This window comes from Maricaulis alexandrii (assembly GCF_005871165.1).
GTDB lineage: Bacteria > Pseudomonadota > Alphaproteobacteria > Caulobacterales > Maricaulaceae > Maricaulis > Maricaulis alexandrii.
In genome coordinates this window covers 450,484-508,154 of record NZ_SWKP01000003.1, presented here as the reverse complement: position 1 = coordinate 508,154, position 57,671 = coordinate 450,484, and the positions used below count along the sequence as shown (strand labels likewise).

Genomic DNA, 57,671 nt, shown 5'->3' with positions numbered 1-57,671 from the left:
GCGCTGGGACCGCCCATCACGACGGCGACGATCCGGTGGTCGCCGCGCTCGGCGGACACGACCACATTGAAGCCGGAGGCGCGGATATAGCCCGTCTTGAGACCGTCGACCCCGTCGACACGACCGACCAGCGAGTTGTGGTTGCGATAGGTGCGGCCGTTATAGGTGAAGCGGTCCTCGTTGAAATAGTGGAAGTATTGCGGGAAGTCGCGATGCAGGGCGATGGCCAGCCGGGCCATGTCACGGGCCGTGGTGGTCTGGCGCCGGTCCGGCAGGCCGGAGGCGTTGCGGAAGACGGTCTGGGTCAGGCCCAGCTCGCCGGCGCGCTCCGTCATCAGCGTGGCGAAGCGGCTCTCACCACCGCCCAGGCGTTCGCCGACGGCCACGGCCACATCATTGGCACTCTTGATGACCAGGGCCCGGATCGCGGTCTCCACCGTGATCGTGTCGCCGGCATCGAGTCCCAGGCGGGACGGGACGGCATTGGACGCGTTTTCTGAGACCCGGATCTGGTCCTGCAGGCCGATCTCACCGGTCTCGATGGCTTCGAACAACATGTAGAGTGTCATCATCTTGGTCAGCGAGGCCGGATATCGGCTCGCATCGGAGCGACGCGAATGCATCACCACGCCCGTGCTCTGATCCACGACAAAGGCGGCATAGCGCGAGGTGTCGGCCTGTGCGGCACCCACCGGCAGCGACAGCGCTGCCAGGACAAGACAGAGGAAGGAAACGAGGCGTGTGAAACCAAGCATGCCGGGAGTGTGCGGTGCGGCATGTTTCCAGCCGGTTAAGCACGTCTCATAGGGCATGAGCGAAAAATTGTGCGCCGCACAAAAACCGCTTGACGCACCCCGGGGCGCTGGGTATTTATTGTGCGACTGCGAAGAGCGGTCGCAACAAAAGTTAGATCGATGAGCGACGTCAAAACGACCCCGACCGAGACGGACGCGCCCGCGGCGAAAGCCGCTCCGGCTGCACCGAAAACGGTCAAGGCGACGGTCAAGAAAAAGCCGGTGGCGAAGTCAAAGGCCACCGCGAAGAAGAAAGTGGGCAAGCCGGCGGAGCCCAAGTTGAAGACCGCCAAACCCCAACAGGCTGCCAAGCCCGCAAAGGCTTCAGCCCCCACTGAAACGAGCTTTGCCATGAACCAGACCATTGAGAGCATGACCGCCGCGAGCAATGAAGCGCTCAAGGACGGGTTTGAGAAGACGCTGAAATCGGTCACCGAAGCCAGCAACTTCCAGAAAGAAAACGTGGATGCCCTGATCGCCTCGGCCACCGTCGCCGGCAAGGGTATCGAGACCGCCAACGCGAACGCCGTCGCCTATGCGAAATCGCTGATGGAAGAAGGCGTCACCGCGACCAAGGCTTTTGCCTCGGCCAAGTCGGTCCAGGAACTGTTTGAAATCCAGTCCGAGTTCACCAAGTCGACTGTCGACAGCTACCTTGCCGAGCTGAACAAGACGACCGACCTGTTCTCCGGCCTGATGAAAGATTCGCTGAAGCCGCTCAATGCGCGCGTTGCCGCTGCCATGGAGATGGCGCAAGCCAACCACTAGGGCTTCAGCACCCGATTTTTCCTCCCCGACTGGGCCCGGTGATTCGTCACCGGGCCCTTTTTTTGCCAGCGACGTGGCCCGCGACGGGACAGCCGCAAGGGACCGACTGGGCCCGGCGACTAGCACCGGGCCCTTTGATTTTGGGTCTGTTGGTTTTGGGGCGGTGGGTCGCCCAGGCGTCTTGGCGGGACACGTCCGGCGGCTAGATCGCGCCGTGCCGTCCGCCATGTGCGCCCGCTCCAGTCTTCTGGATGCTGACGGCGCTGTCCTCCCCGACCGGGCCCGAAGGTGATCCGGTGGATCCCTCACAATTTGTGGGGGCCCCTTCATATGTCTTTCCACACGAAACGGGAAGAAAGAATTTGCCCGGCATGTTATATTTTTGTCCGGGACCCGTGCACAGCCGGGGTCTTTCCATTGTCCAGACGGGCCCCCATCTGTCTGAGTGAGGCCGAGAGTAATATTCGAGCACGTTTAAAATATGACCGAGAAAAACCAAGAAGATAGCGGAATTGAAGAAGGCACGGGCCTCGCAACGAAGACGCGTCCAGCGACCAAGAAACCTTCGCTTTACCGTGTTCTCCTACTCAATGATGACTACACGCCAATGGAGTTTGTGGTCGAAATTCTCGTCCGCATATTTCGAAAAACGCCCGAAGATGCCGCGAGAATCATGCTCCATGTTCATCAGAACGGCGTCGGCATGTGTGGCGTGTACACATACGAGGTTGCCGAGACAAAGGTAGCCCAGGTCATGGACGCAGCACGGCGGGCCCAGCACCCGCTCCAGTGCACAATGGAAAAGGAGTAGAGTGGTGCCATCTTTCTCTTCAGATCTGGAAGACAGCCTGCACCGCGCTCTGGGTTACGCCAATGAGCGTGGGCATGAATTCGCGACCCTGGAGCACCTTCTGCTTGCCCTTGTGGACGATCAGGATGCCAGCGCCGTGATGAAGGCCTGCGAGGTCGACCTCGACGAGCTGCGGGCCACGCTGACCGAATATGTCGACAATGAATTGTCCGAACTCGTCGTCGATGATGACGAGGACGCCAAGCCGACGGCCGGTTTCCAGCGCGTGATCCAGCGCGCCGTGATCCACGTCCAGAATGCCGGCCGCGAAGAGGTCACGGGGGCGAATGTCCTGGTGGCCCTGTTCGCTGAGCGCGAAAGCCATGCGGCCTACTTCCTCGCCGAACGCGACATGACCCGTTATGACGCGGTGAACTTCATTTCGCACGGGATCGGCCGCAAGCCGGGCTCGTCGGAAGAACGCGCCGTTCGCGGTGCCGAGGAAACCGAAGAGCCGGCCAAGGATGGCGACGCGCTCTCTGCTTATTGCGTCAATCTCAACGAGAAGGCCAAGAAGGGCGGCGTCGATCCCCTGATCGGCCGTGATTCCGAGGTCGAGCGCTGCATCCAGGTTCTGGTCCGCCGTCGCAAGAACAATCCGCTCCTGGTCGGTGACCCGGGCGTTGGCAAGACCGCGATCGCCGAAGGCATTGCCCGCAAGATCGTCGAGAACGAGGTTCCCGACGTGCTCGCCGGTGCCACGATCTACTCGCTCGACATGGGGTCGCTGTTGGCCGGTACGCGCTATCGCGGCGATTTCGAGGAGCGGATCAAACAGGTCGTCAAGGAACTCGAGGAGAAGGACAATGCCGTCCTCTTCATCGACGAGATCCATACCGTGATCGGTGCCGGCGCCACGTCCGGCGGCGCCATGGACGCGTCCAACCTGCTGAAGCCGGCGCTTCAGAATGGTGGTCTGCGCTGCATGGGCTCGACGACCTACAAGGAATACCGCCAGCACTTCGAGAAGGACCGGGCCCTGGCACGGCGCTTCCAGAAGATCGATGTCGCGGAACCGTCCGTGCCGGACGCCATCAAGATCCTGCAGGGTCTGAAATCCTATTTCGAGGATTTCCACGATGTCCGTTTCACCAATGAATCGCTGAAGACGGCCGTGGAATTGTCGGCGCGTTACATGGGCGACCGCAAACTGCCGGACAAGGCGATCGACGTGATCGACGAAGCCGGTGCCCAAATGCGGCTCCAGCCCGTTTCCAAGCGCAAGAAGACGATTGGCGTGAAAGAAGTCGAAGCCGTGGTCGCCACCATGGCCCGCATCCCGCCGAAGACCGTCTCCAAGGACGACGAGACCTCGCTGAAGAATCTGGAAACGGATCTGAAGCATGTCGTGTTCGGCCAGGACGAGGCGATCTCCCAGCTGTCGACGGCGATCAAGCTGTCGCGGGCCGGGCTGCGCGAGCCGAACAAGCCGATCGGTTGTTACCTCTTCTCCGGCCCCACGGGCGTCGGCAAGACCGAGGTGACCCGTCAGTTGTCCGAGATCATGGGTGTGCAATTGCACCGGTTCGACATGTCCGAATACATGGAGCGCCATGCCGTTTCGCGGCTGATCGGTGCGCCTCCGGGCTATGTCGGTTTCGACCAGGGCGGTCTGCTGACCGATGCCGTCGATCAGCATCCGCACTCCGTGCTCCTGCTGGACGAGATCGAGAAAGCGCACCCGGACTTGTTCAACATCCTCCTGCAGGTGATGGACAATGGCACGCTGACCGACTCGAACGGCAAGAAGGTCGATTTCCGCAATGTCATCCTGGTGATGACGACGAATGCGGGGGCCGCCGACGCCCAGAAGGAAGCCATCGGCTTTGGTCGCGGCAAGAAGACGGATGAGGCGGATGCCGCCGTGGAACGCCTGTTCACGCCGGAATTCCGCAACCGTCTGGACGCGATCATTCCCTTCGCACCGCTCTCCTCGGATGTCATCGGTCGTGTGGTCGAGAAATTCGTCCTGCAGCTGGAAGCCCAGCTGATCGATCGCGGCGTGACCTTCGAACTGACCCCGGATGCGACGGCCTGGCTGTCCGAGCGCGGCTATGACAAGCGCTTCGGCGCCCGTCCGCTCTCGCGCGTGATCCAGGAACACATCAAGAAGCCGCTGGCGGACCAGATCCTGTTCGGCGAGCTGAAGAAGGGTGGGCTTGTGAAGGTCGATGTCGATCCGGCCGACAGCGAGCGGCTCGACTTCCACATCACGCCTGGCGACCGGCTCCTGCCGCGCAACGCCAAGAAAAAGGACAAGAAGGAAGAGGTCTGATCCTCACCATCCTCCTGAAACCGGAACGGCGCCCCGCGGGGCGCCGTTCTTGTTTGTGAGACCGGTCCTCCGTCAGGCCGTGCGGGCCAACCCGCTTTCGCTGTCCCGTGCGGACTTGCGATAGGCCCGGGGCGTTTGCCCGGTCATATCCTTGAAGGCCCGGTTGAACGGCCCCAGAGAGGCAAACCCGCTGTCCAGCGCCACATTGAGAACCGGCTCACGGGCCAGCTCCGGATCGGCCAGCAGGGATTTGGCGTGTTCGATTCGCCAGGCGTTGACATAGCGGTTGAAATTCGGAGCTTCCAGGCCCGCCGTGATCGCCCGGGACACCTTGTATTCCGGCTCGCGCAGCCGGCGCGCTAGGCCCGCCACCTTGAAGTCCGGATCCAGATAGGGCGCATCCTGTTCCATCAGGGCGCGGATACGCTGGGCCAGTTCGCGCGCCTCCCGTTGCGCATCCGCAGCCAGGGCCGGCTTGGTGCCGGCTGACGGCCGGGGCAGGGGGTGATGCTCGCGATAGCGCACGGCGACACTGGTCACGATCAGGATCGCGAAGGCACAGGCCGCCTGCGTCGCGGCCATGAAGGAGGCGGGCAGATTGGCGTCACCATGATCCAGCAGCATGACGCAGGTCGAGACACACAGACCGAAGGTCGCCAGAAACAGGCCACGCAGACGCTTTTCATTGCCGGACAGTTTCGGTGACCAGCCGCGCACACCTTCCCAGAAGGACAGAACCAGGACGGTCGAGCTCAACAGGGTCTGGAATCCGCCCAGCCCCTCAAAAACCTGGGCCTGGATGGCTGTACCCAGCACGGTTTCGGTCTGCATGGCCAGCATGATCTGCTTGATCACGGTCGGCGCGAAGATGCCGCCGACCAGAATCAACTGAGGCCAGCCGACTGCGCCGGTCGGGCGGAACAGGGCGCGGGCCACCAGCCAGAACAGGCTGCAGGAGGCACAGCTTGCGATGAGCAGGACCGGTTCCATCGGGCCGAGCTGGGCGGGCGTGAACACTTCGCGCAGCATGACGGCAGCGAGGCCACCACAGAAGATCGCCCAGACCACATGAAGCGTCTGACGTTTCGGCATCATGACGATGCCGATGATCCAGGTCAGGCCGATCGCCGCGACCCCCAGTTTGATGGCCAGGACCCAATCCAGCATTTGCGTACTCCTTGATCGGCTTCTTTTGCCCGAATTCCGGTCGATTTCCAAATCGGCAGGACGGGTTTTGCCCCGCTCTGGCAGGGGAATGTCGAGGCCGGCATCCCCATAGCCCTGCCGGTGACTAACAAGGAGTGAAACATGCGAGAAGCGTCTGTCGCGCCAGCTGCCCCGTCCCGCGGGCCCATTGCAGGGCTGGCCCTGTCGCGAAAACTGTTGTCCGGATCGGCCAAGCTCTGGTTCCTGGCCGCTGCGGCCGGGCAATGGATGTTCGTCTATTACATTGCGCTGGCCTATGTCCCGGTGACCGTTGCCGGCGAGTATGCGCGCTGGGACGAGACCGGCCTGATGGAGGGCTATACGGCCGGTGACATCTGGGGGAATCTGGGTTTCATCAGCCACGTCCTGCTGGCCGCCGTGATCACGGCCGGCGGACTGCTCCAGCTGACACCGCCGCTTCGCAAGCGGTTTCCGGCCGTGCACCGATGGACGGGCCGGACCTATATGCTCATCGCTGTATTCATGGCTCTGGGCGGCATGGCGCTGATCTGGGTGCGCGGCACGCGGGTCAATGATTTCGCGGCCCTGGGCACGACCTTGGACGGCATTCTCATACTCGTTGCGGCGGGCTTTGCCCTGCGCCACGCCATCGCCCGCCGGATCGACCAGCACCGCCGCTGGGCCATGCGGCTCTTCATCTTTGTCAGCGGCGTCTGGTTCACCCGGATCGGTTATATGGGCTGGGCGATCCTGTCAGGCGGAGCAGGCATGTCCCGCAACATGTCCGGCTGGTTCGACAATTTCGTCGCCTGGGGCAGTTTTCTCATCCCCTGGATCCTGCTGGAACTCTATCTGCGGGCCCAGGACAGCCGTTCCAGCGGTGTGAAACTGGCCATGTCCGCTGTGGTCCTGGCCGCGACGGCCTTTACCGCGCTGGGCGTATTCGGAGCCTGGATGATGATGTGGAGCCCGCATATCTGACGCCGATGCGGGCAGGGCGGGCCGAATACGGGGCCGGTGTGCATGTTGGCAGGTGACCGGATCATCTGTCCGTGCATGCTGGCCCCATGCCTTCTGCCTCCGAGATTCTTCGCGACGTCTTCGGCTTTCCCGGCTTCCGGCCGGGGCAGGCGGACATTGTCGACAATATCCTGGACGGTAAGCCGACCCTCTGTGTCATGCCGACCGGGGCCGGCAAGTCCCTGTGCTACCAGGTTCCGGCCCTGCTGCTGGATGGGCCGACCATCGTCGTGTCGCCGCTCACCGCCCTCATGGATGACCAGGTTGCGGGGCTTCGGGCCAACGGCGTCGAAGCCGCCGCCATCCATTCCGGCCGGGTGCGCGAGGAGAATGTCGCCGACTGGCGGCGTTTCGAGGCCGGGCAGATCAAACTTCTCTACCTGTCTCCGGAACGCCTGATGACACCGCGCATGATCGGCGCGCTACAGCGTCTGGAACCAGCCCTGTTCGTCGTCGACGAAGCGCACTGCATCTCCAAATGGGGCGCCGGTTTCCGGCCGGAATACGAACAGCTCAGCGCCCTGCGGCAGCATTTCCCCCAAGCCCGTCTGGCCGCCTTCACGGCAACGGCGGATACGGCGACCCGCGAGGACATTGCCCGCAAGCTCTTCGGTGGATCTGGCGAGATCGTGGTCCATGGCTTCGACCGGCCCAATCTCTCCCTGGCTGTAATGCCGCGTCAGAAGGGGGTGGAGCAGATGCTCGATTTCCTGAAGGACCGGCGTGATGTCTCGGGCATCATCTATTGCCTGTCGCGCAAGTCGACCGAGGAAACCGCCCGCCGGCTGGCAGACGCCGGATACCGGGCCTTGCCCTATCATGCCGGCTTGTCACCGGAGATGCGGCGCGAGCACCAGGAAATCTTCATGGCCGAGCCGGCCGTGATCATGGTGGCGACGATTGCCTTCGGCATGGGGATCGACAAACCGGACATCCGCTATGTCCTGCACCTGGATCTGCCAGCCTCCATGGAGGCCTATTACCAGGAGATCGGCCGCGCGGGCCGCGACGGCGGCGATGCCGAAGCGCTGATGCTCTACGGCCTGTCCGATGCCCGCATGCGTCGCCAGTTCATCGAGAATGATGGCGAGGACATGGATCACAAGCGCCGCGAACACAAGCGTCTGGACGCCTTGCTCGCCTATTGCGAGGCGACCCGGTGCCGGCGCCAGGTCCTGTTGTCCTATTTCGGTGAGGACCGGGACGAGGCTTGCGGCAATTGCGATATCTGCCTGGATCCGCCCAAGCTCGTCGATGCCACACGTGAGGCACAAATGCTGATGTCCGCGATTGCCCGCACCGGCCAGCGCTTCGGGACCGCCCACATCATCGATATCGTCCGCGGGGCCGACACGGAGAAGATCCGCGAACGCGGCCATGACAGCCTGCCCACTTTCGGCGTTGGTGCCGGGCGCCCCAAACCCTTCTGGCAGAGCCTGGTGCGCCAATGCCTGGCCGGTGGCCAGCTGGCGCTCGACATCGAGGGTTTCGGGGCCTTGCGTCTGACGGAGCTCGGCGATGCCGTTCTGGCGGGCAAGGCACAGGTAGAGACCCGTGAATATGTTTCCCGGAAGACCGGTTCGGGGCCGCGCCGGAGCGTCCAGGACCTGCCGGAGAATGTCGATGCCGACCTTCTGGGCCGGCTCAAACAGCTGCGCAAGGACTTGGCGGCGGACAAGGGTGTGCCGGCCTATGTGGTCTTTCCTGATGCGACCCTGATGGAAATGGCAGCCCTCCGGCCGCAGAGCCTGGAAGAGTTGGGACAGGTGAAAGGCGTCGGGCCGAAGAAGCTGGCCGATTATGGCGAAATCTTTCTTGAACGGCTGAACGACACCGCCAACCCGGGATGACTGACCCGGCAGACTCATGGCGTTCTGAGTACCTGTCTTGGGAAGGACTGTCATGAAAAGCCGGCTGGATGGGATGCACCGAAGCTTGATCGTTCTGGTGACGATTCAGGTTCTGTATGGCCTGTTCTGGGCGGGACATGATGTGTCCGCGCGCCTGGGCTTGTGGCCGGATGCCGAGCAGGCTGCCGATTTTGTCCGCTCGCTGGGCCTGATCCAGGAAATCCTGTTCTTTTCCCATGTCGTGATGAACGGCGTCACGCTGGTCTTGGTGCTGTTGCGCTGGCGGCTGGCCCTGCCGGTCTTCATCCTGTCCTTCATGCTGGACCGGGGCGAATGGATCCTGATGTCCGGGAACACCCTGTTTTCCAACATGGTCGCCGTCGATGCCTGGGCCCTGTTTTCCTTCACCCTGCAGGGCGCCATCTTTGCCCTTCTGCTGATCCTCAGCTTTGACGGCTCCCTGGGACCGCGGCCGGTCCGGCCGGTCCGGATCTAGGCGGCCGGATTACGGCATTTCAATTGCCGCCGCGATTTTTTCGGCCTGGGCCTTCAGCTCATCCATATCGGCCTGGCCACCGCCATGCGCGCCCAGCGCCTGGCCCTCCATGCGCGGGATGATGTGGAAGTGGACGTGGAAGATCGTCTGGCCCGCAGGGGCCCCGTTGAACTGGGTGATCACGATCCCGTCCGGCTGTAGCGCTGATTTCACGGCATTGGCGATCCGTTTTACCCGCACGATCGTCGCCTGCAGGGCGCCATCCGTCATCTCCAGCGCATTGCGCACCGGTTCACGCGGCACGACCAGCGTATGGCCCGGCGCCTGCGGGAAGATGTCCATGAAGGAGATCACGTGCTCGTCCTCATAGACTTTCACGCACGGCATCTCGCCCTTCAGGATTTTCGCGAAGATGTTCTCTGGATCGTACTCGCCGTACAGGCTCATGGTGTTGTCCTCTGGGGCTGGTCAACCGGACTCGCATGGAAGTCCGGGCCGGTTCGCGATGCAAGGCGTCTGACTGAAGAAAGCGTCAGGGCCTTGGTTCATTCAAGTCAAAGGGTTCCGGTGGAGGCGGCGACCAGACATGTCCGCAAGCTCGGCATTCCCGCTCAAAGAAGCGCCAGTCCCGTTTGAAAAGGCTGATGGCAATCCACCCCACAAGCCAATTGAATATGTGAATGTAAAGGCCCGCTCTCAAACGCCGGCGAGACGGGCCCTCACATTGCGGGCAGGGATAATAGTTTGAAGTCATTACAAGTCCTCGCGAAAAGGACTCTCCTGGTCCAGCAAGCCGATGTCGGCTTCCACGGCCGGACGTTCGCGCTCCAGATACTCCGCGACTGCGTCCCGGAATCCGTCATTGGCGATGAAGTGCGCGGAGTGGACCGCGGTCGGACGGTAGCCCCGGGCCAGCTTGTGCTCGCCCTGGGCTCCGGCTTCCACCCGGTCCAGACCACGCTCGATCGCGATATCGATGGCCTGGTGGTAGCACAGCTCGAAATGCAGGAAGGGGTGATCATCCAGCCGTCCCCAATAACGGCCATAGAGCGCCTCTGATCCGATCAGGTTGAGCGCTGAGGCGATATAGCGGCCCTCCTTCTTCGCCATCACCAGGATGACCTTGTCGGCCATGCGCTGGTGCAGAAGGTCGAAGAAGGCCCGATTGAGATAGGGGAAGCCCCATTTTCGCGAGCCGGTGTCCTGGTAGCAGGCGAAGAACACGTCCCAGTGTTCCGGCTGAAGACCGTCACCGCTCAGGCGCTCGATCTCGATCCCGTCCTGGGCGGCGCGTCTTTCCTTGCGCAGGCCTTTGCGCTTGCGCGAGGACAAATCGCCGAGGAAGTCGTCATAACTGGCATAGCCCTTGTTCGACCAGATGAATTGCCGGTCGATCCGCTGCAGCAGGCCGAGATCGCCCAGGGTCTGCCAGTCGGTCAGGTCCGGGAAGGTGATATGCCAGCTGGAGGCGTGGTTCTGTCGGGTCAGGTCCACGGCGCCGGCTGCCAGGGCCTGACGTAGGGCCGGTGTCGGTGCCAGCAGGCGGCGTCCGGTCACAGGCGTGAAGGGAACGGCCGTCAGGCATTTGGGATAATAATGCCCGCCAGCGCGCTCATAGGCGTCCGCCCAGCCCTGATCGAACACGTATTCGCCCATGGAGTGGGCCTTGATATAGAAGGGCATGACGCCGAGCAGGCGCCCGTCCTCGCTCTCCAGCAGGAGGTGGCGCGGCGACCAGCCGGTCTCGTCGCTGACACTGCCGCTGGCCTCCAGGGCTTCCAGGAAATCCCAGGACAGGAACGGGTCATAGGCCTGATCCGGCGGATTGGCCAAGGCGTCCCAGGCATCGCGATCCACTTCGCTCAGGCCGGAGACAGCACGCAGGCTGAGTGTGGCCCCGTCCGGGCGATCATCATCCGCGGGCATTGGAACGCCCCATCAATTGCGGCGCTGTTCGCGGCGCATTTCCCGCATCTCGGCTTCGGTCGGCTGTGAGACCGCCTGGATCTCCGTGGCGCGAAACCAGGCCGTCGTGCCTTCTTCCAGACCATCCCGGGCGCGCATGGCGAACTGGTGGGCCCGCATGCGCTGACCGGAAGCAAAAGCCTGTTCGGCAATCGCCAGCTGCGCCAGCGAGGTATTGCCATTGCGCTGGTGCACGATGGACAGCTGATACCAGGCGAAGGCGTTGTCCGGCTCGATATCCAGGGCAATCCGCAGATTCTGCGAGGCCTCTTCCAGATAGTCCGGATTTTCCGTCGCGATCATCGCGATCGCCAGATTGATGCGGAGCAGGGGGGCGGTCGGCTCCAGTTCCACCGAGCGGCGATGCGGTGCAATCGCTTCCTCGGCATGGCCGCTCTCGAACAGCATCTGGCCATGGAGTTCGTGGAAATACGGGTTCTCCGGCTCTTCCGCGAGGAGGCTGTTGATCTCCTCCAGAGCGCGGTCGAGGCGGGCCTCATGATAATAGGCGACGGCCCGGGCATAGCGGGCGGGCAGGGAGGTGTCGCTTTCTGGATAGCGGTAGAAGACGTATTCCGGGTCGACCAGGAAGCCGTAGATTTTGGCCTGGATCCGCCGCAGATAGGCGATCTCCTCCGGCGTATCGACATTGTTCACAGACGGCGCGTTGGCTGCCCGGTCACGCAGATAGGAGATCCGCTCCGATGACAGCGGGTGCGAGCGGAAATAGGGGAAACGCCGCGCTTGCGACATGACTTCCTGATAGCGGAAGCGTTCGAAGAACTCGACCAGACCCGTGGCCGGCTCGCCTGCCGCCTCCAGGAATTGCAGCCCGGCCTGGTCGGCCGAAGCCTCCTGGGCGCGGCTATAGGTGAGGAAGGACAGGGCACCGAATTGCTGGCTCGAGGCCATCAGCGCACCGGCGGCGCCGCCTTCACCGGCCAGGGCCGCCAGGACACCCAGTCCCAGCGAGATGAACATCGGGGCCTGGGCATTGCGCATTGCATCGCCGGACCGGGCCAGGTGGGCACCGGTGATATGTCCGGTTTCGTGCGCGATCACGCCCTTGAGCTGGTTGGGCGTGTCGGCCTCGATGATGATGCCGGTATGCAGGAAGATGTTCTGTCCGCCGGTGACGAAGGCGTTCAGGGAATTGTCGGCAACAATATAAAGATCAACATCGGCGACCTGCAGGCCGGCCGCTTCCAGGATCGGGTCGGCGTAATCGTGCAGCATGTGCTCGATTTCCGTATCCCGGATCAGTGACTGACCCCAACTCGGTGCCGAGCAGGCCACAGCTAGGCTGGTGGCCGCGGCGATGGCTCTCAGGAATGACATCCTGCCTCCACGTCTTGCCCCCGCCCGGTCATGATAACAGCGGTTCCCCAACACGCCAGCTCACGAAATGGCGACCGGACCGCCCTGTTACCAGGGCGGTCCGGCATGCAGTCTAGTTGCCGAACAGGCCGGTGCGATTCCACCAGCCGCGGCGCTTGGGACGATTGTCATCGCCGCCATCGGCATCGGCCGCTTCGGTTTCACGTTCCGGCTCGGTCGATTCCGTCGCTTCAGGCTCGGCCTCTGCCGCCGGGGCTTCCTCGGCGGGCGCCGCCTCGGCCGGGGCCTCGTCTTTCGGCTCGTCCTTCTTGCGACGGGTCCGGCGTTTCGGCTTGGGCTTTTCTTCCTCGGCAACCGGCTCGGCTTCTGCGACCGGTTCCGCCTCGGCCGCCGGAGCCTCTTCGGCGACCGGTTCGGCATCAGCCTTCTTGCGCGGACGACGGGTCCGGCGTTTCGGCTTCTCTTCGGTCTCCGCGGCCGGCGTCTCGGCTTCAGCTTCCGTCTTGGCGTCGTCAGCCGGGGCCGCTTCCGCAGCCGCGTCGGCATCCGCCTTCTTGCGGCGGGTGCGGCGCTTCGGCTTCGGCTTTTCCTCGGCTTCCGGCGCATCGGCTTCGGCCGTCACTTCGGGGGCCGTGGATTCAGCCGGTGCGTTCTCGGTGTCGGTTTCGGCCTCGGCGGCCTGTTCCGTATCGCCGGACTCGTCGGTCGACGTCTCGCCATTGCCCTCATTGCGGCGACGTCCACGACCTCCGCGGCGGCCACGGCGACGGCGACGGCGCGGCTGGTCATCGCCATCCTCGTCCTTGTCGTCGGAGGCTTCACTGGTGTTCTCCGTCTCGTCGCCCTCAACGGAAATGACGTCCATCGAGGCCGGGGCCTCGTCGGAATTGTTGGGCTTGCGACGACGGCGGCGGCGGCGGCGACGGCCGGAGCCTTCGCGCGGCTCCTCGTCCTCCGGCGTGTCCTCGTCCTCCTCGACATCGGGAACGGAGATTTCCTCGATCGATTCCACGGAAAGCGGGGCGATCTGGAGCTCTTCGCCCGGCTCGCGGCTTTCCAGGGCTTCCACCGTGAATTCCGGCGCCAGGATGGTGTCGTCGGCGGCGACGATGATGCGCATCGAGAAGCGTTCCTCGATCTGCATCAGATGGTCCCGCTTGTCGTTCAGCAGGTAGATGGCGACATCGGTCGGCACCGAAATCCGCACGCGCTTGGACTTGCCGCGCGTACCTTCACGCTCCAGGCCACGAAGGGCGACCAGGGCGCTGGACTCGGTGGAGCGCAGATGCCCCGTGCCGCGGCAGGTCGGACAGGTTGTCGTCGACCCTTCCAGCAGGCTGGTGCGGCGGCGCTGGCGCGAGATTTCCATCAAGCCGAACTGGGAGATGCGGCCCATCTGCAGACGGGCCCGGTCGCGCTTGAGCACGTCCTTCATCTTCTTCTCGACCGCACGGTTATTCTTGTTCTCGTCCATGTCGATGAAGTCGATCACGACGAGACCGGCCAGGTCGCGCAGGCGCATTTGGCGCGCCGCTTCGGCCGCGGCTTCCAGATTGGTCCGCAAGGCGGTGGCTTCGATATTGCGCTCACGCGTCGCCCGGCCCGAGTTCACGTCGATGGAGACGAGGGCTTCGGTCGGATTGATCACCAGATAGCCACCGGATTTCAGCGGCGCGATCGGCGAGTAGATGGCTTCCAGTTGGGCTTCCACCTGGAAGCGCAGGAAGAGGGGTACGGTTTCCTTGTAGTGCTGCACCTTCTTGGCGTGGGAGGGCATCAGCATCTTCATGAAGGCTTTCGCCTCCTTGTAGGCCTCTTCGCCTTCCACCAGCACGCTGTCGATCTCCTTGTCATAGAGATCGCGGATCACCCGTTTGACCAGATTGCCCTCTTCATAGATGAGGGCCGGGGCCACGGATTTGAGCGTCAGGGCGCGGATATTCTCCCACAGGCGCAGGAGATAATCGGCGTCGCGCTTGATTTCCGTCTTGGTTCGGCTGGCACCCGCCGTGCGGATGATCAGGCCGACGCCCTTGGGCAGTTCCAGCTCGTTGACCACGCCTTTCAGGCGCTTGCGGTCGGATGCGTTGGAAATCTTGCGGGAGATCCCGCCGCCACGCGGCGTGTTCGGCATCAGCACGCAATAACGGCCGGCCAGGGAGAGATAGGTGGTCAGGGCTGCGCCCTTGTTACCGCGTTCTTCCTTGGCGACCTGGACCAGAAGGATCTGGCGGCGCTTGATGACTTCCTGGATCTTGTACTTGCGGAACAGCTGACGGCGACGGCGCGCGGCCTGCGCGTCATCCATGTCGTCCTCGCCATCATCACCGATGGTCTCCGGCGCTTCCAGGGCGTCCTCGCCATCGGCGGACGAATCGGACGCGGCGGCGGTGTCCTCACCGTCATCGCTGTCCTCGTCGGCATCCTCCTGTACGGCCGAGGCTTCTTCCTCGGCGAGGGCCATGCGGTCCTCATAGGGGATCTGGTAGTAGTCGGGATGAATTTCGTTGAAGGCCAGGAAGCCGTGGCGATTGCCGCCATACTCGACAAAAGCGGCCTGCAGCGACGGTTCGACGCGCGTTACCTTGGCGAGATAGATGTTTCCACGGATGGGGCGGCGGGCTTCCGCCTCGAAATCGAAATCCTCAACCTTGGAACCGTCGACGACGACGACGCGGGTCTCTTCGCGATGACCTGCGTCGATCAACATTTTCTTGGACATTAAAAGTCTCTCCTGCGCGCGCCTGCAGGATGGTCCGGCTCCGGGTTGTGAAGCTGGAAACCTGCGGCGGCGGGGGGGCTGTGGCCGGGGAGCTGCCTGTCGTCGCAAGACTTTGCGTCATCGGACTGTGCATCAGGCGCTCCTCGCGCATCAGCGTTTACCATGTGCGCCTCCCGACCTTGTTCAGGGCGTCGGGCGCGGCGATCGGGGCTTCGGCTGTCAAATGGGTACCGAAGCGGCGATAGTGAAGCCGGCGGGATGCATATCCGGCCGGGGTGACTTGGGACGCGGCCAGCCGTCATGCGGCTGCGGTTTCGCCAAGGTCTTGGCAACATGCATCATTCCAACGGGTATGAAAAGGCTCTCTCGCCGTTGAGTGGTTGCGTTGCTTTTCTGGCTCGGGCATCAACGAAACGTCAAGGTCCGGCCGTTAGAGTGACCGAAAAGCCGTAGACAGAATCACTGCGGCATAGATGGTGTGGCTATGCGTATCAGAACGATCATGACAGCAATGCTGGGGGCGGCTCTTCTCGGTTCGGCGGGAATGGCCGACCAGGAAGTCCGCGATGTCCGCTTCGGCGTTGACGGTGCCCGGACCCGTGTCGTGATCGAAACCGCTGAAGCTGTCGATTTTCGCGCCTTTACCCTGGATGGCCTGTCCGACCGCCTCGTCGTCGACTTGCCGGACATGGACTGGTCCGTCAGCGGACTGGAAGCCGGTGAGGGCGTCGGTCACGGTCTGGTCGACGGCTTCCGTTTCTTCAACAATTCCTCCGCCTCCTCGCGCGTCGTGTTCGAGTTGGAGCATCCGGCTGTCATCGTCGGCCAGTTTGCCCTCGACCCGGCCGAGCCGGGCGGCAATCACCGCCTGGTGATTGATGTCGAGCGCTCCACCGAAGACACTTTCCAGACGGCCTCCGGCTTCAGTCACACGTCGGCTGGCAGCCTGGATTCTCTGATCATGGAACGCGTGGAAGCGGTCTATGTGCCGCCGGAGCGCGAACGCCGGGTGATCGTGGTCGATGCCGGTCATGGTGGCCATGATCCGGGCACGATCGGCCGTTCGGGCACGCATGAAAGCGATGTCACTCTGGAAGCCGCCCGCGAGCTGCGCCGTCAGCTGGAAGCGACCGGTCGCTACGAAGTTCTGCTGACGCGCGACCGGGATGTGTATCCGTCCTGGGAACAGCGTGTCGGTGTCATGGCTGATTCCCGCGCCGACCTTTTCATCTCGCTGCATGCCGATTCTTCGCCGAGCGCGAATACGCGCGGTGCAGCGGTCTACACGCTGAATGATCGTGCTGAGGACCGCGCCCGCCAGCGCGGCCGTCAGAACAATGCCCGCACCGAGCTGGCCGAAGTGAACCATATCCTGCTCGAGCTGGAACTGCGCGAGAAGCGCAACCAGTCTTCCGCCTTTGCCGAAGTCCTGCTGGAGCATCTGTCCGGATCCGGTCCGTTGCTGTCCAATCCGCACCGCCAAGCCAATCTGTTTGTCCTGCTGGATCCGCGTGTCCCGGCTGTGCTGGTGGAGATGGGTTTCCTGTCCAACCGGACGGATGAAAGCAATCTCACCTCGGCCTCATCCCGCCGCCGCCAGATGGCGTCCATCGTGTCCGGGATTGACGATTACTTCGCCAATCGCGGCGATGACGAGTTCGCCGACAGTGACACGATTGCACTTCCGGCGCGCTGAAACGCTTTAATCTCAAATCCGCAGCGGTCATAATGCCGCCTCGGTGTCATGCTCCTGGGTTATGTCTGTCCAGCGGGTAGAGCGGCCAGAGGGCACAAGGCGTAATGAAGATTTTCACTTTGCGTAACATGATGCGTACCGCGCTTTGGGGCGGTATAGCGGGGCTTGTGCTGGCCGTGGTCGGCTTCATCGCCGCGGCGGTCTATGTCGTGCGGGTCACCGACGACCTGCCCAATCACGAGCAATTGGCCGAATACCAGCCGCCGGTGATGAGCCGGGTGCATGCCGGTGACGGTCTCCTGATTGCCGAATATGCGCGCGAACACCGCGTCTTCGTGCCGATCGACAATATCCCGCAGAATGTTGTTCACGCCTTCATTTCGGCCGAGGACAAGAATTTCTACGAACATGGCGGGCTGGATTTGCGCGGTATCATCCGGGCGGCCCTGTCCAATGTCTCCAATGTGATCAATGGCCGCCGCCTGGAAGGTGCTTCGACGATCACGCAGCAGGTCGCCAAGAACTTCCTGCTCTCCTCTGAACAGCGCATCGAGCGCAAGGTGCAGGAAATGGTCCTGTCGCGCCGGATCGAGCGCGCCTTCACCAAGGACCAGATCCTCGAGCTCTACCTCAACGAGATTTATCTGGGGAACCGCGCCTACGGCGTCGCCGCCGCCGCGCTGAACTATTTCGGCAAATCCCTGGACGAGCTGGAACTGCACGAGATCGCCTATCTCGCCGCCCTGCCGAAAGGGCCGGCCAATTACCATCCCGAGCGCCATCATGCCGCCGCCATCGAGCGCCGCAACTGGGTGCTTGCCCGCATGGCCGAGAATGGCTTCATCTCTGCGGAAGCCGCCGAAGAAGCCCAGGCCCAGCCGCTGGAAGTCGTCGACCGCCTGTCCGGTGCCACCTATACGGCCGCCGAATACTTCGTCGAGAATGTGCGCCGCCAGGTCTTCTCCATGTATGGCGAGGACGAGCTCTATGATGGCGGTCTCTCCATCCGCACCACGCTTGACACCAATATGCAGCTGGCCGCCCGCCGGGCGCTGCGCGACGGGCTGGAAGCCTATGATCGCCGCCATGGCTATCGCGGCGCGCTCGACACGATCGAGCTGGGCGAGGGCTGGCAAGAGCGGCTGGCCGAAATCGAGACGCCCCGCGATCTCGATGACGGATGGATGATTGCCGTGGTTCTGGAAACCAGTGCCCAATCTGCGCGTATCGGACTGCTTAATGGCAATGAAGGTGAAATCCCGATGTCGGCCCTGGAATGGGCCCGCGAGACCTTGCCAGACGGGGAATTGGGCGATCTGGTCCAGCGTCCCTCGGATGTCCTGAGTGCCGGTGACGTCATCCTGGTCATGTCGATCGCCGATCAGGAAGATTACAGCGAAGGCCAGTATGGCCTGCGCCAGGTGCCGGAAATCAATGGCGGTATCCTGGCCATGGACCCGCATACCGGCCGTGTCCTCGCCATGGTGGGCGGTTATTCCTTCCAGCACAGCCAGTTCAACCGGGCCACTCAGGCCCGCCGCCAGCCGGGCTCCTCGTTCAAGCCTTTCGTCTATGCCGCTGCGCTGGATAATGGCTACACGCCCGCCAGCCTGATCCTGGATGCGCCCTTCGTGGCGTCCGGCGGTGCGGATGAGCGCTTCTATATGCCGTCCAACTACTCGGAACGCTATTACGGCATGTCGACCCTGCGTCTCGGCCTGGAACTGTCCCGGAACGTGATGACGGTGCGTCTGGCCCAGGAAATGGGCATGGCGCCGATTGTCGATTACGGCGAACGCTTCGGCATTTACGACGACATGGAGCCGGTGCTCGCCATGGCGCTCGGTGCCGGGGAAACGACGCTGGAACGGCTGGTGTCGGCCTATGCGGCGCTGATCAATGGGGGCCATGAAATCCAGCCGACCATTCTGGACCGGGTTCAGGACCGCAGCGGCGCCACCATCTACGCCCATGAAGTCCTGCCCTGTGACACCTGTGACCAGGCCGAATGGGATCCGGCCCTGCTGGAACCGCTCTTCCCGGAAATGCGCGAAGAGATTGTCGATCCGGTGACGGCCTATCAGGTCATCCACATGCTGGAAGGCGCTGTGCAGCGCGGCACCGGTACGGCGCTGCGTCCGCTGGGTCGGCCGCTGGGTGGCAAGACCGGCACCACGAATGATTTCCGTGATGCCTGGTTTGTCGGCTTCGGTCCGGACCTGGTGGTCGGTGTCTATGTCGGCTTCGACACGCCCTATCAGCTCGGTTCGGGCGAGGCCGGTGGCCGCGTCGCCGCGCCGATCGCACGTGACTTCCTGTCCGTCGCGCTGGAGAATTACCCCGTCGCGCCCTTCCGTGTTCCCGAAGGCGTGCGCCTCGTTCCTATCAACCGCCAGACCGGTGAGCCCGGCGCGCTGGGCCAGTCCGGCGTGATCCTGGAAGCCTTCCGCCCCGGTACCGAACCGTCGCGGGAGACCGAGGAAGAGGAAAGCGGCCTGTCCTTCGCCCGCTCGTCTGTCAGCGATGACCCGCTGGCGCTGCTCCTGTCGGAGGGTTCCGACGAGGAGGAGGATGAGGAAGACGAAGACGAAGAGGATGAAGGGCTGGGCGGTCTGTACTGACCATCTTGTCTTGCTGCAGGGGCGGTTATAATCCCTGCTGTCCTGTTCCGGCCATCCGGCCGATCCATCCGCTCGAATTGTGAGGTGCCACGCCATGCGCGCTGACATCCAGACCCTGTCCGACGAAATCCAGCAGGCAGTTGGCCTGCTGAGGAGGCGTCTTTGACTGGGATACCGCCCAGAAACGTCTCGACGAGCTGAACGCACAGTCGGAGCATCCCGACTTCTGGAATGATCCCCAGAAGGCCCAGGTCCTGATGCGCGAACGCAATCGCATCGACAATGCGATGACGACGATTCGCGAGGCGGAGACCGAGCTGTCCGATACGGTCGAAATCGTCGAGCTGGCCGAGATGGAAGAGGATGAGGAGATGGTCGAGGAGGCCGTCACCGGTCTCAATCGTCTCGCCGACCGCATGCGCCGCGCTCAGCTGGAAGCCCTCCTGTCCGGCGAGGCCGACGGCAATGATGCCTTCGTGGAGATCCACTCCGGGGCCGGCGGTACCGAGAGCCAGGACTGGGCGGCCATGCTGGCACGGATGTATTCGCGCTGGGCCAATGCCCATGGCTACAAGGTGGAAGTGATGGAAGAGCAGGCGGGTGAAGAGGCCGGCCTGAAATCCACCACCCTCCTGGTCCGCGGCGAGAATGCCTATGGCTGGCTGAAGACGGAGAGCGGCGTGCACCGCCTGGTGCGGATTTCGCCCTTCGACAGCTCCGCCCGCCGTCACACCAGTTTCTCCTCCGTCGGGGTGTTCCCCTCCATCGATGATGCCATCGAGGTTGAGATCGACGAGTCCAAGGTCCGTACCGACACCTATCGGGCATCGGGGGCGGGCGGCCAGCACGTCAACAAGACCGATAGCGCCGTGCGTCTGACCTATGACATGCCGGGACAGGAAAAGCCGATCGTGGTCCAGTGCCAGAATGACCGGTCCCAGCACAAGAACCGCTCCCAGGCCTGGGACATGCTGCGCGCCCGCGTCTATGAGGTCGAGCTTCAGGCCCGCGAGGCGGCGGCCCAGGCCGAGGCGGACGCCAAGACGGAGATCGGCTGGGGTCACCAGATCCGCTCCTACGTCCTGCAGCCCTATCAGATGGTCAAGGATCTGCGCACCAATGTGGAGACTTCCAACACCGGTGGCGTGCTGGACGGGGATCTCGACGAGTTCATGGCGGCGGCCCTGGCGGCCCGGGTCGGTGGCGAGGACCAGGACGAGGCCTGACCCGTCGGCCTGACAATCGGACACGAAAAAGCCGGCGGTGACGATCACCGCCGGCTCTTTTGTGTCAGGTGTTCAGCCTAGAAGCTGGACTTGGAGGACGCCGCCATCGGCGGTTCCAGATCACCCAGCGGATCCTGGCTCTTGCTCGAAGAAGCCGCGGCCGGCTTGCTGTCGCTGCTGGACGATGCGGCCGGTTTGGCCGGCGTGTCCTTGACCGTCGGTGCGGCCGGGGCATTGCTGTCTTTCAGCGGATCGCTGGAGTGGCGGCAATGACCGTCGAAGAAAGCGCCGCTTTCCACAGAGAGGGCGGCATGCACGATGTCGCCTTCGATACGGGCGGTGGAGGCGAGCTGCACCTGACGGGCGCGCACGCTGCCGGTCACCTTGCCACGGATCACGACCGTCTCGGCCTGAACCTCACCACTCACAGCGGCGTCTTCGCCGATGATCAGGGAGCCAGCCTTGACGTCACCGTCGACCTGGCCGTCCAGCTGGATTTCACCGTCGGAAACGATCGAGCCCGTCAGGACAAGGTCGCTGGAGAGAATGGAGGGAGCTTTCGATTTCATGGCGGTCCTTTTCGGGGGGGCACTCTGCTGGGATCCCAGGTCAGAAAGCGGTTGGTCTTTGTTACCCTTGTTGAACATAACGTCCGGCTCTCAGTAAGCGTTCCGGGTCCATGGTCGACCCATTGTACCAGATTTCATAATGCAGATGCGTTGCGGTGCTTCGCCCGGTCGAACCCATCCCCCCGATGCGTTGACCGCGCTCTACCGTATCACCCCGCCGCACTGCGATTTCATGGAGATGGCCGTAACGGGTGACAAAGCCGTAACCGTGGTCAATCTCCACCGTGCGACCATAGCCCGAGCGCCAGCCTGCGTAAATGACCCGGCCCGGTCCCGACGCAATGATCGGGGCCCGGCGATAGGCGGCAAAATCCTTGCCGGCATGCGAGGCCGGTCGTCCGGTGAACGGGTCAAGGCGCGTGCCGTAGGGCGAGGTCTCGCGATGGGCGACGCCGATCGGCACGCCCAGCGGACCATTGTCGATGAAGTCTTCCAGCTCTTCCACTTCCAGCAGGCGGGCGGCGATCCGGGCAATGCGGGAAGAAAAGACGTCGTCCAGCTCGACGCCACCGGCGGAGCTGGGCGTATTGATGAAGTCGCTTGCGGAGATCGGCTCATAGGGACCGCCGCGTTCCTCGCCTTCGCGATTCTCGGCGATGACGTCCTCGATATTGAGGCCCGTGAGGCGCAGGACTGCGCGCAGATTCTGCAGACGGGCCTCGGTCGCATCCTCGGCCTGGGCGAGAACGGCGTCCTGCTCGCCCATCAGGTAGGAAATCTGGTCTTCCGGGCTGTCAGAGAGGGCGGCAACGGCGACCAGAGGGTCACGGGCTTCGCGCGGGGTCGGGTCGGCCGGGGCGGCGGCCATCAGCACGCGGCCATCGTCCAGTTCCGGCGACGGGGCGAGATCCTGGCCGGTCAGCTGTTCGGCGAAGTCCACCAGCTGTCGCAGCGTCTCGTGGCGCATCTGGAATTCATAGGCGGTGCGGTCGAATTCCTCCATGCGCGATTCCATGAAGGAGATGACGGTCGCTTCATTGGCCTGCGCTTCGGCGACCATGCGGTGATAGTTGATGCGCTCACGCTCGAGCTCGGCATCCTTCGCGGCCAGGGCGCGGCCGTGGAAGGCCACGGAAACCGTGGAGAAGCAGAGCCAGCCGGCCAGCGCGGTCGCCGTCAGAAGCGCACCGATCTGAACGCCGGACGAGATTGCGAAATAGCGCACCTGTCCGTCGCTTCGGTGATAAATCTGACGGTCAGGGAACCAGCGTTGCGCAGTACCCCAAACCGCTTCTTTCACTCGTGAAAACATGCGTTACGCCGCTGAAAGTTTACCCGCCCAATTCCCCTGAGCGAGCATGTGACACAAAAGCTCGACCAAATTCAATACATCACCATGCAAGAGATACGCCGTGTCAGGTTAGCGGTTCGTAGTAATCAGGCGGGAAATTGGCCTCAAGCCGCGCCGGAATGTTGAAGGGCGGCTTCAGATGGCCTTTGAAATAACGTGTCACGAGGGCATGGAAGTGGGCTTCCGGCTCCTGGTTCAGGGTTGCGGAAACCGCCAGGAACCAGCGCATGCCGGTCGCGACATGGCCGATTTCTTCATTGTAGATCACCTTGAGAACACCGGCACTTTTTGCATCCCCGGTTGATTCCAGCCGGTTGATCATGCCGGGCGTCACATCCAGGCCGCGCGCTTCCAGGACGAGCGGTGCGATGGCCAGTCGGGCCGGCAGGGAGTCCGCCGTGGCGAGCGCCGCATCCCACAGACCGTCATGAGCGGGCAGGGCGCCATAATGACTGTCGAGTGCGTTCAGACGGTCTTCCACCAGAATGAAATGGCGGGCCTCGTCATCACCGACGCTGATCCAGTCGCTCAGGAAACCGGCGCGGTCGTCCTCGGCGATCAGGGGATCGGCGCCGAAACGCAGCAGCATGTCGAAAGCCAGATCGATGGCATTGAGCTCGATATGGGCGATGGCGTGCAGCAGGGCGGCCCGGCCTGCCGGCGTGCCAAGCCGCCGCCGGGGTACCTGGCCAGGCGGGACGAGCTGCGGGTCGGCCGGGCGGCTGGGCCGGTCCGGCGCGTCCAACCGGGTGCCGACCGGCAATCCCTTTTCCCGCCAGGCCGCGGCCACCGCGCGGGCCATGGCGGCCTTGTCGCGCGGATCGGCGGTTTCCAGAACGGATTTGGCACCCTCGAACAGGCTGGCAGGCGGGACGGGGGCGTCAGCCATTCAGGTCGCGCGCAGCGTCCAGCACGTCTTCGGCATGGCCCTTGACCTTCACCTTGCGCCAGATCTTGGCAATCTTGCCCTCGGCATCGATCAGGAAGGTGGCGCGCTCAATACCCATGTATTCGCGGCCATAGAGCTTTTTCAGCACCCAGACGCCATACGCTTCGCACAATTCGCCTTCAGGATCGGAGACGAGACGCACGGCCAGCTCATGTTTGGCCTTGAAATTATCGTGCCGTTTCACGCTATCCTTGGAGGCACCGATGATGACAGTGTTGGCGGCTTCGAAATCCGCCTTTGCCCCGGTGAAGTTGATCGCTTCTGTTGTGCAGCCGGGCGTATCGTCTTTCGGGTAGAAATAGAGCACAACGTTTTGACCCCGGAAGTCGGCCAGGTCGATATCCTCGCCGCCATCGCCGGGCAGTTTGAAAGTCGGAGCTAGGTCACCGGTCTTGAGTTCGCTCATCCTATCCCTCTTGCGCTTGTTGCCGCGGATGCGGGTTGATGGGTGTAACATGCGTTTTCAGAGCGTGGCGTCCAGTGCGGACGCTGCGGTTGGGACGGCCGAATGCTGAGAAAGTCCCTCCGCCTGAGCCTCATCTATCTGCTCGAAGCGGTCGCCGTCCTGCTCGCCCTGGCGATCTTCGGCGTGGGCGCCATCCTCTGGCGCCTGTCCAGCGGGCCGGTGGAACTGGAATTCCTGCGCGAGGATGCCCAGCGCATGCTGGCCCAGGCCTTCGAGGGTGAAGTGGTCGCCCTGGGAACGCTGCAAGCGCGCTTCGACACGCAAAGCCGGGCGCTCGTTATCACGGCCCTGGATGTCGCTGTCGCAGACGCCCAGGGGGATGTCATCACCCGCGCCCCCCGGATCGAAGCCGGCCTGGCGGCCGAAGCCCTTCTGCTCGGTCGCATGGAGCCGGTCTCCTTTGAAGTCGACGGCGGTTCCCTGTCGATCGTGCGCCGGCCGGACGGGGCCGTCGGAGCCGGACTGGGCAGTGTTGCCCGGGTTGCGGCAGAGGCGCGCCTGCCGGACCGCGGCGGTGATGACAGTGCCAGCCTGTTCCAGATACTCGAAGAGCCGCAGGCGGCGACCAACCGGCTGGGCCGGTTGCGCCGGATCCAGATCCGCAATGCCACGGTTCATATCGTCGACGAACAGATCGGCATCGCCTGGCTGATCGACGAGGCCGGGGTCGAATTCGAGCGCGACGAGAACCGGCTGCAGCTCGACATTGCCGGCAACATGGCGACCCCGTCCGGCTTTGCCCCGGTCGATGTGCGGCTGGAAGCCGGCGCGGATCTGGAGAGCCTGCTCCTGTCAGCCCGGGTGGAGGATGTGTCGCCTGCCGGTGTCCTGCCGGCCAATGGCCCGTTGTCACCCTTGCGCGCCCTGGATGCTCCGGTCGCCCTGGATATCGTGATGGACGCAACCCGGACCACCGGTATCCGGACAGGATCGATCACGCTGGATGTCGGCGAGGGTGTCCTGCTCAATGGCGGCGAAGCCACCGACATGCGGGGCGCCCGGCTGGCCGCCAGTTTTGATCCGGTCCACTCGGTGCTGACCGTGCATGAAGGCCGGGTCGAGTCCGATCTCGTCGAGGTCAGCCTGAGCGGCGAAGTGACGGATCTGGGCGGGTATGTCGGGGCCTTGCCGACGCAGGGGCGTTTCCGTCTGGAGATCGGGCCCGGCTTTGTCGATGTCGGACCGGTTTTCGAGGTCAATCCGCAATGGGACGCCCTGGTCGCGGAAGGTGAGCTGCGTCTGGACGAGTTCGCGGCTGACCTGACCCGCCTCCAGGTCGACACGTCTGGTATCCGGGCCGTGCTCAGTGGTTCTACCCGGCTGGAACAGCGTCCGGACGGGCGCTGGCTGCCGCATCTGCGGCTGACGGGTCCCATCGAGGGGGATGTCGCGCCGCAGACGGTGCTGGCCTATTGGCCGGTGGAACTGGCCGACAGCGCCCGCGAATGGGTTGCCGAGCGCATTCTGGGCGGACGCTTCTACAATGCCCATTTCGACCTGGACCTGCTGCCCGAGGATATCGAGCGCGAATACATGGACAATGAGCGCATGACGCTCAGCTTCGATTTCGAGAACGCCTCGGTCCTCTACATCTCGACCATGTCGCCCCTGGAAGACGCTGATGGCAGCGCCGTCCTGCGCGGCAATGCCTTCGAGGTGGCACTGGAGCAGGGACGGATCGGCGATATCCGACTGACCGAAGGTTTCGTGGATATCCCGCGTCTCAATCCGAAAGGGGCCGTGGCGCGTTATGGCGGCGTGGCGCAGGGCCGTGCTTCGGACATTCTCGCCCTGATCGATGAGGAACCGCTCTATCTGGTCTCCAATTACGGGCTGGACCCTGCCACGGTGGGCGGTGAGGGCGAGATGCGGTTCGAAATCCGCCGCGCCATGCTGACCGATGTCCCGCCCGAAGACATTCCCTTCTTCGTCGATGGCGCCATCGAGAATGCCAGCCTGGCAGTGCCGGGCATGCCGCTTTCGCTGACCGGTGGCTCGGTCGAGATATCCGCCAGCCAGGCCGGGCTGGAAGCCCGTGGCACGGCGGAAATGATGGACACGCCGGTGTCGGTCCGCTGGCAGGAGGCCTTCGGCCTGCCCGAGGGGGAAGCCTCCACACAGATCGAGCTGGAGGCGAATGTCAGCGCCCGGACGCTGGATGCGATGAACATACCGGTGCGGCGCTGGTTCGACGGTCCGGTCCAGGTCACGGCCTCGGCCCTGTCCGATGGACTCGATTTTCGCGCCGTCGATCTGCACGCCGACCTGACCGAGGCCCTGCTGGAACTGCCGGGCAATGTCTGGTCGAAACCGGTGGGCGAGGCCGGATCTGCCGATATCACGCTCACCACGGATGAGGATGGCCGCTATCTGCTCGACCGGATCGCCCTGCAGGCGCCGGGGCTGGAGCTCAGCGCCGTTGCCGACCTGTCCCCGCAGGGACGTCCCGAGCGGATCGCCTTCGACCAGTTCGTGCTGGAAGGTCTGGCCGATGTGGAGGGCGAGCTGGCGATCCCGGCCAATCCGGAGGATGCGCTGCAATTGCAGGTGTCCGGCCGCTATGTCGATGTCAGCGATTTCGTGGCCCAGCTCACCTCCTTCGGCGAGGGCGGAAGCGGCATTCCCATGGCCATCGATCTGGATGTCGGCCGGGTCATCCTGTCCGAGCGCAGCGTGCTCGACAATTTCTCGCTGATCTGGCGCTCCGAGGCGGCCGGTGTTCGCGCCGTATCCATCTCCGGCAGCGCCATCGACGGTCCCTTCCAGGCCTTCTTCGGGGCCAGCGAGCCGGGTGGGGCCCGGGAGTTTCGCGTGCGGGCGCAATCGGTGGAACGGATCGCCTCGATCTTCGGCTGGGAAGATTATGCCATGGGTGGCCGGCTGGCCGTGCTCGGTTCGGCGCCGCCCCTGGGGACGGAAGGCCCGCTGACGGCTCGGGTCGAGATCGAGGATCTCACCTTGATCCAGGTGCCGGTTCTGGCGCGGATCCTGGCGGCCGGGTCCTTCCAGGGCTTGGCGGCGCTTCTGAACGGGGAAGGGATATCCTTCGAACAGGTCGAGGCGGATATCCTTTATGAAGACGGGCTGCTGACGATCGGCGAGGCGCGGGCGGCCGGGAATTCCCTCGGCGTCACGGCGGCCGGCACGGTCGATTTCGGCGCGGAGACCGCCGCCATCGACGGCAATCTCGCCCCTTCCTATGTGGTCAATTCCCTGTTTGCGGATGTGCCGGTGATCGGCGATATCCTGGTGTCACGTCCGGGCGAGGGCGTATTCGGCATCACCTATTCCGTGGAGGGGCCGTTCGACAGCCTGACCGTGTTTGCCAATCCGCTCGCCGTCTTCGCCCCGGGCGTACTGCGCCGAATTTTCGAAGGCACGGCGGCCGAGCGTGCGGCCCGCGAACGGGCCGAACAGGGCGAGGCTGACGCGGAGACGCCGCAAGATGATCCGGCCGAGCTTGAGGCCCAGCCGGACACACCGGAACCCGACGAAGAGACCTGATCAGGCCGGCTTGGCAAGGGCGTGACGCTTCTTGCCGATGGACAGTTTGATCGCGCCATCCACGAGCAGGTCGTCCGTCGCCGGCAGGAAGGGATCGGTCAGCGGTTTGTCATTGACCTTGGCCGCGCCCGCCTTGATGTGGCGGCGCACTTCCCCGTTCGAGGCGGCCAGGCCGCTCTCCACGAACAGGGTCGTGATCGTCGTTTCACCATCGGCCTTGAAGCTGACCGTCGGCAGCGCATCGCCGGCACCACCAGCCGCGAAAGTGGCCTGGGCCGTGGCCTCGGCCTCGCGCGCGGCATCGGCGCCGTGCAGCAGGGTGGTGGCTTCATTCGCCAGCCGCACCTTGGCGTCATTGATGGCGGCACCTTCCAGTGCTTCCAGCCGGGCGATCTCGTCCAGCGGCACATCGGTGAAGAGGCGCAGGAAGCGGCCGACATCGGCATCCTCGGTATTGCGCCAGAACTGCCAGTACTCGTATGGGCTGCGCATGTCGGCATTGAGCCAGACCGCACCATCCGCCGTCTTGCCCATCTTGGCGCCGGACGCCGTCGTGATCAGCGGTGTGGTGAAGCCGAAGACCTCGGCCTGGTCGACACGGCGGCACAGTTCGACCCCATTGACGATATTGCCCCACTGGTCGCCGCCGCCCAGCTGCAGCGTGCAGCCATAACGCCGGTTCAGCTCCAGGAAATCCACCGCCTGCAAGAGCATGTAGTTGAATTCCAGGAAGGTCAGTGGCTGTTCGCGTTCCAGGCGCAGCTTCACCGAGTCGAAGGTCATCATCCGGTTGATGGTGAAGTGCGGGCCGAATTTGCGCAGGAATTCCAGATAGCCGAACTCGGACAGCCATTCGTCATTATTGACGACGACGGCATCCGTCTCGCCTTCGCCGATGGAGACCAGCGGGCGGAAGGGTTTCAGAATGCCCTGGATGTTGGCCTCGATGGCCGCATCATCCAGCATGGAGCGTGTCTTGTCCTTGCCGGACGGGTCGCCGATCTTGGTCGTGCCGCCGCCCATCAGGATGATCGGCTTGTGACCGGCCTGCTGGATCCGGCGCAGCATCATGATCTGCACGAGCGAACCGACATGCAGGCTCGAAGCCGTGGCATCGAATCCGATATAGGCGGTAACCACGCCTTCGGTCGCTGCCTTGTCGAGGCCGTCGATATCGGTAGCCTGATTGAGGTAGCCACGATCCACCAGATCGCGCACCAGCCGGGACTTGTATTCGCTCATGAATGCTCTCCTGATAGGTCGCTTCTAGGTCGAGCGTCGCGCAGTGAAAAGAGGGTCTTCGCATGAAACGCGTAATCGGGCTGATGAGCGGCACGTCCCTGGACGGGATCGATGCCGTCCTGATCGAGACCGACGGGATGGCGGAAATCCGTTTCGGGCCGGGCGAGACGGTCGCCTATACGGCGCAAGACCGCGCCGTGCTGCAAGCTGCGGTCGAAGCGGCCCTGGACTGGGGGTTTTCCGGTGAGGCGCCGGACTTTTCCGCCGCCGAAGCCGTGCTGACCGCCCGTCATGCCGAACTCGTCACCAAATTGCTCGACGCGACCGGCCTGTCGCCGGATCAGATCGACCTGGTCGGCTTTCATGGCCAGACGGTCCTCCACCGCGCCCCGACATCGGTCCGGGAGGGCCGGACCTGCCAGATCGGGGATGGCCAGGCCCTGGCCGATGCGACCGGGATTCCGGTGATCTCTGACTTCCGCAGCGAGGATGTGTCCAAGGGCGGGCAGGGCGCTCCGCTAGCGACGCTCTATCATGCCGCACTCGCCGCCCGCGAAAGCCTGATCGGTCCCCTGGCCGTGTTGAACCTGGGTGGGGTTGCGAATGTGACCTGGTTGTCCGGTGATGCCGACCCGATCGCTTTTGATACCGGTCCGGCCAATGGATTGATCGACGCCTGGTGCGAAATCCATACCGGCCAATCCTATGATGAAGGCGGCAAGCTGGCTGCGGCGGGCACGGTGTCGCCGGATCATCTGCGACAACTTACCGACCATCCCTTCTTCCGCTTGGACCCGCCCAAATCCCTGGATCGCTGGGATTTCAGCCTCGATCCGGTCAAGGGGCTCAGCCCGGAAGACGGCGCGGCGACCCTGACCGCTTTCACCGCCGAGACGGTCTCCGATGCCATCTGGAAACTGGGCCATCCTGAACGGGTTCTGGTGACCGGTGGAGGCCGCCACAATCCCACCCTCATGGCCATGCTTCAGACCGCCATGGGCAAGCCCGTCGAACCGGTGGAAACCGTGGGTTGGCGCGGCGATCTCATCGAGGCGGAGGCCTTTGCCTGGCTGGCCGCCCGGGTGGAGCAGGGCCTGCCGACCAGCCTGCCCTCCACCACCGGTGTCAGCGCGCCCGTCAGTGGCGGACGCCGGGCCGATCCGAAGGTTCCCGCCTGATGGCGCCGACCTCGTCGAAACAGGGTCCGGCCTTGCAGGTGCTGGGCGAGCGCCTTGCGGCCTGGCGCCGGGCTCGGGGCGTGCGACCGGAAGTCCTGGCCGCCCAAGCCGGTCTGTCACGTGTTGTTCTGCAACAGATCGAGACAGGCCGCGGCGGTTCTTTGGAAGATCTCCAGAAAATCCTGGAAGCCCTCGAACTGCCGGATCGCCTGGCGGAGCTCATCCCGGATCCGGCCGCGGCCCCTGTCAAACCCGTCCGGCGCAGCAAGCTGATGTCCGGCCCTGCCACGCATGCGCCGGGCTATGGCAAGTCGGGTGAGTGGACGCCGGGCGACTGACCGGCAAAGAAAAACCCCGGCCGCTTGGGCCGGGGTCCGGTTCCTTTGCGAGAACCGGTGTGGCTCAACGCTTGCCGGTGATCGTGCGCTCGGAGCGCTCCTTTTCCACCAGCGGCAGGCGTTCATCCAGATAGGACTGGATATGGCCTTCCAGCGTCTCCAGATGCTCGGAGAAGAGGTGGTTGGCGTCCGGCACGACTTCCGTCTTGATCTCGATCCCTTTCTGGACACGCACCTTGGACATGACGCGGTCGACATCGTCCGCCGGGACGATCTTGTCGGCGCTGCCATGCACGATGATGCCCGAAGCCGGGCAGGGGGCCAGGAAGGTGAAGTCATACATGTTGGTCGGCGGGGCAACAGAAATGAAGCCGGCGATTTCCGGACGGCGCATCAGGAGCTGCATGCCGATCCAGGCCCCGAAGGAGTGTCCGGCAACCCAGCAGAAGCGGGCGGCGGAGTTGTAGCCCTGCACCCAGTCCAGCACGGTGGCGGCATCCGCCAGTTCACCCTGGCCCTGGTCATAGCTGCCCTGGGAGCGGCCGACACCGCGGAAATTGAACCGCAGCGTGGCGAAACCGCGCTTGCGGAACACGTCATACATCATGTCGACGGTCGGGTTTTCCATATTGCCGCCACCCAGCGGGTGGGCATGGAGAATCAGCGCAATCGGGGCTGTTTCATCTTCGCTCGGGCTATAGCGTCCTTCGAGCCGGCCGGCCGGGCCGGGAATGATCACGTCGGGCATTCAAACTCGCCTTTTTACGGTCGTTCCGTCATTTCGCTGCGAATACAGGGCATCCGGGCCATTGCATTGGCGAAGGACCCGCCCCATATTCTTGACTGTTCCACTCGGATATTGGACGCAAGCGCCTCGAAAAGGCATGCCCCCGCTTCCGGAAAGGCGGGTCTTAGCATGATCGGCACGCGAGATGCGAGCGTTTAAGGAGGTATTCGCATGAAGCTGAGCACCAAAGGGCGCTACGCAGTGATGGCGATGGCCGATCTGGCCGATGCCTGTGATGATGGTCCCGTGACGCTGAGCGATATCGCGTCGCGGCAATCGATTTCCCTGTCCTATCTCGAACAGCTTTTCGCCAAGCTGCGCCGGGCGGACATCGTGTCCTCCATTCGCGGACCGGGCGGGGGCTATCAGCTCAGCCGGGCACCGGGCGAAATTCGTGTCTCCGACATCATTGTCGCCGTTGACGAGCCGCTGCGGGCCACGCGCTGTTCCCAGGCCAAGGGTTGTCTTGCCGATGGCCGCCGCTGCATCACCCATGATCTGTGGGATGAACTGGGCCGTCACATTTATCTCTTCCTCTCCTCCATCACGCTGGAAGACGTGCTGGAACGCCGGCTCCTGGGTGCCGCGACCGGTGCCCTGAACCGCAAGCCGGGCAGTGCCGGCGCGGAGACGCACGCAGCGGAATAGGACAGATGCGGATCTATCTGGATCATAACGCGACCACGGCGGTGCGACCGTCCGTGATCGAGCTGATGACCGAGGTCATGGGCGAAACCGGCAATCCGTCCTCCGTTCACGGGGACGGGCAGGCGGCGCAGCGCCGGGTGGAAACCGCGCGCCGCCGGGTCGGCAAGGCCCTGTGTGCGCGGCCTGAAGACGTGATCTTCACCGGTTGCGGCACCGAAGCGCTCAATCTCGCGCTGCATAGCGCCATCCAGGCCGGTCAGGCCGGCACGATCCTGCATTCCGCAATCGAGCATGAAGCCGTGGCGGCGACCGCAGCGGCCAGTGGCCTCCCCGTGATGGATATTCCGGTCACCGCCGACGGTGTCGCCGACATCAAGGCGCTGGAGGCCTTGCTGGATGGTTGGAATGGCGACACGCACGGACGTCCCGTCCTGGCGATGATGCTGGTCAATAACGAGATCGGCACCATCCAGCCTGTCGCCGAGGCGGTGCGCCTGGTGAAGGAGCATGACGGTCTGGCCATCGTCGATGCCATACAGGCCGCCGGAAAGATCCCGGTCGATTTCGCCGGGTTGGGCGCCGATTACATGGCGATCTCGGCCCACAAGTTTGGCGGTCCGCAGGGTGTGGGCGCCCTGATCGCGTCTTGCGACGCGCCGCTCGTGCGCCAACTGCATGGCGGCGGCCAGGAAAAGAACCGTCGCGCGGGCACGCTCAATGTCGCCGGCATTGCCGGACTGGGCCTGGCCCTGGAAGAGGCCGTCGCCTCTCTGGATGATTTCGCGGCCCTGGCGTCGCTGCGCGACCGGATGGAAGCCGGCCTGCTCGAAGCAGCGCCTGACCTGCACCTGATCGGCAAGGACGCTCCGCGCCTGCCCAATACGATCGGTCTGGCCTGTCCGGGCTGGAAGGGCGAGACCCAGGTCATGGCGCTGGATCTGGCGGGTTTCTCGATTTCCGCCGGTTCGGCCTGCTCCTCCGGCAAGGCCAACGGGTCGAAAATCGGCAATGCGGTCGGGCTCGAAAAGGATGCCTCCCAGGGCTTTGCACGTGTCAGCCTGGGTTGGAATTCGCAACCGGATGAGGCAGACGCCTTCGTAACGGCCTGGATCGAGGCCGTACGGCGCGCCCGGCCGGCCTCGAAAACTCAAACTCTCAAGGCGGTAAGCTGATGCCTGCGGTCAAGCAAACCATTGAAGACGTCAAGAATCTTGAGGCCGACAAGTACAAGTACGGCTTCACGACGAATATCGAACAGGATCTGGCTCCCAAGGGTCTGAACGCCGATACCGTGCGCTTCATTTCGGCCAAGAAGGGTGAGCCGGACTGGATGACGCAGTGGCGTCTGGAGGCGCTGGAACGCTTCTTCGCCATGGAGGAGCCCAACTGGGCGAAGGTCAATTATCCCAAGATCGATTTCCAGGACATCCACTATTACGCCGAGCCCAAGGCCGGCGCGAAGTATGACTCGATCGATGATGTCCCCGAGGAAATCCTCGCCGACTTCGCCAAGCTGGGCATTCCGCTCAAGGAGCAGGAAGTCCTGCTGGGCGTGAAGGGGTCGGAAAACCGCGTTGCCGTCGATGCCGTCTTCGACAGTGTCTCCGTGGCGACCACCTTCAAGAAGGAACTGGCCAAAGCCGGCGTCATCTTCTGCTCCATCTCCGAAGCCCTGCGCGATCATCCGGAACTGGTGAAGAAATATCTCGGCTCGGTGGTTCCGGCCTCGGACAATTATTTCGCCACGCTCAACACGGCGGTCTTTTCCGACGGTTCCTTCGTCTATGTCCCGCCGGGCGTGCGCTGCCCGATGGAGCTCTCCACCTATTTCCGCATGAATGCCGAAGGCACGGGCCAGTTCGAGCGCACCCTGATCATCGCCGACAAGGGCGCCTACGTCTCCTATCTGGAAGGCTGCACCGCGCCCATGCGCGACGAGAACCAGCTCCACGCTGCCGTTGTGGAACTGGTCGCGCTGGATGATGCCGAGATCAAGTATTCCACCGTCCAGAACTGGTGGCCCGGCGACGAGAACGGCAAGGGCGGCGTCTACAATTTCGTGACCAAGCGTGGCGATTGCCGGGGCAAGAATTCCAAGATTTCCTGGACCCAGGTCGAGACCGGCTCCGCCATCACCTGGAAATACCCATCCTGCGTCCTGCGCGGCGAGAATTCGCGCGGCGAGTTCTACTCCATCGCGGTGACCAATGGCCGTCAGCAGGCCGATACCGGCACCAAGATGATCCATCTGGGCAAGGGCTCGACCAGCCGCATCATCTCCAAGGGCATTTCAGCCGGCCGTTCCGACCAGACCTATCGCGGCCTGGTCTCGATCCACGCAAAGGCCGAGGGCTCGCGCAATTTCACCCAGTGTGACAGCCTGCTGATTGGCGATCAGTGCGGTGCCCACACCGTGCCCTATATCGAGTGCAAAACGCCCAAATCCGTCCTCGAACACGAGGCGACCACAACGCGCCTCTCCGAAGACCAGCTCTTCTACGCCCGCCAGCGCGGCCTCAGCGAGGAGGCGGCCACGGCACTTCTGGTCAATGGTTTCGTGCGGGATGTCCTGCAGGAACTCCCGATGGAATTTGCCGTGGAAGCCCAGACCCTGCTGAAGGTGAGCCTTGAGGGGAGTGTGGGATAATGCTGGCCCTATTCGCCACTGCGACGCTCGTCAGCTTGATGCAGTCAAACACGCCGCACGGCTGGGTTCCGTGCGATGACCCGATCACGACGGCCTGTGTCCGCACAGACGACGCCGGGAATTGGGTGCGCTTCGATGAAGGGGCGAACGAGATCACCATGACCGTACTCGATGCGAGTTCGGGCGAGGCGCGGCAGAATTTTTCGACCGAGCGCTGGCAGAATCGGTTCCAGCCGGAGTTTCGTGACATCAATCAGGATGGCTTAGCGGAGCTTGTGGTGCCGACCGATGCGGGCGCGGCGAACCTGACCTGGAGCATCTGGCAGTGGACCGAGGAAAGGTATGCGCTGGCCGGTAATGTGTCCGGCCTGGGATTGGAATACGACGCGGAGACGGATTTGATCGCTGCAACGGCCCGCTTTGGTCAAGCCTCGGCCATACAACAGACTTACCGACTGCAGCCGTCGGGTCTGGTGCCGGTCTATGACTTGGTGTCCGAATTGTCCGACGGGTCTTGCGAGCTGACGCCGGGTGCCGGATTTGCTGACTCCGGATTGGACGCCGAAGCGCTCGTAACGCAGTGCGAGACGGAGTTGAAAGCGCCATGACACGCCCTCCGGTCACGCATATCGATGATCTTCCGATGGTAGAGATGAGCCACGGCGAGACCTTTGCCGCGAAGATCGCCCGTCTCGGGCCGGTCACGGGCATGCGCGATCTGGGCTGCATGCTGACCGTGGTTCCGCCGGGCAAAAAGGCCTTTCCGCGCCATAACCACCACAATATCGAGGAAGCCTTCGTCATTTTGGAAGGCGAGGGCGAGTACCGCTTCGGTGACACGATCCATCCCGTGCGCGCCGGTCATGTCCTGTCGGCGCCGATCGGTGGACCGGAGACCGCGCACCAGCTGGTCAATACCGGCTCGACCGATCTGAAATACCTGGCCTTCTCGACCATGCCCGCCGTCGACATCGTGGAATATCCCGACAGCGGCAAGATCGGCGCGATCCGCTGGTCCGACCCGGATGCCGACGAGCCGAATTTCCGTTATCGCGCCTATCTCGGCGAGCCGGTGGACTATTGGGAAGGGGAAGTCTGATGCGTACCCTGATCCTGGCGCCACTCGCGGCGCTTGGCCTCTCAGGCTGTGTCCTCGTCGCCGACAGTGCCGATGTCCGTATCGACCGCGATGCACCGCCGCTCGAGACCTACCGTGTGGACGGACTGCCGGACTGGGCACCGTTCTCTTCCGTGGCGAGGGCGGGCGATCTGCTCTTTGTCTCCGGTCATCTCGGCCGTTACCCGGGCACTGAAGACCTGGTGCCGGGCGGTGCCGGACCTCAGACGACGCAGACCATGGCCAATATCGAGACCTCGCTCGGCTTGGTGGGCGCGACGCTGGACGATCTGGCTTCCTGCACCATTTATCTCGCCGACATGGCCGATTATCCGGCGATGAATGAGGCCTATGCCGCAGCCCTGGGCGATCACCGTCCGGCACGGGCGACGGCCGGCGTTGCGGCCCTGGCGCTGGGCGCCGCCGTTGAAATCGAATGTGTGGCCTATGCGCCGCTGAACCCGAACTGACAGGTCGATCGACATGCTGAACATCGAAAACCTCCACTGCCAGGTCGAGACCCAGGACGGCGAGGAAAAGCCGATCCTGAAAGGCCTCTCGCTCGACGTGCCGGCCGGGGAAGTCCACGCCATCATGGGCCCCAACGGGTCCGGCAAGTCGACCCTGTCCTATGTACTGACAGGCCGGGACGGCTATGAGGTGACGGGCGGTTCCATGACGTTCGAGGGTGAGGATTTGTCCGAGCTGGAACCGGAAGAGCGCGCCGCGCTCGGTCTCTACCTGTCCTTCCAGTATCCGGTCGAAATCCCGGGTGTGCCAACGATCACCTTTCTCAAGGAAGCCCTCAACGCCCAGCGCACGGCGCGCGGCGAGGATGAAGTCTCGGCCCCGGAATTCATGAAGCTGATCCGCGAGAAGGCCAAACAGCTCGGCGTCTCAATGGACATGCTGAAACGTCCGGTGAATGTCGGCTTCTCCGGCGGTGAGAAGAAGCGGATGGAAATCCTCCAGGCTCTGGTCCTGGAACCGAAATTCATGATCCTGGACGAGACTGACAGTGGTCTCGACATTGATGCGCTCAAGACCGTGTCGGATGGCGTCAACGCCCTGCGGGCGCCGGAACGCGGCATGCTGGTCATCACCCACTATCAGCGCCTGCTCGACCACATCACGCCGGACGTCGTCCACATCATGGCCAATGGCAAGATCGTCAAATCCGGCGGTCCCGAGCTCGCCAAGGAGCTGGAAGCCGAAGGCTATGACAAATATCTGGGCGAGGCCGCCTGATCCATGACGGCCACACTCACCCATACCCCGGCCGAACTGGCCCTGATCGACGCGCTCGACGGCGCGACGGGCTGGCAGGCCCAACTGCGCGAGGCGACCCGCCGCGACGGCCTGCCGACGCGCCGTCACGAGCTTTGGAAATGGTCGGATCTGCGCCGGGCCGCTAATGATGTGACCGCGCCGGGCCGGATGACGGTCACCGGTCTCGAAACGCCGGTCACCGATGGGGCTCACATTGAGCTGGGCGTGACGGCCTCGACTGGCGCCAGCGCGGCCGATGCGTCCCTTGTCATTCCGGCCGGCGCCTCCGTGACCCTGGTCGAGCGCTACAGCGCAGAAGCCGCGGCGCTGGGCAATTGGCACCTCGCCATCACGCTGGAAGAGAATGCGCGTCTCGACCGCATCATCATCGCTCCGGACGAAGCCGCGGGCGTTTTCATCTCCTCGGCAGAGATCACCCTGGCCCAAGGCGCGCACCTGCATCAGCGCTCGCTGGATTTCGGTGGCCGTCTGTCCCGGATCGAGACCCATGTCACGCATCCGGGTGAGGGGGCTTTGGTCGATCTGGGCGGCGTCTATCTGCTCGATAGCGACCGCCATGCCGACACGACAACCGTGGTCCATCACACCGGCCCCGGCGGTGTCACCCAACAGCTCGTCAAGGGGGCTGCGGCGGCCAAGGGGCATGGCGTCTTCCAGGGCAAGTTCATTGTTGACCGGGCCGCCCAGCAGACCGATGCGCGCATGACGCACCGGGCCATGATGCTGGATGACCGTGCCGAGATCGATGCCAAGCCCGAGCTGGAAATCTATGCCGATGATGTCCAGTGCGCCCACGGTAATGCGCTCGGTGCGCTCGACGAGACCGCGCTCTTCTACATGCGCCAGCGCGGCATTCCCGCGCCGCGCGCCCGGGCGCTGCTGATTGAGAGCTTCCTCGCCGAGCCGCTGGATGCCATCGCGGACGAGACGCTTCGCGAAGATCTGAAAGCGCAATTGCGCACCCGTCTGGAGGCCCTGTCATGACCGCACAGTCGAGCATATCCCCGGCGCTGAATGTCGAGGCCATTCGCGCTGAATTCCCGATCCTGCAGCGCGAGATCAATGGCAATCCGCTCGTCTATCTGGACAATGCCGCCTCGGCGCAGAAGCCGGAATTCGTGATCGAGAGTGTCGCCGGTGTCTATCGCGCCTCCTACGCCAATGTGCATCGCGGCCTCCACACGCTCGCCAATGAGACGACGGAAGAGTTCGAGAAGTCGCGCGAGGATGTCCGGCGTTTCCTCAATGCCGGCTCCACCGAAGAGATCGTTTTCACGCGCGGCTCGACCGAGGCGATTAACCTTGTTGCCCACTCTTTCTGCCAAATGTGCGAGCCGGGTGACGAGATCGTCCTCTCCCAGATGGAGCACCACTCCAATATCGTTCCCTGGCGTTTGGCCAGTGAGGGCAGGGGGTTAGCCATCAAATGGGTGCGGGTCACCGAGCGGGGTGAGCTGGACTATGAACACTTGGCAGAGTTGGTTAATGAGCGCACCCGCCTGATCGCCATAACCCACATGTCCAACGTGCTTGGCACGGTGAATAATGTGACGCGGATCAAGCAGATTGCCGATGATCGCAACATCGCGCTTCTGCTCGATGGCTCCCAGTCGGCCGTCCACCTGCCGGTCGATGTCCAGGCGCTTGATTGCGACTTCTTCGTCTTCACCGGTCACAAGCTCTATGGCCCGTCCGGCATCGGCGCGCTCTACGCCAAGCGCGACTGGCTGGAGCGTCTGCCTCCCTATATGGGCGGTGGCGAGATGATCGCCGATGTCTATGAGACCCACGTCACCTGGGCCGATCTGCCGCACAAGTTCGAGGCCGGCACGCCGGCGATTGCCGATGCGATCGGCCTGGGTGCCGCCATCCGCTGGATGGAGCGTCATGATCGTGCTGCCGTGATGGCGCATGAGCGCGCCCTGATGGACCGGGCCATGGCCGGCTTGGCCGATATCGAGGGTCTGCGGGTGATCGGCACGGCGCAGGACAAGGGCGCCATCATTTCCTTCACCCTGGACGGCGCGCATCCGCACGACCTGGCCCAGCTGCTCGACAAGTATGGCGTGGCCGTGCGGGCCGGCCATCATTGCGCCCAGCCCCTGATGCGGGCCATGGGCGTATCGGCGACGGCGCGGGCAAGTTTCGCCATCTACAACACTCCTGAAGAGGCCGATGCGTTTGTCGACGCATTGAAAAAGGCCGCAAGCTTTCTCATCTAGGCTGTGACATGACCGAGAATACCCAACGCGACATGATCGACCTGTCCGCTTCGGCCAAGGTCCCGGCCCAGTCGGCTCCGTCCGCCGCGCCGAAAACGCCGGACGAGGTGGCGCATGCCGTCTCGCCGGCACCGAGCGCGATTCCGGAGCAGGAACTGGCGCGCATCACCGACGATGTCGTTGAGGCCTTGAAGACCGTCTACGACCCGGAAATCCCGGTCGACATCTACGAGCTGGGCCTGATCTACAAGGTCGATCTGGAAGATGACCGGACCTTGAAGGTGGAAATGTCCTTGACGGCCCCTGGATGCCCCGTGGCGGGCGAAATGCCCGGCTGGGTGCAGGAGGCTGTCGAGAAGGTCGATGGTGTCGAGCGGGCGCTGGTGGAGCTCACCTTCGAGCCGCCCTGGACGCCCGACCGCATGTCTGATGAAGCGCGTCTTGCGCTGAACATGTTCTAGGAGGGCCGCATGGCCGTACGTGAACGTCCCAAGGCTGTGACCCTGACCGAGGCGGCTGCCGATCGCGTGAAGTCGATCATGGCCCAGCGCGGTACCGGATTCCTGCGCGTCGGCGTCAAGAATGGCGGCTGCGCGGGCATGGAATACGAGATGGACTATGTCGAGGCGCCGGAGGCGCTCGATGAGCGCGTCGAGGATAAGGGCGTGGAGATCGTTCTGGAATCCAAGGCGCTTCTCTTCCTGCTCGGAACCCAGATCGACTATGAAGTCACGCCGCTTCATGCCAAATTCGTGTTTAACAACCCCAACCAGACCGATGCCTGCGGTTGCGGGGAAAGCGTGACGATTATTCCTGTCAAAGAGGCCTGATCGCTCGTGGGGCGACAGGACCGGTAGCCGGAGCCGTCCCATGAAGCTGATCATTTCCACCACCTCGCCCTATTCGCGCAAATGCCGCGTCATGGTGCGTGAAATGGGGCTGACCGGCCGGATCGAGGAAGTCGAAGCCCATCCCTTCGATGATGACCCGGACCTGTTGCGGGCCAATCCGCTGGGCCGGGTGCCCTGTCTTCAGATGGATGATGGCCAGGCGCTGACCGAAAGCGCCCTGATCGCCGATTATATCGCCGAACAGGCGGGTGATCCCTGGCCGCGGGACTGGACGGACCGCCGCCTTGAAGCGCTCGGCAATGGCCTTCTGGATCTGACCGTCATGCGCCGGGTCGAAATGGTCCGCGATGAGGGCCAGCGTTCCGATTTCTGGATCGGTCGCCGGGAGCGCGGCATCCTGCGGGCGCTGGACGAGCTGGAAACCGTGGTCGCGGATCTGGAGAACCCGATGGCGCAGGGGCCGCTGACCATGGCGGTGGCGCTCGCCTATCTGGATTTCCGATATCCAGAGAGCGATTGGCGCGGTGGACGTCCCAATTTGCAGGCCCTCAAGGAAGCCTGGGCCGGGCGGGACAGTTTCAAGGACACACAGCCACCCGCCGACGGGTAACAAAAAAGCCGCCCGGAAGGGGCGGCTTTTTCGTCATGTCGCTGATGATCAGGCTCAGGCCGCGTTGCGCGCACCGGCTTCCAGATCATTCGAGGTCCGGTTCCGGCCCTCGGTCTTGGACCGGTAGAGATTGGCGTCGGAGCGCTCGATCAATTCCTCGATCGATTCCCCGTCACGATAGCAGGCCACACCCAGTGAGATCGTGATATTGCCCAGATCCTCATTGGTGGATTTGCGCAGCAGCTTCTTGGATTCGACCGTCTTGCGGATCTTTTCAGCGATTTCGCTGGCGGCCACCGCATCCGTGTTGGGCATGACAATGCCGAATTCCTCGCCGCCATAGCGGGCGACGACATGGCTGTCCTTGGAGTGACGCGTCAGACACCCGGCCACGAAGCGGATGATCTGGTCACCGGTCTGGTGGCCCCAAGTGTCGTTGAACCGCTTGAAGAAGTCGATATCGCACAGGATCAGGCTGAGCGGCTTCTTGGTCTCGTCAGCGTCCCGGCGTGCCCGGCGCAGCGTCTCGTCGAACCGCTTGCGGTTGGCGATGCCGGTGAGGGCGTCCGTCATGGCTTCCTGGCGGACCCGTTCGAGGTGATCACGCAATTGCGTCACTTCGTTGGAGGTCGCCTGGAGCTTGTCTTCCAGAGCCTGGCTGCGCGCCTGCATCCGGGCCGTGGCGGAGACCAGGGATTCCACCAGGCGGCGCATGCCGGCTTCGTCCGGGCTGTCGCTCAGCTCGCCGGCAGCCCCTTGCAGGGCCTTGCCATAGGCGGCGGTATCGCGCTCGGCGTCCTGCAACTGCTGCTGCACGACCCCGAGTTCGCGGCACATCGCGCCACCGCTTTCCAGGATCGCATCCTGGATGGCTTTCCACTGGAAATACTGTTCGAACAGGTCAGCATTGACCTGGTCATTGAAATCCTTGGAGGTCTCGATGTGATCTCGCAGGGTTTCGCACAATTCCGGATTGGTATCGCTGGCGAAGCAGATCCAGACTGCGTAATTTTCAGGCGTCGGCGGGACCCCGAACTGTTCCATGAGCTCCAGCGCCTTTTGCGCGAACTCACGTCCTTCCTTCCCAAGCAGTCGACCGTTCACGAGCTTTTCCTTGCTTTCTGCCAGGCGCTTCTGCGTCTGTGTTAGGCCGGACCTTAGGCAAGAAAGGAAAAGAAGTCGTAAAAATGACCCGTTTGTCCGGAGAAAAACGGGTCAGGCGTGTGGAAAAGGCGCGCTGAGTCAGTCACATCGACTCAGCGATCTGCCTCAGGACATGAAGTCCGGGACATGGTCGCCGAAGCCGACCACAGGGCGATCCTGCGAGTCCGACCTTCGGTTGCGGCTCTTGTCCTTGCGCGCCGGGCGGGCGGGCTTCTCAGCCTTCTCGGCCGGTTGGCGGGCTGGCGGCGTTTCGGACGCGGTATCGTCCTTTTCGACCGGCGCACTGTCGGCTTGCGGTTTGTCGCTCTTGGCCGCGCGCGACTTGCTGCGGCCTCCGCCGGATGAGCGGCGCGATTTCGGCTTGTCCTCAGACGCAGCCTCGTCGGACTTGGCCTTCGCGGCCGGTGCTGCGGTCTGGCCGTCCAGCTCAAGGATTTCAATGTCCTGCTGGATGAGCTTCAGCACGGCGGCGAGGGATTTGGAATCCGCCGACGTGGAAATCGTGACGCTCTCACCGGTATTGCCGGCCCGGCCGGTACGGCCGATGCGGTGGACATAATCGTCCGCATGATGCGGGACGTCATAGTTGAAGACGTGACTGACATTGGGAATGTCCAGTCCACGGGCGGCCACATCACTGGCCACCAGGAAGCGCAGCTCGCCGGACTTGAAATCGGCTAGGGTCTGCGTGCGCGAGGACTGGTCCAGATCGCCATGGATCGGCGCGGCGGAGAAGCCGTGGCGCTGCAGCGAGCGGGCAACAATATCCACATCGCGCTTGCGGTTGGCGAAGATGATGCCGTTCTTCACACCGTCGCGGTTCATGGCGGCGCGCAGAGCGGCGCGCTTGTCCTTGGCGACACTGGAGCCGAGCTTCACCAGGTATTGCTTGATATTGACGCTGGTCGTGGCCGGGCGGGAAACTTCCACGCGTTCCGGGTCATTCAGGAAACGGTCGACCAGGCTCTGGATTTCCTTCGGCATGGTGGCCGAGAAGAACAGGACTTGCCGGCGCGGCGGCACCATTTTGAAAATGCGTTCCAGATCCGGGATGAAGCCCATGTCCAGCATGCGGTCGGCTTCGTCGACGACGAGGAATTGCACGCCGCTCATCAACAGCTTGCCGCGCTCGAAATGGTCGAGCAGGCGGCCCGGCGTCGCGATCAGGACATCGGCGCCCTTGTTCAGGATCTCTTCCTGCGGCTTGAAGGCCACGCCGCCGATCAGCAGCGCCATGGAGAGTTTCTGACCCTTGGAATAGGTCTCGAAATTCTCCGCGACCTGAGCCGCGAGTTCGCGAGTCGGGGCGATGATCAGGGAGCGCGGCATGCGGGCCTTGGCGCGGCCGCGCGACAGGCGCTCGATCAGGGGAAGGGTGAAGGAGGCGGTCTTTCCGGTGCCGGTCTGGGCGATGCCCAAGACATCCTTGCCAGCCAGGGCAGGCGGGATGGCGCCTGCCTGGATTGGGGTCGGCTCGGTATAACCAGCCGTTTCAATGGCTTCGAGGAGTTTGGAACTAAGTCCGAGTTCGGCGAACGTCATGGCGCCCTTTGCATAAGCGGAACGAAAGCGGCCGCGCCGTTGGGGCGCGGCCGCTGGTGTGGCGCAAAATACGGTCCCGGTGCGTTGTGTCAACGCAACAGGGCTGAAACCCTAGTCTCTATAGGCGAATGGGGTGTCATCCGTGATATTGATGTAACGGTCCCGCAGCTGGGTCTGCCGCGATTCCATCTCGGTGGGTTCGCCATCGATGAGCACCGCCGTCGGCGCACTCATCACTTCCAGCGGATCACCGTCCCAGACCACGACATCACCGGCATAACCCGGCGCCAGGGCGCCATAGCGGTCACCGACGCCGAAAATCTCGGCCGGGGTGAGCGTGATGGCACGGAAAGCCGCATCCCAGGCGACGCCATTGGCCACGGCATTGCCGGCATTCTGCGGCAGGAGGCGGGCATTGAAATACCCGTCTGCCGTCAGCGTGGCATAGGCCACGGTGACACCGGCTTCATCCAGATGCGCGGCGTTCTGCAGGCTCGCTCCGAGGGAATCGAAGTTGAACGGCAGATCGTGCAGCGGGTCGATGATGACCGGAATGCCCGAGGCGGCCAGCTCGTCCGCCACCATCCAGGCTTCCGTCGCCCCGACCAGGATCAGGCGAACCGGCGCATTCTCTTCCTGGAAACGGATGGCCCGGCGGATGTCGGCGGCGCGGTTGATCTGCACGACCAGCGGCACCCGGCCGCGGGCGACCGGCAGCAGGGCCGCCGCGTCATAGCGGTTCAGGGCATCGCCTTCATGATCCCCGGCAAACCGGCCCGGATAGCCCCGGGCATCGGCCAGGGCCGCGGCCAGATAGGCCCAGGCCGCCGGACGCGAACCGCCGGCCCGGCTGGCACCGGACTGGGACAGGTCGACGAAGACGAAACTGCCGCTTTCGAAGACCGAATCGGCCTCGCCACTGGTCGATACCAGACCGCCCTGGCCCCCGAAGATATTGTGGCCGGTGCCCGGATAGATCGCGGCACGGGTGACGCCTTCCATCCGGTGGGTCGGGATATAGGTGCCGTTCGGGTTGAACCCGTCGGTCACATCCAGGGCCACCGAGAAGGGCGACTCGCTGGCGGCCTGGTCATTCGTGCTGTCCTCCAGCGCGACCTCGATCAGGCCGAGCTGGGAGTAGGGCGCGAACACGCCGGGCGTGACCCAGCCACCCTCGGCATCGATCACCGTGGCCTCGGCCGGAACCTCGATGCCGGCGCCCACGGCGACAATATCGCCGTCACGCACCAGCACCGTGGCGCTCTCCAGAATGCCGCTGTCGGTATTGGTCACGACCTGGCCATTGGTGATGGCATAGGTCTGTGCCAGCGCCGGGGCGGCGAGGGTGAGCGTCGCTGCAAAAGCTGAGATGAGCTGTTTCATTACTGCTCTCCTTCGCCGGGTTGGCCGAGCATGAAGTCACGCACGGGCTGCATGTCGGCATCCGAACGGTCATAGCTCAGGGCACCGTCGATCCAGACCTGGTCGGCCCGGGTATAGGTGGAATAGGGATTGCCGGACCACAGGACGACATCGGCGCGATAGCCTTCCTGCAGCGAGCCGGTCTCGTCGCCGATACCCAGCGCATTGGCCGGATTGGACGACAGCCAGGCCCAGGCTTCCGCCTCGGAAATATCGAGGCCGGCGCGACGGCCATCGGCCAGCGCCTTGGCGACTTCCTGGTTGAGCCGCTGGATGCCGTTGTCGTCATCGGAGTGGATCATGGCGCAGGCACCATTGGCGTGCGTCATGGCCAGGTTCTCGCGGATGCTGTCATAGGCTTCCATCTTGAACCCGCCCCAATCAGCCCAGACGGCGGCGCAGATGTCGTTCTCTGCCAGCAGGTCCGGGATCTTGTAGGCTTCCACACCGTGGTGGAAGGTCGTCACCTGGTAGCCGAACTCGTGAGACATATCGATGATCTGGGCCATCTGGTCAGCGCGATAGCAGTGCATCTGCACCAGGATCTCGCCTTCCAGAACCCCCATCAGCGTGTCCAGTTCCAGGTCCTGGGTCGGCGGGCTGACCTCTTCACCGGCTTCCGCCGCTTCCCAGTATTCCTCCCAACTGTCGCGGTAATCGGAGGCCCGGATCCAGGCGTCACGATAGCCGGCGACATTGCCCATATCGGTGGCCGGCGAGCGTCCGCGCGAGCCGTAGACGCGCGACGGGTTTTCGCCGCAGGCCATTTTCAGCGTGTAGGGCGCATCGGGGAATTTCATGTCCTGGACCGTCCGGCCGGAGACATTGCGCAATGTCACGCCGCGACCGCCGAACAGGTTCGCCGAGCCGGGCAGGACGTGCAGCGTGGTGACGCCGCCCGCCAGGGCATGTTCGAAACCCGGGTCCTGGGGCCAGACCGAGTGCTCGGCCCAGACTTCCGCTGTCACCGGCTGGGTGGCTTCATTGCCGTCGCTGTGAGCGTGCACGCCCGGCGAGGGATAGACGCCCAGATGGGAGTGGATATCGATGACACCCGGCGTGACATAGCGGCCGGCGGCGTCGATCACGGTCGCGCCTTCCGGGGCTTCCAGACCGGTGCCGATCGCGGCGATGCGGCCGTTCTCGATCAGCACATCGCCATTCTCGATCTGGCCACCAATCCCGTCGAGCACCGTGCCGCCACGGATCAGCGTCGTGCCGCTGGGCTGGGGCTCATAGGTGGACGGATACGGATCCAGATTGATGCGGACGATCTCGTCATCGCCGCTACTGGAGCTGCCTGAGTCGGACGGAGTATTCCCGCCGCCGCAGGCAGCCAGGGCAAACGCGGCGGAAAGCGCCACGGCCGCAGGCAGGCTTGCAGTCAATTTCATCGTAATTATCCCCATTTGGGCCTGCCCCTTCTCCTGGCAGGCGAGGTGGCCCGATTGAACGCGCTTCGGGCGCGAGCGTCAAATGAAGCCCGGGCCCGAAGCGACGAAAATCAGTCCCGGTAGTCGCCGCGGGCGCGGTCGACCAGATTTCCGAAGAAGATGGCATTCATGAACATCTTCTCGGTTCCGCGGAAAGTGGCGCGGAAATTCGGATTGTCGGCGAACAGCACGACCGTGCCGGCGCCCAGGCGCTGGGCGATCACGGCCGGGGTTCCGGCGATCTCGTCCTGGCGGCGTTGCGAGGCATAACCCGACAGAAGCGGCGCATCGGTGTATTCCACCACCACCGCGAAGGGATCACTGTCCGGACGCGCCAGACGCAGCGTCGTGTTGCGGTGAAGCGTGATGGACCGGTCCTGATAACCGAAGCCGATCGGATGTGACGGGTCCATGTCGCCGGCGAACAGGGCGCCGCCGATCACATGCTCCGCTTCCGAGACCGACATGTCCGCATAATTGCGGCGGGCGAGCGGTTCTTCGCTGGCTTCGTCCTCCGGCAGGTCCAGGCCGAGGAAGGCTTCCTGGGCCATGGCCGCGGCCTGACGGGTCGCGATGATCGTGCCGCCTTCCTCGCGCACCCATTGGGCAATGCGGGTCTGGGCAGCGTCTGACAGGGTGGTATTTCGACCGCCGACGATGATCAGATGGGTGTAACGCGACCAGTCCAGACCGCCGATTTCGTCCTTGCGGCGCAGGGTGACCGGGATGTGCATGCGATGGTCCAGCTGGTGCCAGACTTCACCCGCATCATAGAGGGCCAGCCCGTCATCAAACAGGACCAGGACTTCCGGGCGTTGCACCGCTCGGAAACTGCCATCGCCGATATCGGGTGTGCCGTCGGCGGTGGAACCCGACGTCACGGGCCAGACCGCAACGCCGTCCTCGGTGGCCGCTTCGGACACCAGGGCATGGATGGTGTCCCGGTCGGCATCCTGGCCGACCAGCGGTACAAAGACCGCGCCCGGGCCGAAGGCGACATTGCCTTCACTCGTGGAGATCTCCACCGGCTCCGTGGCGACACGAACCCGCAGATCCGCGTCCAGCAGGCGGTAGAGCGCGCGCGGCGCGTAATAGTCCGACCAGCGCAGGACATAGCCGTAGGAAGACATGTCCGGGGCGTCCAGACCGATCGGTTGCGGCGTCACCACATCGCCCAGCAGGCCGGCATTGTAGCGATTGCCCAGGGCGGCATAGTCCAGATCATAGGCCAAAGGCAGGGTCCAGCCGGACACGTCGTAGAAAATGTTCTCCTCGAACTCGGTGACGCGGTCGAACAGGGAGCGGATCATCGTGTATTGCGGCTGGTTCAGTGCCACCACGAAGGCTTCGCCCGGCTGATAGTCGATCCCGTCGACACTGACCTCGCGGGCCAGGGCGTTCACGGTGATGTCGTGCCGGTCCAGCAGGTCGATGAAGAATTGTGTGCGCACCGGATCCCCGGGCGCTGTGAAGACATAGGCGCGGTCCGAATCCGAGCGGGCGGACTGAACGGCATCGCGGAAGAAATCGCGCTGATAGGCGGCGATCTCGTCACGCTGGGCGAGGGCGCCGGACACGGTGGTCAGCGAGGTGCGGAAATGGGTGCGTACATTGTCGCCATGGCTGACCAGGCCGCGTTCGGCCTCGATCAGACCGCCGCGGGCGGCGCCGACTTCGAACAGGATGCCCAGTGAGCCATTGACCTGCGGATAGGTGGAGCCCTTGCCGACATAGAAATTGTCGAAACCCTCCTCGGACGTGTAGAGGCGGGCCTCGCTGTCCAGGAAGTTGATGTGGTGCTGGGCGATGCCCAGGGTCAGGTCGCGCGCCTGTTCCGGGATCAGCGGATTGCGGCGCAGCGGTTCACCCGGGTGGAAATAGAAGGTGCTTTCCGTGCCCATTTCGTGGAAATCGGCGGAGACCATCGGCTTCCAGCGATGCCATTGCGTCAGCCAGGCCTGGCTTTCCGGCTGGGTTTGAAGCAGCCATTGCCGGTTCAGGTCGAACCAGTAGTGATTGACCCGGGCCGTGGTCCACAGATTGTGCTGTTCATGATCCGGATCCGTGGTCGGCACGGTGGAGGAAAAGGTCTCCACATGATTGATCCGGCGCGAATGTCCGTCCGGATTGAACACCGCCGTGATCAGGATCACCGCTTCGCGCAGATCCGCTTCCACTTCCAGGCCTTCGGCCGCAGCGTAGTGGTAAAGCGTGGGGATGGCGGCATCCATGCCCGCCGATTCTGCGCCGTGGACGCCATAATTCAGCCAGACCACGGCCGGGCCATCGCTGGCGGGCGCGCCCGGCTCCAGAGACGCCAGATGGGCGTCGCGGATCTCGTCGATACGGGCCTGGTTGTCCGGCGAGGTGACGACGAAGAACAGGATCGGCCGGCCCTCATGGGAATAGCCGATCGTCTCGACGCTGATGCGGTCGGAAATCTCTGCCAGTTCGCGCAGATAGGCGACCATCAGGTCATGACGCACCGGCCGGTCGCCCACACCAAAGCCGAGAAATTCTTCCGGCGTCGGGATGCTCTCATCATAGGGCACCCCGTCGACCTGATAGAATTCAATCGGTTCCGCTTGCGAGGCCGGCGTGACTGCCGTCAGGGCCATCGCTGCGGCGGCACCCGCCATTGACCAGAATCGCATCATCTCATCCCTCCCGGATATCCTCGGCAGGGAAGCTAGCCTTCCGCGGGAGGAAGGCCAATGGTGATGACAGATGTTGTCCGGAAAGACCGTTAGAGATCCAGTTCGTCGGCGACGAAGCTGGCATTCTCCTGGATGAACTGGAAACGCGCTTCCGGCTTCTTGCCCATCAGGGTTTCCACCAGTTTCTCCAGGCTCGGCAGCTCGTTCTCGTCGATCACCACGCGCGCCAGGGTCCGCTTGTCCGGATCCATCGTGGTCTCCTTGAGCTGACTGGGCGTCATCTCGCCGAGGCCCTTGAACCGGCCGATCTCCACCTTGGCATTGGCCTTGAACTCATCGGCCAGGATCTGGTCGCGATGGGCATCGTCCCGGGCATAGAGCGTGCGGCTGCCCTGGCTCAGCCGGTAGAGCGGCGGTTGCGCCAGGAAAAGCCGGCCCGAATGGATCAGTTCGGGCATGGAACGGTAGAAGAAGGTGATCAGAAGGGCGGCAATATGGGCGCCGTCGACATCGGCGTCGGTCATGATGACGATGCGCTCATAGCGCAGATCGTCCAGCTTGAACCGCGTTCCTGTCTGGCAGCCCAGCGCCTGCAGGAGATCGGAGATTTCCTGGTTGGCGGCGATCTTGTCGGCGGTGGCCGAGGCGACGTTCAGGATCTTGCCGCGCAGCGGCAGGATGGCCTGGGTCTGGCGCGAGCGGGCCTGTTTGGCAGAACCGCCGGCCGAGTCGCCCTCCACGATGAAGAGTTCGGTCCCGTCCGCGTCCGAGCGCGAACAGTCGGCCAGCTTGCCGGGCAGGCGCAGGCGGCGCGAAGCCGTCTGGCGTTTGACATTCTTTTCCTTGCGGCGGCGCATCCGGTCATCGGCGCGCTCGATCGCGAATTCGACCAGTTTGGCCGCTTCCTTCGGGGACCCGGCCAGCCAGTGGTCGAACCGGTCGCGGACGGCGGTTTCCACCAGTTTGGCGGCTTCCGGCGTCGCCAGGCGTTCCTTGGTCTGGCCCTGGAATTCGGGATCGCCGATGAAGACCGAGACCAGGCAACCGGCTCCGCCCAGAACATCATCCGGCGTGATATTGGCGGCCTTCTTGGCGTGGGTGTGCTCGGCATGCGCGCGCAGACCTTTGGTCAGTGCGGCGCGCAGGCCCTGTTCATGCGTCCCGCCCTGCGGCGTGGGCACGGTGTTACAGAAGGACTGGCAGAAACCGTCGGCTTCGCTGCCGAACCCGTTGCCGGACCAGGTGACCGCCCATTCCACCCCGCCGGTCCCGTCATCGCGCTCGACCTGGCCGGAGAAGGTCTCCGCCGTGATCAGGGCGCTCTTGGTGGTCAGCTCGGTCATGCGGTCGGCCAGACCGCCCGGGAAACACAGGATTTCCTCGTGCGGAATGTCCAGGCCTTCCACGAGGCTTTCCGGACAGCGCCACTGGATCTTCACGCCGGGGCGCAGATAGGCCTTGTCCTTGGCCATGGCATAGATGCGGGCCGGTTTGACGCGCATCTTGTCGCCGAAGATTTCCGCATCCGGCTTGAACCGGATCCGCGTGCCACGGCGATTGGGGGCGGGGCCGACCTTTTCCAGCTTGCCCATGGGCAGGCCGCGCGAGAAGGACTGTTTCCACAGCGTCTTTTCCCGGGCCACTTCCACTTCGAGCAGTTCGGACAGGGCGTTCACGACGGACACGCCGACCCCGTGCAGGCCGCCGGAGGTCTTGTAGGCACTGTCGGAGAACTTGCCGCCGGCGTGGAGCACGGTCAGCACCACTTCCAGGGCCGATTTGTCGGGGTATTTCGGGTGCGGGTCGACCGGGATGCCGCGGCCATTATCCGTCACCGTGATGAAGCCGTCCTCGTCGACGGCGACCTCGATCCGGTCGGCCCAGCCGGCAACGGCCTCGTCCATCGAGTTGTCGAGAATTTCCGCGAACAAGTGGTGGAAGGCGCGCTCATCCGTGCCGCCGATATACATGCCGGGGCGGCGGCGCACGGCCTCCAGACCTTCAAGGACTTCGATATGGGCGGCGGAATAGCCCGGCGCCGGCGCTTTGGCCGGTGTCGGGGCGGGGGCGCCACCAAACAGGTCGGTTTCAGAATTCTGCGAAGACATGCGCCTAACATGCACGAGTCGGGCGCGAGAGGGTATTTTTCAGAGCAGCCAGAAGCGCCGGTTCAGGCGGCGTTCGCAGCGGTCGATCTGGGCCTGGTAGCGGCTGGCATCGCGGGCCACGGACTCCGCGGCATTGATCAGCCAGGAGCGGCCGCGATAGGTGCCGCGATTATAGCCGCCATGGCCTTCATGATAGGTCAGGTAGAGCTCGCGCGCCTGGGTCGGCTGGACGCCGGACAATTGGCGGCTCTTGCTGGAATACCAACCCACGAAATCCACGGCATCGCTGAAATCATCCCGGTCGGCCCAGCGGCGGCCCGTATCCTCCCGATACCAATCCCAGGTCTGGTCGAGGGCCTGGGCATAGCCATAGGCGCTGGAGGGACGGGTGGTCGGGATGATGCCCAGAAGCCGGTTGCGGGCCGGGCGGGCATGGGCGTTGAAGGAGGACTCGCGGCGCAATATGGCCAGCTGTACGCCCGGCGGAATGCCCCAACGCTCTTCGGAACGCTGCAGGGCGCGCCACCAGGCGCGATTGTCTTCCAGGATGAGGCAGGCATCCGTGACCTGGTCCGGCGGCCGGTGGCCGCAGGCGGTCAGCGCCAACAGGGCGCAAAAGGAAACGAGGCCTGCACGTATCATGCGTGCAAGCCTCGCTCATCAGGGTTAACCGGCGGTTGCCGGCGCGTGGTCTGCGCGGATCAGAAGACCAGGCGCATCACCAGGCGCGCGGTGTGACGGACGAATTCGTCCCGGACATCCGCGTCATAGTCGAAGGAGAAGGTCGAATAACCCGAGCCGGCCGTCAGGCCGAAGCCGAACAGGAAGCCGGAGCCCGGAACCTGTTGCGAGCGCAGGGTGAAGACCTCGTCATAATCGACGAAATTCACATCGGTCTCGACGACATCGCCGGCGAATTCGCCGCGATAGCCGACGCGCACATGCGGCGACCACCAGGAATTATTGTTCTCGTAGACGGCCCCGAAGGTCAGGACGCCGGAGCTGGTGAAGCTCGTGGAGTCGCGTTCGGAGACGGACAGGTCGATACCGGCCCCGCCACCGCTCTCGGTATAGCTGTCCTCGAACAGGGTCAGATAATCGACGGACACGGCCGGACGGACGTAATAGCGGCCGCCAAACTCGATATCGCGCGACAGACGGGCCGAACCGGTGACGTGGTAGCCGGTCCACTCAGCCGACGGCGTTGCGTCAAACTCGCCGATCAGGACGCGGCGATTGTGCTCGAAACTGTCGAAACCACCGGCGCCGTAGAGGTCCAGGTTGAAGCCGCCGATTTCCGCGCCGGCATACACGCCCAGCTGGGCGGTGATGGCGGACATGGGATCATCCACGCCTTCCACTTCTTCCACTTCGCTGGCCGCGCCGACGAAATTGACACCGACGGCGGAGAAGAAGCCGAGCGGACGGTCGAAGCCGACCGCAACACCCATGCCCTGGCCGCGATAACCCGGACCGAAGGCATTGCCGGCCCGGTCCGCGAAATAGCCGAATTCCTGCAGCCACAGGCCGCCGGTCTCGTCCGGGCTGCGGCGGACCGCTTCCAGCCGGTTGGCGAGGGCGCCGATGGCGCTGTCATTGCTGGCGAGGGCGAACTGGATCGCACCGGCCGAGTATTCCGGCAGCAGCTGGTCATAGGCCGAGCGGAAGGAATCCTGGGTGGTGAGGGTGGCCAGGGCCGCCCCCAGGTCTTCATTGTCAGTCCAGGTCGCGAAGGCCGCCTCATAGGCTGCGGTCTGGTTCGCGTCGAAGCCGAGATCCTCGGCGGACTTGCGCTGCAGGGTCAGAAGGATGACGTCGTCATTGTTCGGATCCCGCTCCAGTGCCGCATCGTAGAGGAAGGGCGAGGGCGAGTCGTTGAGCGTTTCGAGGTCGTCCTCGATGATCAGATTGTCCGCGCGCACCAGTTCGAACTGGCCGCCATTGCCGATCAGGTTCGACAGGGAGACGGACAGGCGGGAGCCGGTTTCGAAGGTCACATCGCCGGACGCCACGATATTGCGCAGCGAGTTGCTCGCCGCATCGACTTGCATCAGCAGGACGGAGCCGTCTCCGAAACGGGCCTCGGAAATGTTCAGCGTCGCATCGCCGGTCAGTTCCAGCGTGGCCAGGTCCACGGCGATCGACAGATTGCCGTCACTGTCGCTGACGGCGCCGACGACATAGGGCAGGACGTTGTAGATCTGGTCATCGTCGAGCGGATCGATTTCGCCCTCATCGATGAGGCGCTGCAGCTCGTCATAGACGGTCTGGCCATCGATGATCAGGGCGTCATTGCCGGCCCCGAAATCGATGCCGCCGGCCACGCGGCCCGCTTCGATCTGGACGGTGTCGTCGCCGCTGCCGAACAGCATGTCGCCGACCACATAGATCGGAATGTCCAGCAGGGTCAGTTCGACCGTGTTGTCATCGCCATCATCGGGAATGGGTTCCCAATACTGGTGGAAATTCGTGCCGGTCGTGTTGGCGCGCCCGTCAAAGGCGATGAGTTCGAAATCATCGGTATCATCCGGCTGGACGACTTCGTCATTCTCGTCGAGATAGGCGCCCAGCGGCGTCCGCGAGACCTGGATGATGCCGTTATTGGTCAGATTGACCAGCGTGCCGGACTCGTCAATTACGCCATAGGCGCTGCCGCCGAAGACGCCTTGCGCCGTGATGCGGCCGGAATTCACCAGTTCTTCCAGCACGGCACCGTCTTCGATCACCAGGGCATAGGCCGAACCGGTGAAGGCGTTCTCGCGGGCGACGGTATTGTTGGTCGAGGAGATGTCGCCCTCATTCACTAGGATCGGCAGGAAGGCGCCGTGGTCCAGATGGATGGCGATCGACGGGGATTCGATTTCGCGGGTGTAGGCGATGGCCGCGACACCCCCGGTGATCAGCATGCCCTCAGTCAGGCTCGCCGTGTAGTAGGAGCCCATCCCGTCATCGCTGCCGCCGATATAGATCGCGGTGGACGAGGTATCATTAAGCATCGAGGTCGTGGAGATCGTGCCGCGATGCACGAAGGAATAGCCCAGCGGGGTCGCCGGCACGCTTTCATCCGTGTCCTCGGTCGTCTCGTCATCCGCGACGGCGGGCTGGGTGACTTCACCGATGGTGATGTCGCCGCTGGAGGCCAGGATCTGCATGGCCGGGGCTTCGCCGCGGAAGGCGATGCCGGCGGTCCGGGTCACGCGATTGTCAGCGGTCGGGGCGTCGAACAGGATGCCGCCGGCAATGCTGCCCTCGATCGAGACGGCGGAATTGGCCTGCCACATATCGTCTTCATCGAGGGTGGCGAGGAATTCCGGGTCGTTGGAATAGGCCGAGAAACGGTAGGCCGTGCCGGACACGGTGCCGCCGAGATAGAAATCGCCGCCGACATCGCCCTGGACGCGGACGCCGTAGCTGTCTTCACCGCGGTAGGAAACGCCTGCGCCCAGGGTCAGGTCGCCGGAGAGGTCCCCCTGCAGATCCAGCACGGTCGACCGGTCGCCGATCACGGAGAGGGCGCCTTGCAGGCTCATATCGCCATCAATGCCGGTCAGGACGCGGATGGCCGCGGAATCATTGCCGAAGATCGAGATCGATCCGTTGGAATCCATGATCACGTCGCCGACAAAATTGCCGGCCCCGTCGACCAGGACGCCGATCCGGTTGCCGCCGATCGCCGTCGGGCCGTCCGGATTCGGGAAATCGGCATCGGCATCGTCGTCATCATCCTCGGCGCGGCTCTCCGCTTCCACGAAGATGTCGCCGCCAATGGTCAGATCGCCGGTATTGCCACCCACGACGTGGATGCCGACACCGCCATCATCATCGGAGATGATCTCGATCTCGCCATCCATCTCGACCGAATTGTCGCTGTCCAGCGTGACGGCCGTGCCCGGCGTCGCCAGGACGACGCGGCCGGTATTCGTGATGATGATATTGTCCGGTCCACCGCCTTCACCGGCTGTCGAGGTCGCAACGGACGTCGTGATCTCGTCGGTGATTTCCCGGTCTGCGAAGGCGGACGGGGCCGCGACGGTCAGCGTGACAAGGGCGCTGGCAAACATGAAACGGCGACGCATACGAACTCCTGAAAGGACTTCCCGAAAACGGGATTGCCGGACGGTTGATGATTTGTAGCGAATGCTTTGCTTCGCGTCGACCGTAACGGGCGAAACAACGCAGCACCTGTAACCTCTTCGCCATGCAAAACGGCCGGGCGCAGGGCCCGGCCGTCTCTGATTGTCGCTGCAGGCTTGAGCCTAGCAGGAATAGTACATGTCGAACTCGACCGGGTGCGGATGCATTTCGAAACGCAGCACCTCTTCCATCTTCAGCTCGATATAGGCGTCGATCTGGTCGTCATCCATCACGCCGCCCTTCTTGAGGAAGTCGCGGTCGGCGTCGAGCGATTCGAGGGCCTCACGCAGCGAGCGGCAGACCGTCGGGATGCCCGTGAGCTCTTCCGGCGGCAGGTCGTACAGGTCCTTGTCCATCGCTTCGCCCGGATCGATCTTGTTCTCGATGCCGTCGAGGCCGGCCATCAGCAGGGCCGTATAGGTCAGGTAGGGGTTGCCAGCCGGATCCGGGAAGCGTGTTTCGATACGCTTGGCATTCGGCGAGGACACCCACGGAATACGGATCGAGGCAGACCGGTTGCGGGCGGAATAGGCCAGCAGGACCGGTGCTTCAAAGCCCGGGACGAGACGCTTGTAGGAGTTCGTCGAGGCGTTGGCGAAGGCGTTGATCGCGCGGGCGTGCTTGATGATGCCGCCGATATAGTGGAGGCAGGTTTCCGACAGGTCGGCATAACGGTCGCCGGCGAATTGCGGCTTGCCGTCCTTCCAGATCGACTGGTGCACGTGCATGCCGGTGCCATTGTCGTTCCAGACCGGTTTCGGCATGAAGGTCGCGGTCTTGCCGTAGGCGGCGGCGACGTTCTGGACCGTGTACTTGTACAGCTGCATCCGGTCGGCCATCGTCGTGAGCGTGGAGAATTTCATGCCCAGCTCGTGCTGCGACGGTGCCACTTCGTGGTGGTGTTTCTCCGGCTGGCAGCCCAGTTCCTCGAGCACTTCGAGCATCTCGGTGCGCATGTCCTGGCCGCTATCGATCGGGTTGACCGGGAAGTAGCCGCCCTTGGGACCCGGACGGTGACCCATATTGCCGCCGGCGAATTCGGCGCCGGTATTGTAGGGGCCTTCTTCACTGTCGAAGCTGTAGCCGGTGTTTTCCTGCTTCGTGGACCATTTCACATCGTCAAACACGAAGAATTCGGCTTCCGGACCGAAATAGGCGGTGTCGCCGACGCCGGAGGATTTCAGGAAGGCTTCCGCCTTTTTGGCCGTCGTGCGCGGGTCGCGGTTATAGGCTTCGCCCGTGCCCGGCTCGAGAATGTCGCACAGCATGACCAGGGTCGGGTGCTGGTAGAACGGGTCCATCACCGCGATGGAGGTGTCGGGCTTGAGCACCATGTCGGACTCGTTGATCGCCTTCCAGCCGGCGATGGACGAGCCGTCGAACATGATACCGTCTTCGAAGAAGTCGGCGTTCACTTCCGAACGGTCAAACGTGACGTGTTGCAGTTTGCCGCGCGGGTCGGTGAAACGAAGATCGACATACTTGATGTCTTCGTCTTTGAGTTTCTTCAGGATTGCGTCTGACATGTGCCGGTCTCCGGAGTTTCGATCAGCGAAATTGGGTTAAAGCGCATCGCGGCCGGTCTCGCCGGTCCGGATGCGAATGACGCTCTCGATCGGGCTGACGAAAATCTTTCCGTCGCCGATCCGGCCGGTCTGGGCCGCATTCTGGATGGCTTCGACTGCCGCTTCGACTCGATCAGCCGGCAGGACGAGCTCAATTTTGATCTTGGGCAGAAAATCGACGACGTATTCAGCGCCGCGATAGAGTTCCGTATGACCTTTCTGCCGACCGAAACCCTTGGCTTCGATAACCGTCAGGCCTTGCACGCCGATCTCCTGCAGGGCCTCCTTCACGTCATCGAGTTTGAAGGGTTTTATGATGGCTTCGATTTTTTTCATCACGGACTCCATGATCTCGCCGCGACGCTAGAGCCGGGCCGATACGAGACAAGACGGAAACGGTACTCACAAACACAGGCTGCGGGAAATGCCTAACAATCAGGCAATCCTGCCACACAATAGGGCGACCATGCACGATGCCGCACTGAACACCAAGGACTGCGCGCGCTGCGATCAGTTCGCGACTGAAAACGGCGTGTCTTCGCAAAGCCTTATGACAAAGGCCGCGACGGCGGTTTCCGATGCGATTCGCCAGCGCTGGTCGCCCCGTCAGGTCCGCATCCTGTGCGGTCCCGGCAATAATGGCGGGGACGGGTTTTTCGCCGCGGAAAACCTGCGCAAGGCGGGTTGGCCGGTGCGTGTGGCGCTGCTGGGCGACCCGGCCGGTCTGCGCGGCGATGCGGCCTGGGCGGCGGGCCTGTGGAGCGGCGAGATCGAATCGGCGGAGCCGGACTTCTTCGACGGGGCGGACCTGGTGGTCGACGCGCTCTTTGGAGCGGGTCTCAGCCGCCCGCTGGATGGCAAGGCCGCCCAACTGGTCGAGGCCATGGCGCGCCTCTCCTGTCCGGTGGTGGCCGTCGATCTGCCCTCCGGCCTGCACGGCGATGCCATGGGGGAAGGGGTGTTTGTCCCGGCGGACCTGACAGTCACCTTCCACCAGTGGAAACCGGCGCATCTGCTGGAACCGTCTGCCTCGGCCTGCGGCGAAAAACGGCTGGCCGATATCGGCATCCCCGACGGTTGGGAGCGAGC

47 protein-coding genes (2 of these 47 only partly in view) are annotated in these 57,671 nt (G+C 63.6%); 25 read left to right on the top strand and 22 right to left on the bottom strand.

Features of this window, described 5'->3' with window-relative positions; translation table 11 throughout:
* A protein-coding gene (locus FCS99_RS02510) for a D-alanyl-D-alanine carboxypeptidase (protein WP_138510196.1) crosses the window boundary here: on the bottom strand, window positions 1-755 show its 5' portion. It extends 538 nt beyond the left edge of the window; the window shows 755 of its 1,293 coding nt (coding positions 1-755); its start codon is at window positions 753-755; the stop codon falls past the left edge of the window.
* 159 nt (window positions 756-914) lie between these two features.
* Here FCS99_RS02510 and FCS99_RS16200 point away from each other — a divergent pair, with 159 nt between their 5' ends.
* The 3 genes from FCS99_RS16200 to clpA all read left to right on the top strand — a co-directional run bounded on the left by FCS99_RS16200 (window position 915) and on the right by clpA (window position 4,687).
* Window positions 915-1,562 carry a phasin family protein gene (locus tag FCS99_RS16200; RefSeq protein WP_233352628.1) on the top strand — a complete coding sequence of 216 codons (648 nt, stop codon included), beginning with the start codon at window positions 915-917 and terminating at the stop codon, window positions 1,560-1,562.
* Window positions 1,563-2,043: 481 nt separating this feature from the next.
* Window positions 2,044-2,373, top strand: a complete 330-nt coding sequence (clpS, locus tag FCS99_RS02500; protein ID WP_138510194.1) for an ATP-dependent Clp protease adapter ClpS — start codon at window positions 2,044-2,046, stop codon at window positions 2,371-2,373.
* A 4-nt stretch (window positions 2,374-2,377) separates the two neighbouring features.
* On the top strand, window positions 2,378-4,687 hold the full coding sequence (clpA, locus tag FCS99_RS02495; protein ID WP_138510192.1) for an ATP-dependent Clp protease ATP-binding subunit ClpA: 2,310 nt from the start codon (window positions 2,378-2,380) through the stop codon (window positions 4,685-4,687).
* Between the two features lie 72 nt (window positions 4,688-4,759).
* Here clpA and FCS99_RS02490 read toward each other — a convergent pair whose 3' ends face one another.
* On the bottom strand, window positions 4,760-5,854 hold the full coding sequence (locus tag FCS99_RS02490) for a helix-turn-helix domain-containing protein (RefSeq protein ID WP_138510190.1): 1,095 nt from the start codon (window positions 5,852-5,854) through the stop codon (window positions 4,760-4,762).
* A gap of 141 nt (window positions 5,855-5,995) precedes the next feature.
* On the opposite strand from FCS99_RS02490, the gene FCS99_RS02485 reads away from it, so the two are divergent.
* The 3 genes from FCS99_RS02485 to FCS99_RS02475 all read left to right on the top strand — a co-directional run bounded on the left by FCS99_RS02485 (window position 5,996) and on the right by FCS99_RS02475 (window position 9,220).
* Entirely contained in the window at window positions 5,996-6,835 is an 840-nt protein-coding gene (locus FCS99_RS02485; protein WP_138510188.1) for a DUF2306 domain-containing protein, read from the top strand.
* 86 nt (window positions 6,836-6,921) lie between these two features.
* Window positions 6,922-8,724, top strand: a complete 1,803-nt coding sequence (gene recQ, locus FCS99_RS02480; RefSeq protein ID WP_138510186.1) for a DNA helicase RecQ — start codon at window positions 6,922-6,924, stop codon at window positions 8,722-8,724.
* Window positions 8,725-8,821: 97 nt separating this feature from the next.
* Window positions 8,822-9,220: a hypothetical protein gene (locus FCS99_RS02475; protein WP_138510183.1), complete on the top strand. Its 399-nt coding sequence runs from the start codon at window positions 8,822-8,824 to the stop codon at window positions 9,218-9,220.
* Between the two features lie 9 nt (window positions 9,221-9,229).
* Here FCS99_RS02475 and FCS99_RS02470 read toward each other — a convergent pair whose 3' ends face one another.
* From FCS99_RS02470 to FCS99_RS02455, 4 genes are all read right to left on the bottom strand, one after another.
* Entirely contained in the window at window positions 9,230-9,667 is a 438-nt protein-coding gene (locus FCS99_RS02470; RefSeq protein WP_138510181.1) for an HIT family protein, read from the bottom strand.
* Between the two features lie 306 nt (window positions 9,668-9,973).
* Window positions 9,974-11,146, bottom strand: a complete 1,173-nt coding sequence (locus FCS99_RS02465; RefSeq protein ID WP_138510179.1) for a GNAT family N-acetyltransferase — start codon at window positions 11,144-11,146, stop codon at window positions 9,974-9,976.
* 12 nt (window positions 11,147-11,158) lie between these two features.
* Window positions 11,159-12,523 (bottom strand): M48 family metalloprotease, encoded by a 1,365-nt coding sequence (locus tag FCS99_RS02460; protein ID WP_138510177.1) that lies wholly within the window; start codon window positions 12,521-12,523, stop codon window positions 11,159-11,161.
* A gap of 112 nt (window positions 12,524-12,635) precedes the next feature.
* Window positions 12,636-15,245 carry an Rne/Rng family ribonuclease gene (locus FCS99_RS02455; RefSeq protein WP_138510175.1) on the bottom strand — a complete coding sequence of 870 codons (2,610 nt, stop codon included), beginning with the start codon at window positions 15,243-15,245 and terminating at the stop codon, window positions 12,636-12,638.
* A 502-nt stretch (window positions 15,246-15,747) separates the two neighbouring features.
* Here FCS99_RS02455 and FCS99_RS02450 point away from each other — a divergent pair.
* The 3 genes from FCS99_RS02450 to prfB all read left to right on the top strand — a co-directional run bounded on the left by FCS99_RS02450 (window position 15,748) and on the right by prfB (window position 20,788).
* Complete coding sequence (locus FCS99_RS02450; protein WP_171036208.1) at window positions 15,748-16,941, top strand: N-acetylmuramoyl-L-alanine amidase; 1,194 nt, start codon at window positions 15,748-15,750, stop codon at window positions 16,939-16,941.
* 131 nt (window positions 16,942-17,072) lie between these two features.
* Window positions 17,073-19,562 (top strand): penicillin-binding protein 1A, encoded by a 2,490-nt coding sequence (locus FCS99_RS02445; protein WP_233352627.1) that lies wholly within the window; start codon window positions 17,073-17,075, stop codon window positions 19,560-19,562.
* 94 nt (window positions 19,563-19,656) lie between these two features.
* Window positions 19,657-20,788, top strand: a protein-coding gene (gene prfB / locus FCS99_RS02440) for a peptide chain release factor 2 (RefSeq protein ID WP_138510169.1) whose coding sequence is annotated in 2 segments (ribosomal slippage) — window positions 19,657-19,725 and window positions 19,727-20,788 — 1,131 coding nt in all. Because the reading frame shifts where the segments join, the coding sequence is not laid out codon by codon here.
* Window positions 20,789-20,865: 77 nt separating this feature from the next.
* On the opposite strand, the gene FCS99_RS02435 is transcribed toward prfB, so the two are convergent.
* The 4 genes from FCS99_RS02435 to bcp all read right to left on the bottom strand — a co-directional run bounded on the left by FCS99_RS02435 (window position 20,866) and on the right by bcp (window position 24,063).
* Complete coding sequence (locus FCS99_RS02435; RefSeq protein WP_233352626.1) at window positions 20,866-21,357, bottom strand: bactofilin family protein; 492 nt, start codon at window positions 21,355-21,357, stop codon at window positions 20,866-20,868.
* 61 nt (window positions 21,358-21,418) lie between these two features.
* Window positions 21,419-22,582 (bottom strand): peptidoglycan DD-metalloendopeptidase family protein, encoded by a 1,164-nt coding sequence (locus tag FCS99_RS02430; RefSeq protein ID WP_233352625.1) that lies wholly within the window; start codon window positions 22,580-22,582, stop codon window positions 21,419-21,421.
* 190 nt (window positions 22,583-22,772) lie between these two features.
* Window positions 22,773-23,597, bottom strand: a complete 825-nt coding sequence (locus FCS99_RS02425; protein WP_138510163.1) for a ferritin-like domain-containing protein — start codon at window positions 23,595-23,597, stop codon at window positions 22,773-22,775.
* Window positions 23,590-24,063: a thioredoxin-dependent thiol peroxidase gene (gene bcp / locus FCS99_RS02420; RefSeq protein ID WP_138510161.1), complete on the bottom strand. Its 474-nt coding sequence runs from the start codon at window positions 24,061-24,063 to the stop codon at window positions 23,590-23,592. The genes FCS99_RS02425 and bcp overlap by 8 nt, the downstream gene beginning before the upstream one ends.
* A gap of 102 nt (window positions 24,064-24,165) precedes the next feature.
* Here bcp and FCS99_RS02415 point away from each other — a divergent pair, with 102 nt between their 5' ends.
* Window positions 24,166-27,627, top strand: a complete 3,462-nt coding sequence (locus tag FCS99_RS02415; RefSeq protein WP_138510159.1) for a DUF3971 domain-containing protein — start codon at window positions 24,166-24,168, stop codon at window positions 27,625-27,627.
* Here FCS99_RS02415 and tyrS read toward each other — a convergent pair whose 3' ends face one another.
* Window positions 27,628-28,869: a tyrosine--tRNA ligase gene (gene tyrS / locus FCS99_RS02410; protein ID WP_138510157.1), complete on the bottom strand. Its 1,242-nt coding sequence runs from the start codon at window positions 28,867-28,869 to the stop codon at window positions 27,628-27,630.
* 62 nt (window positions 28,870-28,931) lie between these two features.
* Between tyrS and FCS99_RS02405 the strand changes: the two genes are divergently transcribed.
* Window positions 28,932-30,047: an anhydro-N-acetylmuramic acid kinase gene (locus tag FCS99_RS02405; RefSeq protein ID WP_138510155.1), complete on the top strand. Its 1,116-nt coding sequence runs from the start codon at window positions 28,932-28,934 to the stop codon at window positions 30,045-30,047.
* Window positions 30,047-30,385, top strand: coding sequence for a helix-turn-helix domain-containing protein (locus FCS99_RS02400; RefSeq protein ID WP_138510153.1), 339 nt, complete (start codon window positions 30,047-30,049; stop codon window positions 30,383-30,385). The genes FCS99_RS02405 and FCS99_RS02400 overlap by 1 nt, the downstream gene beginning before the upstream one ends.
* Before the next feature lie 64 nt (window positions 30,386-30,449).
* On the opposite strand, the gene FCS99_RS02395 is transcribed toward FCS99_RS02400, so the two are convergent.
* Window positions 30,450-31,133, bottom strand: a complete 684-nt coding sequence (locus tag FCS99_RS02395) for an alpha/beta hydrolase (RefSeq protein WP_138510151.1) — start codon at window positions 31,131-31,133, stop codon at window positions 30,450-30,452.
* Between the two features lie 210 nt (window positions 31,134-31,343).
* Here FCS99_RS02395 and FCS99_RS02390 point away from each other — a divergent pair, with 210 nt between their 5' ends.
* The 12 genes from FCS99_RS02390 to FCS99_RS02335 are packed head-to-tail and all read left to right on the top strand — an operon-like array spanning window position 31,344 to window position 40,557.
* Complete coding sequence (locus tag FCS99_RS02390; protein ID WP_138510149.1) at window positions 31,344-31,820, top strand: Rrf2 family transcriptional regulator; 477 nt, start codon at window positions 31,344-31,346, stop codon at window positions 31,818-31,820.
* A 5-nt stretch (window positions 31,821-31,825) separates the two neighbouring features.
* The gene (locus tag FCS99_RS02385; protein WP_138510147.1) at window positions 31,826-32,992 is read left to right on the top strand and encodes a cysteine desulfurase family protein; all 1,167 of its coding nucleotides are present in this window, start codon (window positions 31,826-31,828) and stop codon (window positions 32,990-32,992) included.
* Window positions 32,992-34,467 (top strand): Fe-S cluster assembly protein SufB, encoded by a 1,476-nt coding sequence (gene sufB / locus FCS99_RS02380; RefSeq protein WP_138510146.1) that lies wholly within the window; start codon window positions 32,992-32,994, stop codon window positions 34,465-34,467. Before FCS99_RS02385 ends, sufB begins: the two co-directional genes overlap by 1 nt.
* Window positions 34,467-35,075, top strand: coding sequence for a hypothetical protein (locus tag FCS99_RS02375; protein ID WP_138510145.1), 609 nt, complete (start codon window positions 34,467-34,469; stop codon window positions 35,073-35,075). Before sufB ends, FCS99_RS02375 begins: the two co-directional genes overlap by 1 nt.
* Window positions 35,072-35,566 carry a cupin domain-containing protein gene (locus FCS99_RS02370; protein WP_138510144.1) on the top strand — a complete coding sequence of 165 codons (495 nt, stop codon included), beginning with the start codon at window positions 35,072-35,074 and terminating at the stop codon, window positions 35,564-35,566. The genes FCS99_RS02375 and FCS99_RS02370 overlap by 4 nt, the downstream gene beginning before the upstream one ends.
* On the top strand, window positions 35,566-36,054 hold the full coding sequence (locus FCS99_RS02365) for a RidA family protein (RefSeq protein WP_138510143.1): 489 nt from the start codon (window positions 35,566-35,568) through the stop codon (window positions 36,052-36,054). The genes FCS99_RS02370 and FCS99_RS02365 overlap by 1 nt, the downstream gene beginning before the upstream one ends.
* 13 nt (window positions 36,055-36,067) lie before the next feature.
* On the top strand, window positions 36,068-36,832 hold the full coding sequence (sufC, locus tag FCS99_RS02360) for a Fe-S cluster assembly ATPase SufC (RefSeq protein WP_138510142.1): 765 nt from the start codon (window positions 36,068-36,070) through the stop codon (window positions 36,830-36,832).
* A 3-nt stretch (window positions 36,833-36,835) separates the two neighbouring features.
* Window positions 36,836-37,858 carry a Fe-S cluster assembly protein SufD gene (sufD, locus tag FCS99_RS02355; RefSeq protein ID WP_138510141.1) on the top strand — a complete coding sequence of 341 codons (1,023 nt, stop codon included), beginning with the start codon at window positions 36,836-36,838 and terminating at the stop codon, window positions 37,856-37,858.
* Window positions 37,855-39,096 (top strand): cysteine desulfurase, encoded by a 1,242-nt coding sequence (locus tag FCS99_RS02350; protein WP_138510140.1) that lies wholly within the window; start codon window positions 37,855-37,857, stop codon window positions 39,094-39,096. Before sufD ends, FCS99_RS02350 begins: the two co-directional genes overlap by 4 nt.
* A gap of 8 nt (window positions 39,097-39,104) precedes the next feature.
* A complete protein-coding gene (locus FCS99_RS02345; protein WP_138510139.1) occupies window positions 39,105-39,557 on the top strand; it encodes an SUF system Fe-S cluster assembly protein in 453 nt (150 codons plus the stop codon).
* A gap of 9 nt (window positions 39,558-39,566) precedes the next feature.
* On the top strand, window positions 39,567-39,926 hold the full coding sequence (locus FCS99_RS02340) for a HesB/IscA family protein (protein ID WP_138510138.1): 360 nt from the start codon (window positions 39,567-39,569) through the stop codon (window positions 39,924-39,926).
* 40 nt (window positions 39,927-39,966) lie between these two features.
* Window positions 39,967-40,557: a glutathione S-transferase N-terminal domain-containing protein gene (locus FCS99_RS02335; protein WP_138510136.1), complete on the top strand. Its 591-nt coding sequence runs from the start codon at window positions 39,967-39,969 to the stop codon at window positions 40,555-40,557.
* Between the two features lie 54 nt (window positions 40,558-40,611).
* Here the strand turns inward: FCS99_RS02335 and FCS99_RS02330 are convergent, their stop codons facing one another.
* The 10 genes from FCS99_RS02330 to FCS99_RS02285 form a co-directional block, all read right to left on the bottom strand.
* Window positions 40,612-41,661, bottom strand: a complete 1,050-nt coding sequence (locus FCS99_RS02330; RefSeq protein WP_138510134.1) for a GGDEF domain-containing protein — start codon at window positions 41,659-41,661, stop codon at window positions 40,612-40,614.
* 165 nt (window positions 41,662-41,826) lie between these two features.
* Window positions 41,827-43,263, bottom strand: a complete 1,437-nt coding sequence (locus FCS99_RS02325; RefSeq protein ID WP_138510132.1) for a DEAD/DEAH box helicase — start codon at window positions 43,261-43,263, stop codon at window positions 41,827-41,829.
* A 111-nt stretch (window positions 43,264-43,374) separates the two neighbouring features.
* Window positions 43,375-44,646: an amidohydrolase family protein gene (locus FCS99_RS02320; protein ID WP_138510130.1), complete on the bottom strand. Its 1,272-nt coding sequence runs from the start codon at window positions 44,644-44,646 to the stop codon at window positions 43,375-43,377.
* Window positions 44,646-46,079, bottom strand: coding sequence for an amidohydrolase (locus FCS99_RS02315; protein WP_138510127.1), 1,434 nt, complete (start codon window positions 46,077-46,079; stop codon window positions 44,646-44,648). The genes FCS99_RS02320 and FCS99_RS02315 overlap by 1 nt, the downstream gene beginning before the upstream one ends.
* A gap of 110 nt (window positions 46,080-46,189) precedes the next feature.
* Window positions 46,190-48,775, bottom strand: coding sequence for a M14 family zinc carboxypeptidase (locus FCS99_RS02310; RefSeq protein WP_138510125.1), 2,586 nt, complete (start codon window positions 48,773-48,775; stop codon window positions 46,190-46,192).
* An 89-nt stretch (window positions 48,776-48,864) separates the two neighbouring features.
* Window positions 48,865-50,883, bottom strand: a complete 2,019-nt coding sequence (gene parE / locus FCS99_RS02305) for a DNA topoisomerase IV subunit B (protein ID WP_138510123.1) — start codon at window positions 50,881-50,883, stop codon at window positions 48,865-48,867.
* Window positions 50,884-50,922: 39 nt separating this feature from the next.
* Window positions 50,923-51,525, bottom strand: a complete 603-nt coding sequence (locus FCS99_RS02300; protein WP_138510121.1) for a transglycosylase SLT domain-containing protein — start codon at window positions 51,523-51,525, stop codon at window positions 50,923-50,925.
* A gap of 59 nt (window positions 51,526-51,584) precedes the next feature.
* Window positions 51,585-54,959 (bottom strand): autotransporter family protein, encoded by a 3,375-nt coding sequence (locus FCS99_RS02295; protein WP_138510119.1) that lies wholly within the window; start codon window positions 54,957-54,959, stop codon window positions 51,585-51,587.
* Between the two features lie 180 nt (window positions 54,960-55,139).
* Window positions 55,140-56,543 carry a type I glutamate--ammonia ligase gene (glnA, locus tag FCS99_RS02290; RefSeq protein ID WP_138510117.1) on the bottom strand — a complete coding sequence of 468 codons (1,404 nt, stop codon included), beginning with the start codon at window positions 56,541-56,543 and terminating at the stop codon, window positions 55,140-55,142.
* Between the two features lie 36 nt (window positions 56,544-56,579).
* Window positions 56,580-56,918, bottom strand: coding sequence for a P-II family nitrogen regulator (locus FCS99_RS02285; protein WP_075190887.1), 339 nt, complete (start codon window positions 56,916-56,918; stop codon window positions 56,580-56,582).
* A gap of 88 nt (window positions 56,919-57,006) precedes the next feature.
* On the opposite strand from FCS99_RS02285, the gene FCS99_RS02280 reads away from it, so the two are divergent.
* A protein-coding gene (locus FCS99_RS02280; RefSeq protein WP_325053211.1) for an NAD(P)H-hydrate dehydratase crosses the window boundary here: on the top strand, window positions 57,007-57,671 show its beginning. The gene runs 892 nt beyond the window's last position; 665 of the gene's 1,557 nt are visible here — the first part of the coding sequence; the start codon lies at window positions 57,007-57,009; the stop codon falls past the right edge of the window.

Bases quoted from the DNA above. Each gene is read 5' to 3' on its own strand.
- FCS99_RS16200 (WP_233352628.1), top strand. From the start codon at position 915: ATGAGCGACGTCAAAACGACCCCGACCGAGACGGACGCGCCCGCGGCG.
- clpS (WP_138510194.1), top strand. From the start codon at position 2,044: ATGACCGAGAAAAACCAAGAAGATAGCGGAATTGAAGAAGGCACGGGC.
- FCS99_RS02490 (WP_138510190.1), bottom strand. From the start codon at position 5,854: ATGCTGGATTGGGTCCTGGCCATCAAACTGGGGGTCGCGGCGATCGGC.
- FCS99_RS02485 (WP_138510188.1), top strand. From the start codon at position 5,996: ATGCGAGAAGCGTCTGTCGCGCCAGCTGCCCCGTCCCGCGGGCCCATT.
- recQ (WP_138510186.1), top strand. From the start codon at position 6,922: ATGCCTTCTGCCTCCGAGATTCTTCGCGACGTCTTCGGCTTTCCCGGC.
- FCS99_RS02470 (WP_138510181.1), bottom strand. From the start codon at position 9,667: ATGAGCCTGTACGGCGAGTACGATCCAGAGAACATCTTCGCGAAAATC.
- FCS99_RS02465 (WP_138510179.1), bottom strand. From the start codon at position 11,146: ATGCCCGCGGATGATGATCGCCCGGACGGGGCCACACTCAGCCTGCGT.
- FCS99_RS02460 (WP_138510177.1), bottom strand. From the start codon at position 12,523: ATGTCATTCCTGAGAGCCATCGCCGCGGCCACCAGCCTAGCTGTGGCC.
- FCS99_RS02455 (WP_138510175.1), bottom strand. From the start codon at position 15,245: ATGTCCAAGAAAATGTTGATCGACGCAGGTCATCGCGAAGAGACCCGC.
- FCS99_RS02450 (WP_171036208.1), top strand. From the start codon at position 15,748: ATGACAGCAATGCTGGGGGCGGCTCTTCTCGGTTCGGCGGGAATGGCC.
- FCS99_RS02445 (WP_233352627.1), top strand. From the start codon at position 17,073: ATGCGTACCGCGCTTTGGGGCGGTATAGCGGGGCTTGTGCTGGCCGTG.
- FCS99_RS02435 (WP_233352626.1), bottom strand. From the start codon at position 21,357: ATGAAATCGAAAGCTCCCTCCATTCTCTCCAGCGACCTTGTCCTGACG.
- FCS99_RS02425 (WP_138510163.1), bottom strand. From the start codon at position 23,597: ATGGCTGACGCCCCCGTCCCGCCTGCCAGCCTGTTCGAGGGTGCCAAA.
- bcp (WP_138510161.1), bottom strand. From the start codon at position 24,063: ATGAGCGAACTCAAGACCGGTGACCTAGCTCCGACTTTCAAACTGCCC.
- FCS99_RS02415 (WP_138510159.1), top strand. From the start codon at position 24,166: ATGCTGAGAAAGTCCCTCCGCCTGAGCCTCATCTATCTGCTCGAAGCG.
- tyrS (WP_138510157.1), bottom strand. From the start codon at position 28,869: ATGAGCGAATACAAGTCCCGGCTGGTGCGCGATCTGGTGGATCGTGGC.
- FCS99_RS02405 (WP_138510155.1), top strand. From the start codon at position 28,932: ATGAAACGCGTAATCGGGCTGATGAGCGGCACGTCCCTGGACGGGATC.
- FCS99_RS02400 (WP_138510153.1), top strand. From the start codon at position 30,047: ATGGCGCCGACCTCGTCGAAACAGGGTCCGGCCTTGCAGGTGCTGGGC.
- FCS99_RS02395 (WP_138510151.1), bottom strand. From the start codon at position 31,133: ATGCCCGACGTGATCATTCCCGGCCCGGCCGGCCGGCTCGAAGGACGC.
- FCS99_RS02390 (WP_138510149.1), top strand. From the start codon at position 31,344: ATGAAGCTGAGCACCAAAGGGCGCTACGCAGTGATGGCGATGGCCGAT.
- FCS99_RS02385 (WP_138510147.1), top strand. From the start codon at position 31,826: ATGCGGATCTATCTGGATCATAACGCGACCACGGCGGTGCGACCGTCC.
- sufB (WP_138510146.1), top strand. From the start codon at position 32,992: ATGCCTGCGGTCAAGCAAACCATTGAAGACGTCAAGAATCTTGAGGCC.
- FCS99_RS02375 (WP_138510145.1), top strand. From the start codon at position 34,467: ATGCTGGCCCTATTCGCCACTGCGACGCTCGTCAGCTTGATGCAGTCA.
- FCS99_RS02370 (WP_138510144.1), top strand. From the start codon at position 35,072: ATGACACGCCCTCCGGTCACGCATATCGATGATCTTCCGATGGTAGAG.
- FCS99_RS02365 (WP_138510143.1), top strand. From the start codon at position 35,566: ATGCGTACCCTGATCCTGGCGCCACTCGCGGCGCTTGGCCTCTCAGGC.
- sufC (WP_138510142.1), top strand. From the start codon at position 36,068: ATGCTGAACATCGAAAACCTCCACTGCCAGGTCGAGACCCAGGACGGC.
- sufD (WP_138510141.1), top strand. From the start codon at position 36,836: ATGACGGCCACACTCACCCATACCCCGGCCGAACTGGCCCTGATCGAC.
- FCS99_RS02350 (WP_138510140.1), top strand. From the start codon at position 37,855: ATGACCGCACAGTCGAGCATATCCCCGGCGCTGAATGTCGAGGCCATT.
- FCS99_RS02345 (WP_138510139.1), top strand. From the start codon at position 39,105: ATGACCGAGAATACCCAACGCGACATGATCGACCTGTCCGCTTCGGCC.
- FCS99_RS02340 (WP_138510138.1), top strand. From the start codon at position 39,567: ATGGCCGTACGTGAACGTCCCAAGGCTGTGACCCTGACCGAGGCGGCT.
- FCS99_RS02335 (WP_138510136.1), top strand. From the start codon at position 39,967: ATGAAGCTGATCATTTCCACCACCTCGCCCTATTCGCGCAAATGCCGC.
- FCS99_RS02325 (WP_138510132.1), bottom strand. From the start codon at position 43,263: ATGACGTTCGCCGAACTCGGACTTAGTTCCAAACTCCTCGAAGCCATT.
- FCS99_RS02320 (WP_138510130.1), bottom strand. From the start codon at position 44,646: ATGAAACAGCTCATCTCAGCTTTTGCAGCGACGCTCACCCTCGCCGCC.
- FCS99_RS02315 (WP_138510127.1), bottom strand. From the start codon at position 46,079: ATGAAATTGACTGCAAGCCTGCCTGCGGCCGTGGCGCTTTCCGCCGCG.
- FCS99_RS02310 (WP_138510125.1), bottom strand. From the start codon at position 48,775: ATGATGCGATTCTGGTCAATGGCGGGTGCCGCCGCAGCGATGGCCCTG.
- parE (WP_138510123.1), bottom strand. From the start codon at position 50,883: ATGTCTTCGCAGAATTCTGAAACCGACCTGTTTGGTGGCGCCCCCGCC.
- FCS99_RS02300 (WP_138510121.1), bottom strand. From the start codon at position 51,525: ATGATACGTGCAGGCCTCGTTTCCTTTTGCGCCCTGTTGGCGCTGACC.
- FCS99_RS02295 (WP_138510119.1), bottom strand. From the start codon at position 54,959: ATGCGTCGCCGTTTCATGTTTGCCAGCGCCCTTGTCACGCTGACCGTC.
- glnA (WP_138510117.1), bottom strand. From the start codon at position 56,543: ATGTCAGACGCAATCCTGAAGAAACTCAAAGACGAAGACATCAAGTAT.
- FCS99_RS02285 (WP_075190887.1), bottom strand. From the start codon at position 56,918: ATGAAAAAAATCGAAGCCATCATAAAACCCTTCAAACTCGATGACGTG.